Source organism: Thiobacter sp. AK1 (genome assembly GCF_039822265.1).
Taxonomy (GTDB): Bacteria; Pseudomonadota; Gammaproteobacteria; order Burkholderiales; family Thiobacteraceae; genus Thiobacter; species Thiobacter aerophilum.
In genome coordinates, this window is the sequence record NZ_JBAJEX010000004.1 from 57,672 (window position 1) to 113,358 (window position 55,687).

The following is a 55,687-nucleotide window of genomic DNA, read 5'->3' on the forward strand; positions in this document are numbered from 1 at the left end:
TCGGCCGCCACCTCTTCCATGAGGCGGCCCGCCTCGGTATCGCGAAACGCTTCCAGGAGTTGGGCGCCGGTCTCCACGTGGGGATGGGCCGCGAGATATGCAAGCACCTCGCCCACCACCGCGCCTTCCCCATCCTCGGCGGTATCGGCTTGCCACACCACGCCGCGTCCCAAGGCAGGGCGCGCCAACAGCAGGCGCAATAGCTGCCGGTTGCGCGATGGCGCCCGGCGCACCCGCGGCGCGAAACGCGGCGCCGGGCTGGCCAAGTCGCCCGCCCGCTTCAAGGGAGCAGAAAGCAGCGCGGTCAGTTCGGCTGGTGCGAGGCCTACCAGCTCCGCGAGACGTTTGCGCAGCAACATGGCCAAAGCCGGCGCCTGCACCTGTTCGATCAGCGGCCGCGCCTCCTGGAGCAGGCGCGCGCGCCCTTCCTCGCTTTGGATGTCATTACGCGTGGTGAGCTCGCGGAAGAGGAACTGGCTGAGGGGGAGGGCCTGGGCGAGCTGGGCCTCGAACGCCTGTCGTCCGTGGGCACGGATGAAACTGTCCGGGTCTTCTCCCTCGGGGAGGAACAGGAAGGAAAGAGTGGCGCCGTCGGTAAGGGCGGGCAGGCTGTTTTCCAGCGCCCGCCAGGCGGCGAGCCTGCCCGCCGCATCCCCGTCGAAGCAAAACACGATGCGCTCGGCCAGACGCAGCAGACGCTGGACCTGGTGGGGCGTAGTGGCCGTGCCCAGGGTGGCCACCGCGTATTCCACGCCGTGCTGGGCCAAGGCCACCACATCCATGTAGCCTTCCACCACCAGCACGCGCCCCGCCTCGCGGATCGCCCGACGCGCCTGGGCCAGCCCGTAGAGTTCCTGCCCCTTCTGAAACAGGGGCGTCTCGGGAGAATTGAGGTATTTGGGTTCGCCCTGCCCCAGCACCCGGCCACCGAAGCCGATGACATCGCCACGCACATCCAGAATGGGAAACATGATGCGATCGCGGAAACGGTCATAGCGCCGCCCCGTTTCGTGGTCTATCACCAGTCCCGCTTCCGCCAGCACGGGGGATGCAGCATAGTCTGGAAACACCGCCGCCAGGTTCTGCCAGTGGTCTGGCGCGTAGCCGATGCCAAAGCGGGCGGCGATCTCACCCGACAGGCCACGTCGCTTGAGATAGTCGATGGCCCGCGATGAGGCTTTGAGCTGCTGCCGGTAGTAGTGCAGCGCCTGGGCAAGCGCCGCACGCATGGCGGCAAAGCGATCCCTGCCGGCTTCGGGCCTTTCGCCCCTTACGTCCCTTGGCACGGTCAGTCCCACGCTCTGCGCCAGTTGCGCCACCGCTTCGGGAAAACCGATGCCCTGGTATTCCATGAGGAAACCGATGGCCGTGCCATGGGCGCCGCAGCCGAAGCAGTGATAAAACTGCTTGCTCGGGCTCACCGTAAAGGAGGGCGTTTTTTCCTTGTGGAAAGGACAGCACGCACTATAGTTGGCCCCCGCCTTCTTGAGGGGCACATAACGGCCCACCACCTCGACGATGTCGATGCGCTTGAGCAGCTCTTCGATGAAAGATTGGGGAATCATGCCGCCGGCAAGCCCCGCAGCCGGCACACTAGGACAGACGCGCCTTCACCAGGGCCGAAACCTTGCCCATGTCGGCGCGGCCGGCGAGCTTGGGCCGAACGAGATTCATCACCTTGCCCATGTCGGCCATGGTCTTGGCACCGCTTTCGGTGAGGGCATGCTCGACGATGGCCGCCACTTCCTGATCCGAGAGGGGTTGCGGCAGATAAGCCTCGAGCACTTCGATCTCGAATTTCTCCACGTCCGCCAGATCCTGCCGCCCCCCTTTTTCGTACTGGGCAATGGATTCCCGCCGCTGTTTGATCATTTTCTCCACCACGGCGATCACCTGGGCATCATCCAGGCTGATCCGTTCGTCCACCTCACGCTGTTTGATGGCAGCAAGCAACAGCCGCAAGGCGGATAGGCGTGCGCTGTCCTTGGCGCGCATGGCCTGTTTCATGTCTTCGGTGATGCGGTCTTTGAGATTCATGGACGACCTCGCGCGGCTACTATGAGCGTTACGTAAATAGGCGACACCTTTGTGCCTTGCCCGCAAAAGCGGGGAGCCAGGAAAACAGCCAAGAATACTTTGGATTCCCGCTTTCGCTGGAAGGACAGTTTCCTTCCGCGGCCTGACTACTACTTTCGTAAAGCTCGCTTAAGTGGTTTCCTGGAGTGCATTTCGGCCTGGGCAGGCGAAAGATGGGGTGTTTCGAATGTTAGCACCGGCAACCGGCTTTTGACACGAAAGCTTAAAGAAATCCCTGTTTCGGCCGCTATTTTCAATTTACTCCGCTCAGCGTGGCCTGTGCCACCCAACGAAATGGCGAAATCTGTCTTCTCTGGTCTGCGGCTAAAACTGGTGGCCATCACGGCGGTTGGGGTGGCGCTCGCCTCCACCGTGCTGGGCACGTGGCGTGTCTCCCTGGAAAAGCAGCGGCTGCAGGCAGAACTCACCCGCTTGGGCCAGGAGCGCGCGGCTCTCATCGCGGAGGCGGTGGCCAATCTGGTAGTGGGCTACGACTACTCCAACATGGAATCCCTGGCCGAGCGCATCGTCAACCAGGCCGATGTGCAGCAGCTGGTGGTCCGCAACCGCGACGGCAAGATCATGGTGCTACGCAACCGCCCCGCCTTGCCAGGCCAACCCGTGCTCAGCTTTCGGGTGCCGGTGCGGTTTGGTGACACGTCGGTGGGCGAGGTGGAGCTCGCCGTCTCCCTTGCCCGTCTTGACCAGGAAATTGCCCGCCTCTATCGCGACGTGCTGGTGGAACAACTCTTCTTCGCCGTTTTCCTGGGGCTCGTAATTTATCTCGGCACCTCGCGCCTGATCGTGCGTCCCGTGACTCGCCTGACCCGCCACATGCAGGCGCTGGCAGACCAGCCCGAGGCAGCCCCCTTGCCCGAACCACACAGCCGTGACGAGATCGGGGACCTCGCACGGGTGTTCAACCGGCTGCAAAGCCGCGTGCGCGAAGCCCAGCAGCGCCTGCGGGAGAAGATCGACCTGGCGGGCACGGCCCTGATGCAGACCAACGAGCAATTGCAGGCGCGTACCCGGGAGCTGGAGGAACGCACGCGCGAGCTGGAAAAGGCCTTGGCCCTGGTGGAAAAGCTGGCCGTCACCGATAGCCTCACGGAGCTACGCAACCGGCGCTATTTCGACGACAGCCTGGCGGCTGCCTTCGCCCGCGCCCAGCGTTTCGGTGAAGCCCTGTGTCTAGTCCTAGCCGACGTGGACCATTTCAAGACCATCAACGACAACCACGGTCATGCCGCGGGCGATGCGGTGCTCCAGGCGTTGGCCGCGGCCTTTCGCAACCGGGTCCGGGACACCGACGTGGTGGCGCGCCTGGGCGGTGATGAGTTCGCCTTCCTGCTCTACCACACTACCCTGAAGGAGGCTGAAATCTTTTGCGCCGACCTCCTCAGCCTCGCCGCGCAACTGCGCTTTGACTTTCAGGGGCAGGCGGTCTCGGTGCGCCTATCCATTGGCTACGCCTGCATTAGCCGCGCCACCCCTAGCGTAGAAGCGCTCTACGGCGCCGCGGACGAGGCGCTTTACGAGGCCAAGCGCCGCGGCCGCGCCCAGGCAGTGGGGTATCCATTCCAAGCCACATCCACTTGAGGAGGCCAGCGCATGCAAAACCCGAACCTGCATCCGATGCCCCGTATTCTCTTCGCCCTGGTGCTCCTGGCCGCGGCCGCGCTTTGCCGCGCCGCCGACCGGGAACCGCTCTATCTCGGTTCGGTGGCCATGGACACGCCGGCGGAAATGGTGCGCCGACTCACGCCCCTAGCCGACTATCTGGGTCGGCGCACGGGCTTGCGTGTAGAGTTCCGGGCCTCGCCGGATCTGGGTTCGGCGGTGCAAGAGCTGGGACGCAATCTCACCCAGATCGCCTATCTCACGCCGGTGGCCTATCTGGAGGCACGCGAGCAGTACAACGCCCAGCCGCTGGTGGCGCCTTTAACCCGCGGCAAGACCACCTTCCACCTGGTGATCGCCACCCGCGCCGACAGTCCCTACCGGCGTACGACGGACCTGCGCGGCAAGCGCTTCGCCTTCGGCGACCCCAAGGCCCTCTTGCAACGTGCGGTGGTGGTGGAAAGCGGCATCCGCCTGGAAGAATTCAGCAGCTACGCGTTTCTCAAGCACTACGACAACATCGCCAAGGCAGTGCTGAACCAGGATTTCGACGCGGGCATCCTCAAGGACACCGTGTACGAACAATACGAGCCGCACGGGTTGCGGCGGCTTTACACCTCGCCGCCCCTGCCCTCCTATCTGTTCGCGGTGAGTGAGCGTCTGCCTCCGGCCACGGTGGCGAAACTGAAAGCGGCCTTCCTGGAACTCAAGGCCTCCAACCCTCAACACAAGGCGATTCTGCGCGAGCTGGACGCAGGCTATGAGGGCTTCGAGCCGGTGGAAGACCGTGACTACGACCTGATCCGCCGCATGACCGCCCCCTTCAGGACGCAGTGAGAGGCGCAAAAAAAGCGCCGGGTTCTCAATCCGGCGCGTCTTGCCTGTGTCAACAGCGGCCGGGCTAAAGCCCCGGCAGGGGAATCAGTACAGCTTGGGCGGCAACATTTGGCTACGCAGGCGCTTGTAGTGGCGCTTGATCGCCGCCGCCATCTTGCGCTTGCGCTCGGCCGTGGGCTTTTCGTAATACTCGCGAGCACGCAGCTCCGTGAGCAGGCCGCTCTTCTCGATGGTGCGCTTGAAGCGGCGCAGGGCCACGTCAAAGGGCTCGTTCTCTTTCACTCGTACGACAGGCATCAAACCACCTCGGTTGGAAATCCGGTAAAAACCGCAATCCTAGCAACAAAGCCGAGCCAAGACAAGGCGCGGGGGCCGCGGCCAGGGTAGAATCCGCACCATGCGCGTATTGGGCATTGAGACCTCCTGCGACGAGACCGGGCTTGCCATCTATGACACGGCGCGCGGGCTGCTCGCCCATGCCCTGCATTCCCAGGTGCGCATGCACGAGGAATACGGCGGGGTGGTGCCGGAACTCGCCTCGCGCGACCACATCCGCCGCGTATTGCCCCTGACGCGCCAGGTGCTTATGCAGGCAGGCCTTACACCCTGGGAGCTGGACGCCATCGCCTACACACAAGGGCCAGGCCTGGCGGGGGCGCTGCTGGTGGGCGCGGCGGTGGCCTGCGGCCTGGGCTATGCGCTCAACCGACCCGTGGTGGGGGTGCACCACCTGGAGGGCCATCTGCTCGCGCCGCTATTGGAGAATGAGCCGCCCGCCTTTCCCTTCGTCGCCCTGCTGGTGTCCGGTGGCCACACCCAGCTGATGGCAGTGGAAGGCGTGGGGCGTTACCGGCTCCTGGGCGAAACGCTGGACGATGCCGCGGGCGAAGCCTTCGATAAGACGGCCAAGCTGCTGGGCCTGGGCTATCCCGGCGGGCCAGCGCTGGCGCGTCTGGCGGCGGAAGGCCGGCCCGGACGCATCCGCCTGCCGCGTCCCATGCTTAATAGCGCCGATCTGGACTTCAGCTTCAGCGGTCTCAAGACGGCCGTGCTGCAGTGGGCCCGCGATCACGTGCTGGATCATGAGACCCGGGCCGACCTTGCCGCCGAGGTGCAGGAGGCCATCACCGAGGTGCTGGAAAGCAAGGCCTTGGCCGCGGTCAGAAGCACCGGCATGACCCGCTTGGTGGTGGCGGGCGGTGTCGGCGCCAATGCTCGCCTGCGGCAGCGTCTCGATGCAGCAGCCAAGAGGGCGGGCGTGACGGTGTTCTATCCGCGGCTCGAATTCTGCACCGACAACGGCGCCATGATCGCCTTCGCGGGTGCCCTGCGCCTCGCCCAAGCCCGGCGCGACTATGGATTCGACGTGCGGCCGCGCTGGGATCTGGCCAGCCTGCGCCCGCCCGCCTAAGGCATCACGGTCGCCCATGCAGGCGGGCGACCCACTCCATGAACCAGCCGCTCCCGGTGAGCCGGGCGACCTCTTCCGGATAGAAGAGAATGGCATACAGGAGCGAGAGCACGAGTAGCAACAGGAGGTGGCCGAACAGTCCTTCCGGCTTGAGCACGCCCCAGTAGCGCATGACGAGGAACATCAGATCCTTTTTGTGCTCGGACATGCGTCGATAGCGCCTAAACCACGCCACCAGCAAATACACCCCGTAGCCCCCCGCCAGCGCCACGACCACCGCGCGAAACACGCCGAACAGGTCCATCGTCCCCCCCAGCACCCGGTGATACATGAGGGAGACCCAGCCCATGACGAAGGCCGCCGCCACCGCGATCAGGACGTTGGCGATGAGCCGGCGCCGCTCCCGCGCCAGATCCCGCTGGCGCTGCAAGAAAAAGCCATCGATCTCCTGCTTGAGGTATTCCACCTTGTCCTGCACCAGACTGGCGATTTCCTCCCGGGCCAGGGCGATGCGCGCATCCAGGGTGGCGCCCAACCGCTCCGCCGCGTAGTCCACCAGCTCCTTCACGTCGGACTTGGTAAACTGCCGCTGGCTGTGGAGTTCCTCGGAGATCTTTTCCAATTTGCTGTCCACTTCGCGACTCGCGCCCATGATGATGTCGCGCAGTTCCCGGCTGGCGAGGGCAATGCCCTCATGCACCGTCTCGCCCAGCTGCTCGCCGGCCTTGGCAATGGCGTGTTCCGCGACCTTTTCCAGGCTCTCGCGGGCATAGTCCATCTCTTTTTCGAACCAGGCCATGACGATTCTTCAGGGCATCACTCGGGGGGCATGTCCTGCGGCCGCGGCGCGGGTTTGCCGAAGCCGGTCTCCTCGCCTCTGAGCAGCTTGCGGATGTTGCTTTTGTGGCGCCAAACCAGGAGCGCGGCAAGGATGATCACCATGCCGACAAAGGTAGGCTTCAGCCACAGGGCGGCGAACAAGGGCGTAAACAGTGCCGCCACCAGCGCGGAAAGCGAAGAAATGCGAAACATGGCGAAGGTGATGAGCCAACTCCCCGCCACGCTCAGACCGAGCCAAGGGCTGACAGCGAGCAGGATGCCAAATGCGGTGGCCACGCCCTTGCCACCTTGGAAGCCGAAGAACACCGGAAAAAGATGGCCCAGGAAGACGGCAATCCCCGCCGCCGCCACCCAGGCGTCCGACAGTCCCCACGCAGGGCCGTAGTGGAGGGCGGCGGCCATCACCAGCCAACCCTTGGCGGCATCCGCCACCAGCGTGAGCGCTGCGGCGGCACGGTGCCCCGTCCGCAAGACGTTGGTGGCGCCGGGATTGCCAGAGCCGTAGGAACGGGGATCGGGCAGACCAAACAGCCGGCTGACGATGACGGCAAAGGAGAGGGAGCCCACCAGGTAGGCGCTTACGAGCAAGGCTATCGTGGCCATGACAAAACCGGCTAAAATGCGGGATTTTTTGATTTTACTTTAGTTTTCCGTGGACATCATTTTCCTGCACGACTTCCGGCTCGAGCTTTTGATCGGCATTTACCCTTGGGAGCGGCACATGCCCCAGACCGTACAGCTCGATTTGGAGATCGGCCTGCCCTCCAGCCGCGCCGGCGAAACCGACCGCATCGACGACACCATCGACTATGGGGCGGTGGTGGCGCGCCTCAAAGAAAGCCTCGCCAAGCGCCACTTCGATTTGCTGGAAGCCCTGGCGGAACACATCGCCCAGATCCTGCGCGAAGAATTCGGTGCGCCCTGGGTGCGCGTCACCGTCACCAAGCTGGGCATGCTCAAGGACATTCGCCGCGTGGGACTGACCATCGAGCGCGGCGACCGCCAACCGGCTTGAAGCCGTGGAATACGTCTTCGCCACCGCCGTCCTGTTGCTCGCTTATTTCGTGCGCGGCTTGTCGGGGTTCGGCTCCGGCCTGGTGGCGGTACCCCTTTTGGCCCTTGCGTTTCCGCTCACCTGGGTGGTGCCCTTCATGCTGCTCATGGATTTCACGGCCTCGGCCATCCTGGGACGGGCCAATCGCCATTTGGTGCGCTGGCAGGAACTGATGCCGCTCGCGCCCGGCAGCGTGGTGGGGGTGGTCTTTGGCGCAAGCCTTTTGCTCACTCTGGACCGCCAGGTGCTGCTCACCAGCCTGGGGTTGCTGGTGATGCTGTTTTCCCTGCGCAACCTCCTCGATCTACACGGTGGCCGCCCCATCTCGCGCCTGTGGGCGTTGCCGGCGAGTTTCGTCGGCGGGACGGTGAGCGCCCTGTTCGGCACGGGTGGTCCACCCTATGTCATCTACCTGAGCCATCGGCTGCGCGATAAGTCCGCCTTTCGCGCCACGACCTCCGTGTTATTCCTGCTGGAGGGCGGCTTACGGGGCGCGGTGTTCGTTGCCAGCGGCCTCATCCAGCCCCGCGTGCTGCTGGGCTATGCCCTGGCACTGCCGCTCATGGCCTTGGGCCTGTGGGCAGGCAGCCGGGTGCACCTGGGACTCGACAATTCCCAGATGACGCGGGTGATTGGCGGCCTGCTGCTGGTGAGCAGCGCCGCCTTGCTGTGGAAAGCCGCGCACTAGCCCCGCGGGTGGTGGCGGGCGTGGAGCTCTTTCATGCGCTCCCGCGCCACATGGGTATAGATCTGCGTGGTGGAGATGTCGGCATGCCCCAACAGCATCTGCACCACCCGCAGGTCAGCGCCGTGGTTCAGCAGATGCGTGGCGAAGGCATGGCGCAGGGTATGGGGCGACAGGGGCCGCTCGATGCCCGCGCGAGCCGCATAGCGCTTGATCAGATTCCAAAACATCTGGCGTGTCATGGGGCGCCCGCGCTGGGTGACGAACAACGCGTCCGACATCTTGGCTGCCAGCAGTAGGCCGCGTGCCTCGGCAAGGTAGCGCGCCAGCCACGCCACTGCGACTTCCCCGAGCGGCACCAAACGCTCCTTGGCACCCTTGCCCATCACCCGCACCACGCCCGCGTCCAAGCTAAGCTGATTGAGCTTAAGCCCCACCAGCTCGCTCACGCGCAGGCCGGTGGCATAGAGCGTCTCCAGCATGGCGCGGTCGCGCAAGCCCAAGGGCGTGGTGGCATCGGGCGCTGCGAGGAGCGCTTCCACCTCCCCTTCGTTGAGACTCTTGGGCAGGGCGCGCGGTAGGCGCGGCCGCTCCACGTCCAGGGTGGGGTCCCGCTGGATGCGCCCCAGGCGCAGCAAATACTGGTAGAAGCGCCTCACGCTGGAAAGCAGCCGGCCCGTGCTAGTTGCCTTCATGCGCGCCGCCTGATCGGCGAGAAAGGCGAGCAATGCCCCCCGGTCGAGGTTGACCAGCGTGGACCCCCGCGCCTCCGCCCAGGCGGCGAGCTTGGCCAGATCGCGCCGGTAGGCCGCCAGGGTGTTGCGCGCCAGGCGCTCCTCGAGCCAGAGGCTATCGCAAAATTCGTCCAGCAACGCCTGGGTGGCGGCGGATTCCGGGATGGGTTCAGGCCGCGCCGCGTTCATGGCGCAATAACCAGTCCTTGATGGCGAGGGCCGGCCCCGCGCTCTGGTTCATGAAACCGCCCGGGCCGGCCCGCGCCACCACGCGATGACAGGGAATCACGAGCGGGATGGGATTGGCGCCACAGGCCTGCCCGACGGCGCGCGCACTGGAACCCACCCGCCGCGCCAGTTCGCCATAGGTCATGACCTGGCCAGCCGGGATGCCCACCAGGGCCTGCCAGACCCGGCGCTGGTGAGCCGTGCCGGCCGGCGCCATGGGCAGGGTGAACAAGTGGCGTGGATCGCCAAAATAGGCCTCGATCTCGCCCACCACGCGTGCCGCGAAGGGCTCCCGCGGCCACGCAAGTGGGGTCTCATGGGGCAGGAAATCGATGGCCACCAGGCACTGGCCTTGGGTGCGAATGCCCAGCACACCAAAGGGAGCGGCGATCACCGCCTGGTAATGGCCACTCATGGCCCACGCCGCTTACCCGCGCTCTTACCCGCGGCCTGGGAGGCTGCACGCGTAGGCGGCTTGCCGGCCGACGCGGGGAGGCTCGCCATGCGCTGCTGGAAAGCCAGGGTGTCTTCACCGAGGCCCGCACGCTCCAGATTCTTCACCGCCATGCGCATGGCCTGGGCGGCGAGGCCGTCCATGGGACCGCCATCCGTGGCAAGGGCGGCCTGCACGGCATAGTCCGCCGCCAGATCGAAGCGTCCGGCGTGCTCTGCGTAGCGCGCCGCCGCGAGCCAGCCGAGGCGATGGCCTTGGCGCACTTCCTCGCTCGCCCTTACGGCGAAACGCACGCCTGCTTCGGCGTCCGGCGCCGCACCGCCCCACGGACTTCGCGCCAGAAGCGCCACCGCCGTCTCCAGCCGACCCGCGTCGAGCAGCCCCGCAAACAGCCGCTGCCGGGCCGTCGCGCGCGTGGCGGGCTGGGCTGCGGATTGGGCGAGATAGGCATACAGGGCGCGCGCTTTGAGGGCATCCCCCGGCAACAAGCCCGCTGCCACCGCCAGCCAAGAAGCGTCGTCACCCTGCAGAAGCTGGGCGCGGTTAGCCGTGGCTTCGCCCAGGGCGAGATAAGCCTGCCACAGCGCGCCCAGCCGGTCGGCCTGCCCGGCCGCGACCTGCCGCTCCAGGGCATCCAGATGCAGCTCGGCATCGCCCTGGCGCTGCGCGGCATCGGCCAGCACCCGCAGCCAGGTGAGCGCCTGGGGCTGGCTCGCCAGCGCCGCTTGGGCACGGCTGCGTGCGGTGTCGGGCGGCACAAGCCCGGTGGCCAAGGCCAGCGCCGTGGCCGTGGCCCCCGCGGGATCCAGGGCCTTAAGCCAGGTAAGAGCCTCCAGCGCCCGCCCCTCCGCCAGCAGGCCCTCCACGAATTCCGTAGCCACCTCCCGGGGCAGGGGCGAGAAGTCCTGCTGGTAGCGCAGCATGGCGCGGTAGGCCTCGTCGGGCCGGTGCTCGACGAGCCAAGAGCGGATCACCAGCCGCCGTGCCCACCGGTGGTTCTCGGCCGACAAGGGAAAACGCCATAACAGGCGCGCCAGCTGGGCGCGCGCCGCCGCCCCCTCGCCCCGTTCCAGATGGGCCCAAGCGGCGTGACCCAGTGCCTTTTGCCGGAGATCGTCCGGCACGTTGGAGGGCAAGAGCGCCACCCGCTGCAGCAGGGCATCCCGCTGACCGAGGAGGGAAAGCAGGGTAAGTCGCAGGGATTCCCATTGCGCCCAGTCCGGCGCATCGGTGCGCGCAGGCTGGTCGCGTTCCACCCGCGCCAGAGCCAGCCGGGGCAGACCGTTTTGCAGAAACTGCTGGGCGGTGGCAAGCGAGTCGGCGAAAACCGCCGGGGCGGGCAACAGCATTAGACAAGCGAGAAGGCGGCAGAACAGCAGGCGGAGCATGGGCCGCATTCTATGCCGCGAGCGGCGGCCAGGCAAAAGAGGACGGGCAAGCGCCTGGGGCGCCCGTCGCCCAACCCCGCGCTGGGGCGCGCCGGTGCTGTCCCTTACTTGGCCGCCGCCTCGCGGTTCTTGTTGGAGAGTTTTTCTTTGATGCGCGCCGACTTGCCGGAACGCTCACGCAAGTAGTAGAGCTTGGCGCGCGCCACGTCGCCCTTGCGCTTGACCTCGATGGCGGCGACCGTGGGTGAGTAGGTTTGGAAGGTACGCTCCACCCCTTCGCCGGAAGAAATCTTGCGCACGATGAAGGAAGAGTTGAGACCGCGGTTGCGCTTGGCGATCACCACGCCCTCGAAGGCCTGCAGCCGCTCACGGTTGCCTTCCTTCACCTTCACCTGTACCACCACGGTGTCGCCAGGGGCGAAGTCCGGGATGGTCTTGCCCAGGCGGGCGATTTCTTCCGCTTCGATTTGCTGAATGAGGTTCATGCTCTTGCTCCTTGTTACCCGTTCCTGTTTGCCGTCCGCTTCTCGTGGCAGCGCCGTCAAGCGTCCCGGTCGAGGCTGCGTTCCCGTTGCAATTCTTCCCAAAGCCGCCTTTCCTCGGGGCGCAATGGATGGTCCGTAAGCCAGCGCGCGAACAGATCCGGTCGCCGCTGCCAGGTGCGCAGCATGGCTTCCTTCAGCCGCCACAAGCGAATGCGCTCGTGATGCCCCGACAGCAGCACCGGCGGCACCGGCATGCCCCGATACACCTCCGGCCGCGTGTAATGGGGATGATCCAATAGCCCGTGCACGAAAGACTCCTCGCGCACCGAATCCGCATCCCCCACCGCCCCCGGCAACTGGCGTACCACCGCGTCGATGAGCACCATGGCGGCCAGCTCGCCGCCCGACAGCACGTAATCGCCGATGGACAGCTCTTCGTCCACCTGGCGCACGATGAGGCGTTCATCCACGCCTTCGTAGCGCCCGCACAGCAAGATCAGGCCCGGCTCGCGCGAAAGCGCCATCACCCGCCGGTGATCCAGCACCGCTCCCTGGGGCGAGAGATAGAGCACCCGGCTGCGCGCGATGCCCGCATCCCGCTGGGCAGCCCGCGCCGCCTCGATGGCCTCTTCCAGCGGCTCGGCCAGCATCACCATGCCGGGCCCGCCCCCGTAGGGCCGGTCGTCCACCGTGCGGTAGGCATCCCTGGTGAAATCCCGCGGATTCCACAGATGCAGGCGCCACAGGCCCTGCTCCAGGGCACGGGCGGTAATGCCCTGCTTCGCCACCGCATCGAACATGGGTGGGAACAGGGTCACCACGTCGAAACGCGGTTTAATAGTCCACCCCCCAGTCCACGCGGAGGGTGCCCCCCGCCAGGTCCACGTCCAGGATCACCTGGCGGATGAAGGGGATCAACCGTTCCCGCTCCCCCTCGACCACCAGCACGTCATTGGCACCGGTTTCCAACAGTTCCCGCACGGTGCCAAGGCGGATGCCTTCGGTGTTGACCACTGTGAGGCCGATCAAATCGACCCAGTAGTATTCGTCCTCAGCGGTGCCCGGCAGCGCCGCGCGTGGCACCGCCACCCACTGCCCTTTCAGGCGCGATGCCTGGTCCCGGTCGTCGATGCCGGCAAGCTTGGCCAGCACCTGGGTGCCGTGCACCCTGCTTTGCACCACCTCGTGCTCGGCATAGGACGCGTTGCTGCCGAGCCACCAGCGTCCGTACCGAGTGAGGCTGGCGGGCGTTTCCGTGTAGGGATGGACCTTAATCCACCCCAGCACACCGAAGGGGCCGGTCACCCGACCCATCACCACCCACTTTTCGTCAGGCGGCGTTCTTGATGAGTTTGGCAACGGTGTCGCTGAGCTTGGCGCCCACGCTCTGCCAGTAGGCGACCCGCGCCTTGTCGATGCGCAGGGACTCGCTGCCCTCGGGCGCGGTGGGATTGTAAAAGCCCACGCGCTCGATGAAATTACCATCGCGGCGGCGCCGGGAATCGGTGACCACCACGTTGTAAAAGGGGCGCTTCTTGGCGCCACCCCGGGAAAGTCGGATCACAACCATGTCGTTTTCGCCTGGATGGGAACGGAAAAGAGCGGGATTCTAGGCGCTTTTCCGTGTGCTGGCAAGCGCTTGCCTGGCCGCTCGCGGGCATCCTGTCCCACGGGATAGCGCAGGCGCAGCAATCCAGAGGACGGGCTGGATGCGATATAGTGACGCCATGAACGATACGCGCATGCCCCCTGTCACGGGGCTCATCCTCGCTGGCGGCGAAGGACGCCGCATGGGTGGCCAAGACAAGGGCCTCATGCGCCTGCGCGGGCGCCCGCTCGCGGAGTGGGTGCTGACGCGCATCCGCCCCCAGGTGAGCGAGGTCCTGATTTCCGCCAATCGCAATCTGGAAGCCTACGGTGCGCTGGGCCACCCCGTGCTTAGGGACCGCACCGGGGGCTTCGTGGGACCGCTGGCGGGTATCGCCCGGGGCCTGCTGGAAACCCGCCATCCCCTGCTGCTCGCCGTACCCTGTGACACGCCATTTCTCCCCGACGATCTGATGGCACGCCTTTATGCTGCGCTGGTGGGACAGGGTGCAGACCTGGCGGTACCCGTCGCGGCGGGACGCGCCCAGCACGCCATCTGCCTCATGCGCACCGAGGTGGGGGCGAGTCTCGCCGACTATCTGGCGCGCGGGGGGCGCAAGGTGCAGGAATGGCAGGCAATGCTGAAACGGGTAAGCGTGGATTTCGGCGAGGAGGCGGCTTTCTTCGTCAACATCAACCGGCCCGAGCAGCTCGCGGCGCTGGAAGCACTTCCCCATTCCGCCTGATCAGTCCGCGCCCAGTAGGGCGCGCACCTGACGCGCGATGTGCAGTTCCTCGTTGGTGCGGATGACCAACAGTGCCACAGGCGCATCCGGCCTGCCAATGGCCGCGACCTCACCCGTCGCGCGGGCGTTAGCCGCTTCATCCAGGACGATGCCCAGCCCCTGCAAGCCCGCGCAGGCGGCCGCCCGCACCGGCGCGGCGTTCTCGCCCACGCCGGCGGTGAAGACGACGGCATCGACCCGCCCCAGCACCGCGAAATAGGCGCCGATGTACTTGCGCACGCGGTAGGCGTACACCTCTAGCGCAAGCCGCGCCGCCTCATCGCCCGCCGCGACCCGCGCCAGGATTTCCCGCATGTCGTTGAGGCCGGTCATGCCTTTCAGTCCACATTCGTGGTTGAGCACGTGATCGAGCGCGTGCCAGCCCATGCCGGTGACGCGCTCCATGTGGAGGGGGAGCGCGGGATCGAGATCACCGCTGCGGGTGCCCATCACCAGGCCTTCCAGAGGGGTGAAGCCCATGGAGGTGTCCACCGAACGACCGCCGCGGATGGCGCAGGCGGACGCGCCATTGCCCAGATGCAGGGTGATCAGGTTGAGCGCCGCGAGCGGTCGATCCAGATGGGCGGCCGCCCGCTGCGCCACGTATTCGTGGGACAGGCCGTGAAAGCCGTAGCGCCGCACCTGGTAGAGGTGGTACCAGGCCTCCGGCACCGCGTAGCGGTGGGCGAGCGGCGGCAAGCTGTGATGAAAGGCCGTGTCGAAGGCCGCCACTTGCGGCAGCCCAGGCCAGCTCTCGGCGGCAAGCCGGATGCCCAGCAGGTTGGCGGGATTGTGCAAGGGAGCGAGCACCGCCAGGGCCTCGATGTCTCGCTCCACCTTGGTATCGATGCGCACCGCCTGGTGAAAACGTTCACCACCGTGCACCACCCGGTGACCGATGGCGACCAGATCATGAACAGCGCCATCGAGGGCAGCGCGCATGTGGGCGAAAGCCTCGCGATGGGTGGGTGCGACCACATCGCGCTCCATGCGGCTCATCACTTCCGCGCCGCGGTAGCGCAGATGCCGATGGTGTGGTGCCGGCTCACCGATCCGCTCGATGATCCCCTCCGCCAGCAGCGCCTCGCTTGGTGTCTCGAACAGCCGGTATTTGAGGGAGGAACTGCCGCAGTTGAGAACGAGGATGGCGGCGGACATGGCATGCCTGCCTCAGCCGGGCCAGTGCCAGTCGGCGATCTCCGGGGCGTCCACGCCGTGTTCGAGCGCGTATTGCCGATGGAGAAATTGCAAATCCCGCATGCGCTGCTTTACGTGGGCACCGATCACGTTTAGGCGTGGCACGCGGTCGATGGCGTCGATCACGAGGCTGAACCGGTCGGTCTCGTTGAGCATGGCCAGTTCCAAGGGCGTGTTGATGCTGCCCTTCTCCTTATAGCCACGCACGTGCAGGTTGGGATGGTTACGGCGCCGGTAGGCCAGACGATGGATGAGCCAGGGATAGCCGTGGAAGTTGAAGATGATGGGCTTGTCCTGGGTGAACAGGCTATCGAAATCCCGGTCGCTCAAGCCATGGGGATGCTCGGTGTGGGGTGTCAGGGTGAAGAGATCCACCACGTTCACGAAGCGAACGCGCAGATCCGGAAAGTGTTCCCGCAGCAGGGCGGTGGCGGCAAGCGCCTCCTGGGTGGCAACGTCGCCGCAGGCGGCCATCACCACATCCGGCTCGGTGCCGGCATCGCTGCTTGCCCATTCCCAGATGCCGATGCCCTGGGCGCAATGGCGAACGGCGGCATCCAGATCCAGATACTGGAGATGGCTCTGCTTGTCGGCGACGATGACATTGATACGGTTGGTGGTCTTGAGGCAATGGTGCGTCACCGCCAGCAGGCAGTTGGCATCGGGCGGCAAGTAGATGCGCACCACCTGCGGACTCTTGGTCACCGCCACGTCGAGGAAGCCCGGATCCTGATGGGTGAAGCCATTGTGATCCTGGCGCCAGACGGTGGAGGTGATGAGCAAATTGAGGGATGACACCGGCGCCCGCCACGGCAAGCCGGCGGCGATTTCCAGCCACTTGGCGTGCTGGTTGAACATGGAATCGATGACGTGGGCGAACGCCTCGTAAGTGGAAAGAAAGCCATGGCGGCCCGTGAGCAGATACCCTTCGAGCCAGCCTTCCAGGGTGTGTTCCGAGAGCACCTCCATCACACGGCCGTCGGGTGCCAGTTCGCCGCCGTCGGCATCCTCCGGCCGCAGCTCCAGCCACATCTTCTTGGCTGCCTCGTAGATCGCGTCAAGACGGTTGGAGGTGGTCTCGTCCGGGCCGAAGACGCGGAAGTTGTCCGGGTTGGCGCGCAAGACTTCCCGCAGGAAAGTTCCCAGCGGGCGCGTGGTCTCGGCGCGCACCCCACCGGGACGGGGCACCGTCAGCGCATGCTCGCGCAGATTTGGCAGCCGCAGTACACGTCGCAGCCGACCGCCATTGGCGTGGGGATTGGCACTCATGCGCCGCTCGCCCCGTGGCGCCAAAGCCTCGAGTTCAGGGCGCAGCCGACCCTGCTCGTCGAAGAGCGCCTCGGGCCGGTAACTTCTGAGCCAGGCCTCCAGTTGGGCCAGCCGCGCCGGGTTCTCGCGCACACCGGTGAGCGGCACCTGATGCGCCCGCCAAGACCCCTCCACGCGATGGCCATCCACCTGTTTCGGACCGGTCCAGCCCTTGGGGCTGCAAAGCACCAGCATCGGCCAGCGCGGCCGCGCGACGGCCCCACCGGCGCGTGCCTGCTCCTTGATGGCCCGGATCTGGAGCACACACCGTTCCAAGGCCACCGCCATGGCGCGGTGCATGGCCATGGGCTCTTCGCCTTCCACGAAATGGGGCATCCAGCCGTAACCCGTGAGAAGCGCCGTCAGCTCCTCCCGGCTGATGCGGGCCAGCACGGTGGGATTGTTGATCTTGTAGCCGTTCAGATGCAAAAGCGGCAACACCGCCCCATCGCGCACGGGATGCAGAAATTTATTGCCATGCCAGGCGGTGGCAAGCGGGCCCGTCTCCGCTTCGCCATCTCCCACCGCAACCGCCACCAATAGGTCCGGATTGTCGAAGGCCGCGCCGAAAGCGTGGGACAGGCTGTAGCCCAGCTCGCCACCCTCGTGGATGGAACCGGGGGTCTCCGGTGTGCAATGGCTGCCGATGCCGCCGGGAAAGGAAAAACTGCGGAAGAAGCGGCGCAGTCCTGCTTCATCCTGCGATCGGTCGGAATACAGCTCCGAATACGTGCCCTCCAGATAGACTGGCGCCAGCACACCGGGCGCGCCATGGCCGGGACCCGCCAGGAAGATCGCATTGAGATCGTATTTGACGATCAACCGGTTCAGATGCACATACATGAAGGCGAGCCCTGGGCTCGATCCCCAGTGGCCCAGCAGGCGTTCCTTCACGTGTTCCGGCCGCAAGGGCTCGCGCAAGAGGGGATTGTCGCGCAGGTAGATCATGCCAGCAGCGAGATAGTTGCAGGCCCGCCAATAGGCATCGAGGCGTTCGAGCTCGGCGTCGCTGGGTGCGATAAGGTCAGGGAAGGTGTTTTGCACGGCGTCTCGTTGCGCAAGGCCGCCAAGAATGCAGCGACCACTTCACATTATCGTGAGGCTTAGCATAGGCTAGCCCCCAGCCAAGCTCAAGCCGTGAGCTCGTCGAGAAGCTCCACCCAATGGCTCACGGGAAGCCGCGTGCCGCTCTGCAAATGCGTAAGACAGCCGATGTTGGCGGTGACGATGCGTGCCGGCCGGGCGCCTTCCAGGGCCGCGACCTTGCGCGCGAGCAGTTGCTGCGACAATGATTTCTGCAGGATGGAATACGTCCCCGCCGAACCACAGCACAAATGCCCCTCTGGTGCCGGCGCGATGTTCACACCGGCGCGAGCGAGGATGCGCTCCAACAGCCCCTTGAGCTTTTGTCCGTGCTGCAGGGTGCAGGGCGTATGCACCGCCACCGCACCGACCCGCTCCCGAACCGACGCTTGCACCAGGCTGGCGAGCCGTTCCTCTTGCGCCAACACCACTTCGGCCACGTCGCGGGTGAGCGCCGAGATGCGTCGTGCCTTTTCCGCATAGCGCGCATCCTCACGCAGATAATGGCCGTAATCGCGAACCATCACGCCACAGCCGCTGGCGGTCATCACGATCGCTTCCACCCCGGCCTCCACATGAGGCCACCAGGCATCGATGTTGCGGCGCATGTAGTCGCGCGCCTCCTCCTGAGCATTCAGATGAAAGGACAAGGCGCCGCAGCATCCTGCCTCTGGCGCCACCACCAAGCTGATGCCCAATCGGTCAAGCAGGCGCGCGGCGGCGGCGTTGATGTTGGGCGCGAGCGCCGGTTGCACGCAGCCTGCCAGCACCAGCATGCGCCGCGGGTGCCGGACGGCTGGCCAGGCAGCGGCGGGACGTAAAGAAGGGATCTGCCGTTGCCAAACCTTGGGCAGCAGGGGACGCAACCTGCGTGCGAGGGCGAGCACGGGCGCGAAGCGACGCGTCTCGGCCAACACGTAACGCAGCATGCGCCGTGCCATGCGGTTGGCCAAGCTGCGCCCCACGCGTTCCTCCGCCAGGTGACGGCCGATGTCCAGCAGGCGCGCGTATTCCACGCCCGAAGGACAAGTGGTCTCGCAGGCGCGGCAGGTCAGACAGCGGTCCAGGTGGGCAAGCGTCTTTTGCGATGCCGGTTCACCCTCCAGCATGCGCTTGATGAGATAGATGCGCCCGCGGGGGCTGTCCAGCTCATCGCCCAGCACCTGGTAGGTGGGGCAAGTGGCAAGACAAAACCCACAGTGCACGCAAGTGCGCAGAATGCGGTCGGCCTCGCGGCCTTGCGGGGTGTCACGGATGAAGTCGGCTAGCTGCGTCTGCATGTTGGGTTTGGTTCAAACGGCCCATGGCCTACAGGGCCTACTTCGACGCGATCCCGCACAGGGCGATGGAAGGCGAGGATGCGCCGTACTCGCCACGGCATGGGCACAGTGTTGTGCCCGGCTCGCCGCCCATGCTGGGCGTATCTCGGCGGCCGCAACTCAGAACTCGTCATACATCCGGCCGGGATTGAAGATGCCATGGGGATCGAAAGCCTGCTTGACCCGCTTGTGCAAGGCCAGCAAAGGCGCGGGCAAGGGCGAAAACACCGGCCCTTGCTTGCGCGTGGCGCGAAACAGCGTGGCATGCCCGCCCGCGGCCTGAGCGGCGGCACGCACCGTCGCAGTATCGGCGTCGGTGAATACCCAGCGCAGGGCACCGCCCCATTCCAGCAGTTGCTTGCCCGGCAAATCCAGAGAGCGGGTGGAAGGCAGCGAGATGCGCCACAAGGGGCGTGCGTCCCGGAAGAAGTTGGCGCTGTGCTCCCGAATGCCACGCCAAAACGCCTCCCCCGCGGCCAGCACCTGGCCCCCCAGGCGGACCTGCGCGGCGCGCACCGCGGCCTGCGCTCCCGATAGGCGGACGGTGAGCACGTGGTCGTGGTAGCAGGTGGCGGAAATGGGCAACGGCTCACCAGCCCAACGGTTCATGGCGATGAGGGCTGCGGTGGCATCCATCTCCATCTGCAGCGTGATTTCCGCCGCAGGCCGCGGCAACACCTTGAGCGAGATTTCGAGAATGAGGCCGAGGGTGCCCAGGGCGCCGGTGACCAGACGAGAGACGTCATAACCGGCCACGTTCTTCATCACCTGACCACCGAAGCGCAGGACGTCGCCACGCCCATCCATGAGCAGCACGCCCAGCACGAAATCGCGCACCGCGCCGGCATAGGGCCGGCGCGGTCCCGACAGACCTGCGGCGATACAGCCACCCAGCGTGGCGCGCGGGCCGAAATGGGGGGGCTCGAAGGGCAACATCTGGTTCTTCTCCGCCAGCACCGCCTCGATCTCGGCCAGCGGCGTGCCGGCGCGGGCGGTGATCACCAGTTCCTCCGGCGCGTAATCCACCACCCCGGTGTAGCGAGTGGTGTCCAGCACTTCGCCCCGCGGCACGCCCCCGTAGAAATCCTTGGAGCCAAAGCCGCGGATGCGCACCGGCCGCCGACGGGCTGCGGCCTGTTTGATGGCCTCCGAGAACTGTTCCCGCAAGTTTTCCATTGGACAGCCGCTCCCCCTGTGTCCCCCGCCCGCTCTAGAAGCGCGGGATGTCCGGAAACTTGAGCTGGCCACCGTGCACGTGCATGGCGCCGAATTCCGCGCAGCGGTTAAGGGTAGGAACGGCCTTGCCGGGGTTGAGCAACCCCCTGACATCCCACGCCTGCTTGATGGCGTGGAATAGCAAAAGCTCCTTGGAGCGGAACTGCACACACATCTGGTCGATCTTCTCCACGCCTACCCCGTGCTCGCCGGTGATGGTGCCGCCGGCTTCCACGCAGGCTTCCAGGATCCTGCCGCCGAAGGCTTCCGCGCGCGCCAATTCCCCCGGTTTGTTGGCGTCGTAGAGAATGAGGGGATGCAGATTGCCGTCGCCGGCGTGGAAGACATTGGCCACCGCAAGTCCGTATTCCCGCGACAGCGCTGCGATGCGGGCCAATACTTCCGGCAGCCGTTTTCTGGGAATGGTGCCGTCCATACAGTAATAATCGGGCGAGATGCGCCCCACCGCCGGGAAGGCGGCCTTGCGTCCCGCCCATAGCCGCAGCCGCTGCGCCTCGTCCTGGGCCACGCGCAGGCGGGTGGCACCGGCCGCGGCGAGCACGCCGCGCACCTTTTCCATTTCCTCCTCCACCTCGGCCTCGGTGCCATCCAGCTCACACAGCAGGATAGCCTCCACATCGAGGGGATAACCGGCATGGACGAAATCTTCTGCGGCATGGATTGCGAGTTTGTCCATCATTTCCAGCCCCGCCGGGACGATGCCGGCGGCAATGATGGCGCCCACCGCCGCGCCCGCCTTCTTTACGTCGTCAAAGCCGGCCATGATCACCTGGGCACGCTCGGGTTTGGGCAGGAGTTTGACCGTGACCTGGGTGATCACCCCCAGCATGCCCTCGCTGCCAGTCAATAGGGCAAGGAAGTCGTAACCAGGCGCATCCAAGGCCTCGGAACCGATTTCCAGCACCTCGCCCTCGATGGTGAGGACGCGCAGGGCAAGAATGTTGTGCACCGTGAGGCCGTATTTCAGGCAGTGCACCCCGCCCGAGTTTTCCGCCACGTTGCCGCCGATGGAACAGGCGATCTGACTGGAAGGATCGGGCGCATAGTACAGGCCAAAGGGCGCCACCGCTTCGGAAATGGCCAGATTGGGCACACCCGGCTCCACTCGGGCGATACGCGCCAGCGGGTCGACGTGCAGGATGCGGTTGAAGCGGGCAAGGGACAGCAGCACCCCCGACTCGTGGGGCAAAGCGCCGCCGGACAAACCGGTGCCCGACCCACGCGCCACCACCGGCACACCTTCCTCGTAACAGGCGCGCAGGATCTGCCGCACCTGTTCTTCCGTCTCGGGAATGGCCACCGCCATCGGCAGTCGCCGAAAGGCGGTGAGGCCATCGGTCTCGTAGGGTGCCACGTCCTCGCGCTCGGTGAGCAGCGCACCGGGCGGAAGGATTTCGCGCAGGCGCTTGTGGATGCGGTCGGATTTCACGGCAAGCCTTGGAGGCGGCGGTCGCGCGGGCTTACGCGGCCCGCGCCAAACCCGCAGTTTTCAGGTAGAGGTTCGCAGGCGATTGTACACGGTGGCCAGTGCGTCTTCGTCGCCCACATTGCCGGGAAAGATCACCACCGGCATGTCGGGCAGATGGGGATGGTCGGGTGGCGTGAGCACCACCGAGCAGCCCGGCAGAATCTGGCCGACGATGCGAGCAGCCGCAAGCTGCAAACCCTTGGACAGCATGTCGTTGGAGGTGATGCCCCCCTTGCTGACAATGTAGCCAATGGTGGGTGGCAAAGCATGCACCACGCTCATCAGGAACGCCGACACCTGCTCGCCAAAACGCAGGCGTGTAGCCGTGTCCGGAAACTGGCGCTCGGTGCGTGAGGTATAGACCACCGGCGTATCCCCTGCGGCGTGAATCTGCCTCACCTTTTCCACCACTTGCGCAAGCAGCGACTCGCTCCGTTCCGGCAACAGTTCCACATCCACTTCCACCGGGACGATGCCCGGCTCACGCAAAAGCCGCTTTAGTTGTTCCGTGGTCTTCTTGACGTGGGAACCCACCACCACGATGCCGGCGCGACCAGGCTTGACATACTGGCCCATGCGCTCGGCTGGCACCGGTTGCGGCGGCAAACGGGTGAGCGCGGTAAGCCAACTCGCCGCACTGCGGAACAGGAAGCGCTTGCCGTGTTCCACGGCGCTGAGCACTTCGTCGGCGAACATGTTCAGATCTTCCTGACGCTCGGCGTCCACGACGCAGCAGGCATTGTCGTTGAGGGCCATCAGCTTGTCGTAGGTGGCGCCGGCGCGGATTTCTTCCAGGGGAAAATGCACCACCTCGTCGGCACGGATGCGGCCGTGGGTCTTCTCCTCCACGTAGGCCGGCAGATAACTGTGTTGGTAGCCGAACACCGAGTCCTTGGCGAACTCGGTTTCATGAGCCGGCACCGCCTTGTCACCCACGCGCACGTAGTGAATGCCGCGCACGGTGAAGCGCCCGCCCTCGAAAAAGGCGGGAATCAGGAAATGGGCATCGAAGGGGCCAAGCACGCGCGCCATGACGTCCGTCTCGACGGGATAGTGGCCACGCAGGGTGGAATCGGAACGGGAGACGTAGAGCACGAGGCGGTCGAAGCCCTGCAGCGCTTCCTTCAGGTTGTGGCAAACCTCCCAGGTCACCGCCGCAGCCTGCTCCGCGTCCATGGCGCGGGTGTTGGTGAGGACAAAGAAGAGGGGCGAAGCATCGGCAAGCCCCACACGCAGCGTGTCCACATCCCAGCGCGTGAGCATTAGACAACTGTGCACGGTCTGGGAACCGGTGGGATCGTCGTCGAGAACGATGATTTTCGGTTGCATATCGCTTCACCGCAGCAAGACACGCAGACGGCAATGCCGCTGTGCCTTGCTGGCGCAAGGGATTCAGCCCAACAACTCCATTGCCCGCTTCGCCATCGCCTCGCCATTGAGGCGATTGAAGTCGAACAGCTGGTCGGGGCTTGCGGCGGTTTCGCCGCGCTTCCAGCAGTATACGTCACGCATCATGGCCGCGCTGCGTAGCAGCAGCGGCTCCAGCATGGCGCCGGGCCCGCCGGAGACGCCCAGCAGCACATCGCCATGGAACAGCTCGTCGAAGCGTTCACGGCTCATGAAAACACCGTCGGGCTGGGCGACGGTATCCCACGCCACATCGGTCGGGCGGTAGAGCCGGCGTGGATTGACGATGGCCACGATGCGCGACCCGATGCCTTGCTCCGCGAGCCTGCGCGCCGCCTCGAACACCGGCAGCAGCACCATGTCGCCGGTGACGCCGAACACCACCATGTGTCGCCCCTTGGTCTCTTGCAGCACGATGGCGCCCTCCTCCACCGCGCGGCGCCCCTCGGCCAAACTGGTGCGCACTGGCAGCGGCGACTTGGAGGCGGTGATGATGATGCCCTTGTTGTACTGGTTTAGCGCCCATTCGTAGCAGACTTGGATCATGTTGGCGTCTACCGGAAACAGGGGATAGACATTGCCATTGCGCATCATGGCGGCGAAATAGGCCTCGATCTCGGGACGCTGATGGGTCCAGCCGTTGCGCCCCTGCTCCAGGGCACCCGCGGTGAACAGAGCCACCGCGGCCGGCGTCTTGCGCCGTAGTTCGGCCATGGCCTGGGTCACCGTTTGCCAAATGGGCAGGCCATTGATGGCGAAAGACTCATAGGAGCACCACAGGGCGCGCCCGCCGAACAGGGAGATGCCCACGGCGAGTCCTGCGCAGGCATCCTCGTTGAGGGGTTCATACACCTGGCCGGTGGGCCCTTGGAAATACAGGTCATCCTGAGTCGGATGGCGGATGATCAACGCTTTGTTGATATTGGCCATGCCCGAAGCCTCGTTGCCGTCGGCATTGGTCACGATGAACTTGGGATCCTTTTTGCCCACCGCCGCGACGATTTCGCCGAAGGCGGTGGTGGGCACCTTGTTTTCGCGACCAGGAGGCGTCTCGTGCAGCGGCAGCTTGCCCAGGGGCGGCAGGGGCAATTCGAATTCGGTAACCACGGTCTTGACCGCCGGCCCACCCCCCGCATGACGGAAATTCTCCCGCACCACCCGCCAGGCCTGGGGTGGCAGCGCGCGGCGCTCAAGCGCGCTCTTCACATCCTCACTGTCGAGGGTGTGGTGTGCGTAGAGATTGTGGGACTTGGCACCCAGGGCATGCACGCCCGCGCCCTTCAATTGCTTGACGATGAGCGCCGTCATCTCGCCATTCATGGCGTAGTCGGCGGCCACCTTGGCGGCGCGCAGCAAAAAGCCCACGAATTCCAGCCGTCGCTGCCAGGAAAACTTGGTGCTGTCCACGTATTCGCCCGGCTGATTGGCGTCGTCGAAATCCTTGGCGTTGATGAGATAGACGTGACGGAAGCCGTGCGCGTGCCAGTAATCGAGCATGCGCTCGTTATCCCAAGTGGAACACATGCTGTGGTGTTCCTGGGAATAGCCGTTCCAGATCAGGATGGGCAAGAAGTTGGTGATCTCGGGATAGGCCGTATTGAAGTGCTGGAAGGCGCTCATGATGTAGGGCTCGCCCAGGCCCCCATCGCCGATGGTGACTGGGAACAGCTTATCCCGATGCAAATAGGCGCCGGCCAGGGCAAAGTGCTGCCCTTGGCCCAAGGGCCCCGCGGGCGCGAGCAGGCCCGGAATGGCACCAGAAAGATGACCGAGCAGGCCGTGCATCTCCCGAAAGCGCGCCCGCATGTCGGCCACGGTCTTGATGCCCATTTCCTCCAGCGAGGTATCGAGAAACATGGCGCTGTAGAAGCCCGGCGCATGATGCCCCACTTCGGTGACGATGTGGGTGTGCCCGAGCATCACCATGGCAGCATAGGCTTCGGCGGAACTGGCGACCCCCCCTGGGTGACCGGAGGACTTGGCGCCCGTCACTTGCAAGGTGAGATAACGCAGGGCATCGGCCGCGAGTAGCGTTTGATAGACCGCGCGCGGATCGTTGGGGTCGCTGATGGCGGGCACGCCCTCCCCCAACACCGGCTGCGCGGCGAGCGTGTCGAGTCCGGGCAGGGTGTCGGCAAAATACTGAATGCCATGGCAGAAGTCAGGAATCTGGTCGCTCGCAGGCGAGTGGGCAGCGCGCATGGAATGCTCCTGGTGTTTTCACAATGCGGAAAGACGATTTGCTCTGTGAAAAGGATAGCAAGTGGCGCGAAAATGTCAACGCGCACCCGGCGTGCCATGCTGATGCCATGACATCCCACTAGCCGATGGATCAGTCGAGGTCGTCGTGACGACGCAGGGTGAGGGATGTCTCGAAGCGATCGTCGCCGATAAGCGCCAGCTATTGAGCGTTACGTAAGTCGTTGACAGGCTGCGTAAGTCAAACGTCATTCCCGCGAAAGCGGGAATCCAGGGTCTTCGTCGCCATGTTCCTGGGTCCCCGCTTGCGCGGGGACGAGACAAAGGTGTCACCTATTTACGTAATGCTCAATCAAGTTGGGCGGCGAGATCGAAGCGGGCCTCACCGAGGCCGCTACGAATGCGGTCGAGCACCTCCGGCATGGGGGCCTGCACTTGTTTCAGCGTCATCTTTTCGCCGTCCTGGAAGGCGCCCAGCGGGCTTTTGACCCACTGCCACACCTGTCAGGCCACACCGCCATGCCTACACGGCTATAATCGGCGGCTTCCACTGCCCACCCTTCGCTGAAACCATGTTGGCCCAACCGCCCCGTCGACGCCCCTTCCGCAAGCTGGCCCTGTTGCTGGGCCTAATCACCCTCTTGCCGCACACGGCGCTCGCCGCCGGCGGCAGCGGCACGGCCCTGCATCTTGCCTGGATCGCATTGCTCCTCATGAGCGCCAAACTCTCTAGCCTGGTGGAGCGTTTCGGCCAGCCGGCAGTCGTGGGTGAACTACTGGCAGGCATTCTCCTTGGCAATCTCGCGCTTGTGGGCATCACCGGCCTGGAGGCGGCCCGTCACGACGAGGTGCTGCGCTTCCTCGCCGAATTCGGCGTCATCATCCTGCTGTTCCAGATTGGGCTGGAGTCGGAGGTACAGGCTATGCGTAAAGTGGGCTGGCGCGCCTTTCTGGTGGCCTGTATAGGCGTGGCCGCCCCTTTCGCCCTGGGCGTGCTGCTGGGTCCCTATCTGTTCCCGGACATGAGCTTCAATGGTCATTTGTTCTTGGGCGCAACCCTCACCGCCACGAGCGTAGGCGTCACGGCGCGCGTGTTCAAGGACATGAACGCCCTCAAGTCGGCCGAAGCGCAGATCGTGCTAGGCGCGGCGGTGATCGACGACGTCATCGGCCTCATCATCCTGGCGGTCGTGTCGGGCATCGTCACCACCGGCAGCGTGAGCCTCACGGCCGTGGGCTGGATCATTCTCAAGGCGGTTCTGTTCCTGGCAGGCGCGGTGATCATCGGCCAGCGCTTCGCGCCCCTCGTGAGCCGGGGCTTCGCCCGCATCCATACCGGTGTGGGGATGAAATTCGCAGTGGCCATCAGCACCTGTCTGCTGCTAGCCTGGGTTGCCGGCGAAATGGGCCTAGCGCCCATCGTCGGCGCCTTCGCCGCCGGCCTAGTGCTCGACGAAGTGATATTCAAGGACTACGAGCAGATGGCGGTAATTCCAGACGTGCGCGCCGCCCTCGACGGGGCGCCGGCGGAAACCCATCGCCGCGTCAGCCAGGTGCTGGAAAAGCACGCGGACCATCATCTGGAAGCACTGACCATGCCGGTGGCCAATCTGTTCGTGCCCCTATTCTTCGTCTATACGGGCATGCAAGTGGACCTCACCACGCTGGCGGACTGGCATACTGTGCTGGTGGCGCTGGCAGTCACCGCCATCGCCTTCGCCGGCAAGCTGGTGTCGGGCCTGGCAGCGGGCCAAGCCAATCGCTGGCTGGTGGGTTGGGGCATGGCCCCCCGCGGCGAAGTGGGCCTCATCTTCGCCGTGGTGGGCAGCCAGCTGGGCGTGGTGACCAAGGAAGAGTTCTCGGTGGTCGTGATCATGGTCATGCTCACCACCTTGCTCACGCCGATGATCCTTTCGCCACTCATTCGCCATCAACAGCGCCGCGAGGGCTGAACGATGATCGAACCTGGCATAGGTGCCAGCCCTCATTCCCGCGACAGCGGCGGTCTCGTCATTCCTGGGCAGGTGGAAACACGATGGTGATACGGGTACCACTGGCACCATCCAGGCTTTCCAGCCGCACGCTCGCGCCATGAGCCTTCGCACCGTCGGCAACGATGGCCAAGCCGAGGCCGGTGCCACCGACATCGCCGACGACTGCGCGATAGAACCGCTGGAACACTCGGTCCCGGTCTGGCGCTGGAATCCCCGGACCATCGTCCTCGATCACCAGGGTAGGGCGACCTTCGTTCATGACGCGGGCCGTCACTTGCGTGCCGGGTGGGCAGTAGCGGATGGCGTTGTCCAGCAGATTGTTGACCATCTCTCGCAACAACAGCGGGTCCCCACGCACCATCACCTCCACGCTACTGCCCTCATATCCCAGATCGATTCCCTTGCTGAGCGCTTCCGGTACCCAGGCAATGCTTGCCTCCTTCACCAGGCGGGTCAAATCCAGGCGGCAAAAATGCGTCTCCGACAACGCCCCGGGCTCCGCGCGGGCCAGAGCCAAGAGCTGGTTCGCCAGGTGCGTGGCGCGCTCCGCGCTGATGTGGAGTTGCTCCAGCGCATGCCGCATGGCCTGCGGCGTCGTCTCGCGCAACGCCAGTTCGGCCTGGGTTTTGATGCCTGCCAGCGGAGTCCGCAACTGATGGGCGGCATAGGCAATGAAGCGGCGCTGGGCGTCGATGTTGGCTTCCAGGCGCTGTAACAGATCATTGATGGAACGCACTAGAGGGCGGACTTCCAGCGGCGCGTCCCGTTCCGGCACGGCCCTTAGATCCAAGTGGGAGCGGCTGGCAATCTCGGCCTGAAGACCATCCAGCGGCGCCAACCCCTGCCGTACACCCAGCCAGACCAGCAACGCAGTGGATGCCAAAATGCACAGCTGCATGACCACGATGCCTACCAACGCATCGCGCATGATGGAATCCCGCTTGAACACCGTCTCTGCAACCTGGATCAAGGTTTCGCCCGTGCCCGTTCCAAGGGGGCTGGGGATGAACACGGCGGCAACGCGCACACTGCGCCCATTGAGCTTCGCGTCATAGAAAATCGGCAGGTCCACACGGTGCAGGGCTGCGGGGGGTACGGGCATATCGTGGTCACCAGCAATGACGCGGCCTGCGGCATCTTTTACCTGAAAATAGATCGTGTCGCGCTCGTCGTAACGCAGAATGGCGCGCGCTTCTGCTGGCAGATCCACTTCTATCCTGCCGTCCCGGACCTGGACTTGGCGCGACAGCGCCCGAGTCGAATCGAACAGGGCCCGATCATAGGCGAGGGTGGTAAGCTTGACCGTCTCCGAGTAGACAAGGAAGGCAGCGACCGAAAGCAGTAAGAACAGAGGCAGCAACAGCCACCCCAGCAGTTGGCCACGCAGCGAGACGCCGTTAGGCATCACGAGGTTTTTCCAAAACATAGCCGAGGCCGCGGATGGTCTTGATTTCTACGCTGGCCGACTCGAGCTTTCTCCGTAGCCGGTGTATGTAGACCTCGATGGCATTGGTGCTCACCTGCTCGCCCCAGTCACACAGTTGTTCCACCAGCTGTTCCTTGCTGACCAGCTTGCCGGCATTGAGTAGCAGGCTTTCCAGCACTGCCAGCTCGCGTGGCGACACCTCTATCGCCGTGCCGTCCACGGTAACGCGCCGGCTGGTCGTGTCATAGCGAAGCGAGCCGCAAGCAAGAACGGCCGACGAACCACCCTGGCCACGGCGCAGCAATGCGCGGACCCGGGCCTCCAGCTCCTGCAAGGCGAAAGGTTTGGTCAGGTAGTCGTCCGCGCCCAGATCGAGTCCCTTGACTCGGTCTTCCACCGCGTCGCGGGCGGTGAGGATCAATACCGGTGCTTGGCAGCCGCGGCTCCGTAGCCGGCGCAAAACCTCGAACCCATCCATGCGCGGCAGGCCGACGTCAAGGATGATCAGATCATAGACCGCGTGCAACAAAGCGGTATCCGCATCGCTGCCCATGCCGACCCAGTCGACGGCGTGCCCCGCCTGTCTAAGCGATGTCTGCAAAGCGTCGGCCAATACGGAGTCATCTTCGGCGACCAGAATTCTCACCTGCGCACCCCTGTGTAAGTGTGATGTAAGCCATTGTCGCTATGCTGGCGCACCGTGCACGGCCGCCCAGTTTAACGGAATGCAATCCTCAGTGAGAAAAGTACCCACGTGGGTGGTTTGGATGGCCGTCGCCGTGGCAGGCGCGGCCTGGGGAGAGTCATCGCTGCCGCCCGGCATCGCCCCCGAGCTGCCGACCCCTCTCTCACTCACCCAGGCCCAAGCGCTCGCGGCGCAAAGAAACCGCGAGCTCATTGTGGCACGCAGAGCGCTGGAAGCAGCGCGTGCGGATGTCAAGACCGCAAGCCAAGGACCCAACGCAACGTTTTCGGTCAACACGACCGCCATCAATCCCTCTGCCGGGATCGGCGCGGGACGCCCGTGGGACAAGACCGTGGACACGACGGTGCGCGTTGACCAACCGGTGGAACGTGGCGGCAAACGTGAACTGCGCATCGCAGCCGCAGAGCACGCCGTGGCAGCCAGTGCCCAAGATCTGGCGGACACGGCGCGCCGCACGCGGGGCGCGGTGGCCGCAGCTTATTACGATCTGGTTCTGGCGCAGCGCCGGCTCGCCATCCTGCGTGACTCGGCGCGGCTTTATCGCAACCTCGTGGACGCAGCCGAGAAACGCTTGCGCGCCGGCGATGTTGCACCCACCGATGTCGCGCGCATCCACATCGATGCCGTGCGCGCGGGAAACGACCTAGCCGAGGCGGAGGCGCAGTTGTTTCAAGCCCAATCGGCGTTGGCTTATCTGCTGGGCGCGGAGGCGGTGGCGTCACGCTTGCAGGCGGTCGATGACTGGCCGGCCTTGGAACCGGTTCCGCCGGATGCCGACCTCGAGCAATTGATATCCCGCCGGCCCGATGTGCAAGCGGCCCAGGCTCGGCTCGCCATGGCGGACAAGAATCGGGAACTGGCCCGCGCCTTGCGCAAGCGCGACGTGATAGTGGGCGTGCAATACGAACATTTTCCGCCGGACGGTCGCAGCATGTATGGGTTTGGCATCAGCGTGCCGTTGTTCACCGGTTCCGATTACGCAGGCGAGATCCGCCGCGCCGAAGTCGACCGTTTGGCGGCGGAAGACGCCGTGGAACGCACCCGCGCCCAGGCGCGTACCGAGGTGATGCAGGCCCGCGCCGCCCTACAGGTCGCCCGTGAGCGCGTCCTGCGCTACCGCGGCGACATCCTGCGACAAGCCCAGCGGGCAGCGGATGCTGCCGAGTTTGCCTACCTTCATGGCGCCATGGGCGTCATGGATTTGCTCGATGCGCGCCGCACCCTGAAGGCCACCCTGTTGGAGGCGGAAAATGCTCAAGCCGACTATGCACGGGCAGTTGCCGCTTGGAAGATGGTCGTGGAGGCCGATCAATGATGGGAGCGATCCGATTCGACAAACGCCTCTTACTGGTTTTATCGCTCGTTGCCGCGGCGGTCGCCGCCACCCGCTGGTGGCAGCGGCGCCCGGAAACGCCTGCGCCCGCGCCGCCGGCACAGCTGGCACATTCACCCAACATCCTGCGCTTCGCGCCCGATGCCCCGCAGCTCGCCTACCTGCGCATCCAGCCGGTGACGATGGTGGCTGCACCGGCCTCGCCGCCCCTGCCAGCGCGCATCGTTTACGATGAAGACCGTACCGCCCGCGTCACCACGCCGGTGGCGGGCCGTGTCATCGCCATCTTGGTGCAGGTGGGCGATCGCGTCGCGGCGGGGCAGCCTCTCGCGTGGGTGGATGCACCCGAATATGGCAGCGCCGTGGCCGATGCAGCCAAGGCCAGAGCCGACTTGCAGCAGAAACGCGCCGCCTATGAGCGTGCCAAGACGTTGTTCGACGGACAGGTCCTCGCAGCGAAGGATCTGGAGGCCGCAGCAGCGGATCTCGCCCAAGCTCAGGCGGAGGCGCAGCGGACCGCGCTGCGGCTGGCGAATCTATCTCAAGGCGCCCATGGAGTCACGCGCGATGGAGAACGGCTTTCCCTGCGCGCGCCCATTGCCGGGGTCGTCGCCGAGCGTCAAATCAATCCGGGCGCGGAAATTCGTCCAGACGGACCGGGGCCGCAGTTCGTAGTGACCGACCCCTCGCACCTTTGGTTGGCGATCGACCTGCCGGAACAGCTTCTTGGCAAGGCTCGGGTGGGTCAGCGCGTCGATCTCGAAGTGGACGCGTTTACCGGCGAGACGTTTCATGCACGCATTGCCTCCATCGGCGTGGCCTTAGACCCGGCCACCCGGCGCGTGCCGGTGCGGTGCGTGCTGCCCAATCCAGACGGGCGCCTGAAACCTGAAATGTTCGCGCGCGCCAGCTTGATAGCGGATGGCGCGCCGCCGGTGGTGCGCGTCCCTAATACGGCGCTGGTGGTGACAGGGCTCGATTATTTCGTCTTCGTCGAGACAGCACCGGGGGTCCTGCAGAAACGACGCGTGACCATTGCCAGTCAAGACCGCGATTACGCCATCGTCGCGGCGGGACTCACGGCAGGTGAGCGCATCGTCACCAGCGGGGCGCTGCTGATCAACTCCGAACTAACCGGCGGTTGACCATGCTCGCGCGGCTCATCGGGTTTGCGCTGCAGCAACGCCTGTTCATCCTTTTCGCTACCGCCGCCCTGGTGGCGTTGGGCTTGCGCGCCCTTTCCAATCTGCCCATCGAAGCCTTCCCGGACGTGGAGGACGTCCACGTGCAGGTGGTTACCCAGGTCCCTGGACAAGGCCCGGAAGAAGTCGAACGCAGCGTGACGCAACCCATCGAAATGGAGATGAGCGGGGTGCCTCACCTAACCCAGCTGCGTTCGGTTTCCATGACCGGCTTGTCCATCGTCACGCTGACTTTCTCGGAACATACGGATGATTACTTTGCGCGGGCCCAGGTGCTGGAAAAACTTCAGCAAGTGGCACTGCCACCGAATGTGCAGCCTACGCTGGCGCCGCTTACGACTGCCGTCGGGGAAATTTATCGGTACGCCTTGGATGCGCCACCGGGCATGCCGCTCATGGAACTCCGCGCCATTCAGGATTGGGTCATCCGTCCTGCTCTGCGGCAAGTACCTGGCGTGGCTGACGTCGTGAGTTTTGGCGGCGCCATCAAGGAATATCAGGTGCGTCTGAACCCGCATGCCCTGCACAAATTCAATCTCGGCATCGATCAGGTGAGTCGGGCACTGGCCAACAATGCCGAGAATACTGGTGGTGGTCTCTTGCAACGCGGCGATGAGGCCCTAGTGATCCGGGGTATCGGCATCTTCGAGTCCGTGGACGACATCGGTCGGGTGGCCGTCGCCACCGTCAATGGCACACCAATTTTGGTGCGGGACGTCGCCACGGTGGAAGTGGGAGAGCGAACCCGCTCGGGCATCGTGGCGTTCAACGCGCGCGACGATGTGGTGGAAGGCATCGTCAACATGACCAAGGGTCAAGACCCGGCCAAGGTCGTCGCGGCGCTCAAGAAGAAAGTGGCGGAAGTCAATCGCAGCCTGCCCGCAGGCGTGCGCATCCTACCCTTCTATGACCGGACGGACCTGATCCGACACACCGTGCATACGGTGAGCGAAAACCTGGTCCTCGGCGCGAGCCTGGTGCTGGTGGTTTTGATCGTATTTCTGCGGGATTGGCGCGCCGCCACCATCGTGGCGCTGGTAATCCCGCTGGCGTTGCTATTTGCCTTCATTCTCATGGACGCATGGGGCGTGTCGGCCAACCTGATTTCCCTGGGAGCAGTGGACTTCGGCATCATCATCGATAGCGCAGTCGTACTGGTAGAGGCGCTGATGGTCCGCTTGGCCGCGGCGCATCTAATTCCCGAGCGGCAGAACGAACGTTACGGCTGGCGTTTACACACGCTCAAGCAAACGGCGGTGGGCCTTGGGCATCCCATCCTGTTTTCCAAGGCCATCATCATTCTGGCTTTCTTGCCCATCTTTACCTTCCAGCGGGTGGAGGGAAAAATCTTCTCGCCCATGGCCTTCACCCTTAGTTTCGCGCTACTGGGCGCGATCTTGCTGACTTTGACGCTGGTGCCCGCGCTACTCACGTTTGCCCTCAAGGGTGAGGGGCTGGTCGAGAAGCACAGTCCGTGGATACATCGCATGCAAGAGGCTTACCGGCGGCTCCTCGCGTCGGCCGCCGAGCACCGCGTGCTCATTGGCAGCGCCTCGGTGGCGCTGCTCGCGCTATCCATCGGTCTAGCGCCTCGGCTGGGTAGCGAGTTCCTGCCCAAGCTGGATGAAGGCAACATCTGGTTGACCATCACGCTGCCGCCCTCGACGGCACTGCAGCGGACCAAAGAGGTGGAGCGGCAGGTGCGGGCCATCCTCAAAAGCTATCCGGAGATCAACAATGTGGTGAGCCAGGTGGGCCGTCCAGACGACGGGACCGATCCCAAGGGGCCCAACAACATCGAGATCCTTGCCGATCTGAAGCCGAAGGATGAATGGCACTTCCCGGACAAGGAGGCGCTGATCACCGATATGACGGCCAAAATCCACGCCATTCCCGGTGTGCCGACCAACTTCTCCCAGGTGATTCAGGACAACGTCGAAGAGGCCTTGAGCGGCGTGAAGGGCGAGATTGCGGTGAAAATCTTCGGCCCCGATCTCGGCGTACTGGAAAACAAGGGCGACCAGGTCGCGACCATCCTGAGCGGCATCCCAGGCGCAGCCGACGTCGCCGCAATCAAGATCGGCGGGCAGACCGAGGTGGACGTGCATCTGGACCGGGAGCGACTGGCTCGCTACGGCATCGATATCGCCACCGCCAACGGCGTGCTACAGACCGCGATGGGGGGAGCAGTGGTAAACACCTTCTACGAAGGTGACCGGCGCTTCAATGTCACCCTCCGCCTGGATAAGCCCTACCGGGATGCCGTGGACGACATCGCCAATCTGCCATTGGCCTTGCCCAACAACACTGGCACGGTGTCATTGGGTTCGGTAGCGACCATCGAGGTGCGCCAGGGCGCTTCCCGGGTGAGTCGCGAAGCGGGCAGCCGCAATGTGTCGGTGAAAGCCAATCTGCTGGGCCGCGATCAGGGCAGTTTCGTGGCCGAGGCCATGGCCGCGGTGGCGCAACGGGTACATTTGCCACCCGGCTATCGCATGACCTGGGGTGGACAGTTCGAGAACCAGCAACGGGCCATGAAACGTCTGGCCTTCATCGTACCCGTCAGCCTGGGGCTGATCTTCGTGTTGCTGTTCGCGGCTTTTCGTATGGTGCATCTGGCCGTATTGGTGTTACTCATGGTGCCCTTCACCCTGATCGGGGGCCTCGCGGGTTTGGGATTGGCAGGTCTGCACCTGTCGGTGTCGGCCGCCGTGGGTTTCATCGCTGTCGCCGGGATCTCGGTGCAAAACGGCGTGATCATGGTGGAGCAAGTGCTCGAGTTGACGCGTAACGGCATGCCTTTCCGCGTGGCCGTGGTGGAAGGCGCGGTGGGGCGCCTGCGCCCCATTCTCATGACGGCCATCATGGCGGGGCTGGGCCTGCTGCCGGCGGCACTCTCCCACGGCATCGGCTCGGAGACGCAACGGCCATTCGCCGTGGTGATCGTCGGTGGCATCGTCACGGCCACCACGTTCACATTGCTACTTCTGCCGCTGATGTTGCAGGCGATGGAAAGACGGCTTGGTTTCGACAACGACCAGACGCCGAGAAATGGCAACCTCTGAAAGTCGAGCGCGCAACAGGTGTCTTTCCGGGCAGCGAACCTTACGCTCGATCACGGTGGTGACGCAAGCCTCTAGGGATTCGCGTCGTGGTCGCTACTGCGTACGACCCTGCTGAGTTGGCTGGACGGGCCGAGCCTGGGCTGTCGAGCCGGCGCCCCCTTTCTTCATGGACAGCATGTCCTCCGCTTTCTCGCGCCCCGAAAGCCCGATGGTCCTCAAGCAGGACGTCAATCCCTCCACGACGCGCGCACGCCTCGACCCAGCCGCGCCCACAGCGCTTCCCGGCGGCGCGCGAATGACGGTCCGCGCTTCGCCTGTCAGGCACTTTTCTGGGTCAGAGCCGGTCGAGCTGCGCCAGCATGGTTTCGGCATCCGACACCTCGAACTTGCCAGGCGCCTCCACGTTGAGCGTCTTCACGACCCCGTCCTCCACCAGCATGGAGAAACGCTGGCAACGCACACCCATGCCCCGCTCACGCAGATCCAGCTCCAATCCCAAGGCGCGGCAGAAATCGCCATTGCCATCGGCCAGCATGCGTACCTTGCCTTGGGCGCCCTGCTCCTTGCCCCAGGCCCCCATGACGAAGGCGTCGTTCACCGACAAACAGACGATCTCGTCGACGCCCTTGGCCTTGAGCCGATCCGCGAAGGACACATAGCCCGGCAGATGCTTGGCGGAACAAGTGGGCGTGAACGCCCCAGGCAGGCCAAAGATCACGATGCGCCGGCCGCGGGCGAGCGCCCCCACCTGCAGCGGCTGGGGACCGTCGGGCGTCATCTCGAACAGGGTGGCTTCCGGCAGCGTGTCACCGGCTTGGATCATGCTCGTCTCCTCGGAACGAATAATGGGCGGCTGAGTTTAGCAAACAGCCCGCAGGGCAAAAACCGCGACGCCGTTGCTGAATTGGGCAGGCCATCGCTCCGGTATACTTGTAGGCTTGCCTATGCCCACCACGGAACTCAGCCAGGAAGACGCCTTCTGCTTGAACGTGCTGCTCGCCGCCGGCGTGCAGGCGGTGCGCATCGACACGTCCACCATGACGGTGCACGCCCTCACCGAGAAGGGCGAGGCCAAGGTGAAGCTGCATCCCAACACCCGGGAAGAAGCCTATCTCAAGCTGGTGAAGCAGACTCTGGCGGAACACGCCCTCGACTCGCCGGAAGGCTACCCCGTGTATCTGCGTCGCTGGACACGTATGGGCCAGATGCGCGACGAGAACCTGGAACCCCTGCTCAAGCTGGGCGAGCCGGAGGCCGTGGTGGCGGTGGTCCATGCGCCTGGGCTCACCGACGAGATCGCCCGCCGCGCCTGGTGGGCCATGCCCACCCTCGAGAACGCACGCTGCATGCTGGAAAAGGAAGCGGTGGCGCGCGGCCAAATGGGTCCCATCCTCGCCGAATTCCTGGTGGAGCATCTCCCGTTCGAGGAAAACGTGGTGGCCATCATGGACACGGTGCGCGCCCTGCTGTGGTTCGATCTGGTGGACGAAGCGGCGCAGAACAAACTCTGGGCGCGCGGCAAGCAGCATGGCGCCTATTACATCGCCTTTCTCGAGCAGCGCCCGGACCGGCTGCCGGGCCAGAAGCGCGCCCGCTGCGATTACGCCACGGTGCACGAAAAGCTCGCGCCGCTGATCGAAGCGGGCAACCCCTATGCCGCCCAGATCGACCGCCTGCTCTCGGGGCCGGGGCAGACTTTTCTTGCCGCGGTGGAAGAAGCCATGCAGCGGCCGGGCACCCATGAAATCGTCAGCGCCCTGCTCAACAGCGTGCGCAGTTATTTCGCCACCATCAGCCTGGCGCAGGACAAGCCGCGGGAGATGCACGAACTCGCCGCGCGTGCCGACGCGCTCCTGGCCGACCCTGATGGGCCGCCTACCCTACGCGAGCTGGCAGCGCTGCTGCCCGACCTCGAATCGGAGCTGCGCGCCATGCTGACCCTGGCCGGCGTCAACGAATGGGTTGCCTACAACATCCTGCGCCGCACCACGGCGGTCAATGCGCTGCTGCGCAACAAACTCGCGCCGGTGTTCGAACCCATCGCCCAGCAAATTTTCGTGCTGCGCCAGCTACCGGGGCGGTAAACACTCAACCGGGTAGGCGCAGCATGTACTGGCCGGTCTTCTCATCGCGCGTCACCGCCAAAAGTTTCTTCGCCTGGGCGTCTTCCACCATCTCACCGAACGAGCGGTAGCCGTAGAAGGCTTCGTTGAAGCCCGGTTTGCGCCGCTTCATGGTCTGTTTCACCAGCGAGCCCCACAACTTTTCCTCGCCGCCCCGTTCCGTAGCCAGGGCCTCGACGGTTTCCACCAGAAAATCGAGAGCCTCCTGGCGCCGTTCCTCTTCGGATTTGCCGCTCGCGGTCTTCTCTCCGGGGGCGGTTTTCTGTCCCTTGGCACGGCCGCGCTTCTTCTTGGCCTCCTGCTCGCGCACCAAGTCGTCGTAAAAGATGAATTCATCGCAGTTGGCGGCGAGTAGATCGGAAGTGGCCGCCTTGACGCCGATGCCGATCACGTATTTGTCGTTTTCACGCAGCTTGGAAACCAGCGGGGAGAAATCCGAATCGCCGCTGATGATGACGAAGGTATCCACGTGGGGCTTGGTGTAGCACAAGTCGAGCGCATCCACCACCATGCGAATATCCGCCGAATTCTTGCCGGACTGGCGCACGTGGGGAATCTCGACCAGCTCGAAGGCAGCCTCGTGCATGGGCGCCTTGAACTCCTTGTAGCGTTCCCAGTCGCAATATGCCTTCTTGACGACGATGCTGCCCTTGAGCAACAAGCGCTCCAGCACCTTGCGGATGTCGAACTGGGCGTAGTTGGCATCACGCACGCCTAGCGCGATGTTCTCGAAGTCGCAAAACAAGGCCATGTTGGTGATTTCGGGTTGGGCAGGCATGGATGCTTCCTGAAAATGGTTCGTTGGCGACGGCTTCAGGTGGAACAATACAGAGGACAGGGCAAGCCACGCAGGCGCGCGGGGAAGAATCAGCTCCGTCCGTTTGTGCGCGTGGCTGCCGCTTGTTGACCATGAGCGGACGCACTTCGACAGGCATCTGGGGCGCCCGCACGCCCTTGATTTCCGGCTGGGCGTGCTCCCATGTCTTGCTCCTCCTCGATCCTGGTTAGGCGCTCTTTGGGGTCCTGTCGCTTACGACTGCTCCTCACGATAGATGAAGGGTGCCACGTCCGGGTGGTACTGCATCACCTCATTGAAGCGCTCCAACACCCAGTCGCGGGCGGCGGGATTGGCCAGCACCTCCTCCCGGGGGATGGCGCGCCCGCCCAAGGGTAGGCCGCCCCAGGGGCTGGCGGCGACGTCCTCAATGCGGCCCGCCACGCCGTTTTCCTGGGGTAGGCCATGCACGAACACCCAGCACTCACCTGCGTCGTCGTCGCGCCAGGGACCGGTGATCAGGGCCAGCCAGAGATGGCGGTCGGTTTCGGAGTGGCTCACGAAAGCCGGCTCGAACTCTACCTCACGCTGTTCGCCATAATGGATGCTGCCACCGGAGACCACGTAAGGGCGGCCACAGCCGCACGGGCAGACGAGGGTTTCACTGCCGGTAAGCTGCAGCGGGTTGCCCGGCGTCGGCAACTCTTGCGAGATTGGGGTGTTCATGGATTCACTTGCTGATGAGATTGATGATGCCTTCCACGTCCAGGTTCTCCTGGCGCAGATCGACAGCGCTTTCGCGGCATTCCAGGATCTCGCAATGGTGATACATCTGACGTAGACGCCGCTTGGCCGTTTCCCGATCCTGGGCCTGAATGACGATGCGGTCCACCCGCTGCCCGGCCCGGGTACGGATGGCGAACTCGAACTTGGTCATGGCGCCTCCCTGGCTGCGCCGCCGCCCGGAGCCGGGGGCGGAATCAGGCGGAACGATACTCCGCTTTGGGTTCCCGGGAAAGCAGGTCTTCCACCGCTTGGCGCGGGGAGAGACCTTCGAACATCACGCGGTAGACCTGCTGGCTGATGGGCATTTCGATGCCCAGTTGGCGCGCCTTCTTCAGCACCTCGGCGCAGGTGTGCACGCCTTCCGCGGTGTGACCCAGCTCGCCCAGGATGGTGGCGAGATCGCGCCCTGCGGCAAGCTGCTTGCCCACGGTGCGGTTGCGCGAGAGATCCCCGGTACAAGTGAGGATGAGATCGCCCACACCGGCAAGCCCCATGAAGGTTTCCAGCCGCCCACCCAGGCACAGTCCGAGTCGGGTCATTTCCGCCAGGCCGCGGGTGATCAGCGCCGCCCGGGCGTTATGGCCGAAACCCATGCCATCGGAAATGCCGGCGGCGATGGCCATCACATTCTTCACCGCCCCTCCCAACTCGACGCCGATCACATCGGTGGTGGAATAGACGCGCATGCGGTTATGATTGAGTGCCACCGCCGTGTGGTGGGCGAACGCCGGCTCGCGCGCGGCGAAAGTGAGGGCGCAGGGCAGCCCCTGGGCCACTTCGTGGGCGAAGCTGGGGCCAGACAACACGCCCCGTTCGATTCCCCCCGGCAGTTCCTCTTGCGCCACCTGGTGCAATAGCTTGGCCGTATCCGGTTCGAAGCCCTTGGCGGCCCAGATCACCGGCACGCCGATGTCGCAGGCGGCGAGCTGGCGCAGGGTGGCACGAAAACCGGCGGTGGGAACCACCACCAGCACCAGGTGAGCACCGCTGAGCGCCCGCGCCAGTTCCGGTTCGATAGACACCGCTGCGGGCAGCTCGAAGCCCGGTAGATAGCGCTCGTTGCGTCGCGTGCGGGCGATTTCCGCGAGGTGCGCGGCGTCCCGCGACCACAGGGTGATCTCGTGGCCGCGCGCCAAGCTGATGGCGAGCGCACTGCCCCAGGCGCCCGCCCCCAGGATGGTGATCTTCATCGCCGCGTCACAGTCCCCACACCTGGTTCATCGGCACATAGCCGCTCTGGCCATCGCGGTGGCGCACCCGGACCCAGCCATTGCCGGTGAATTCCGTCAGTTCCAAGACCACGTCCTTCTCCGCCTGGAACACCACCGGCGCACTGGGCTGCGGTGCCTGACGCACCTCGACCTGGGGCGCGGTCACCAGCACGGTACGCCGCGGGGAGAGCCGGCTGCTTTCCACCCAGGCCAGCGAGCCGGTGGCATCGCGCACTTTCACCCATTTGTCCAGGGTGACAACGATTTCCACCGGATAGTCGCGCGACAGCAGATAGAGCTTGCGTGCCTGGGTGGAGGGCGCGTCGTAGAGAATCGCCGCATTGACCGCCACCGAACGATATTCCACCGCCAATGCGGGGCTCGCCAGCCCCAGCACGACCACCCACACCGCCAGCCGAAAACCGCAGGCCATGTCAGTTGGGCCGAGTCGCCTCGGCCTGCGCGTTGGGCATCTGGGCCTGCGCCGCCTGCATGCGCTGGGCGTAGATCGCCTCGAAATTCACCGGGTTGAGATAAAGCGGCATGAAGCCGGCGCGGCTGACGGCGTCGGAAATGGTTTCTCGCACGTAGGGGAACAGGAGATTGGGGCAGGTGATGCCAAGCACCAGCTCCATCTGTTCCACGGGCACGCCGGCGATGCGGAAGATGCCTCCTTGCGCAGCCTCCACGAGGAACATGGTGCGTTCTCCCACCGTGGCGGAAACAGTGACCGTGAGCAGCACCTGATAGACGTCCTCGCCGATGGGGCCGCCCTGGGTGTTCATCTGCACGTCGATCTTGGGCGCCTCGCGCTCCAAGAAGATGGCCGGTGCGTTGGGCACTTCCACCGAGAGATCCTTCACGTAAATCTTCTCGATGGTGAACAGGGGTTGTTGTGGCTCGCTCATGGATGCTCCCGATTGGTTGTGCCCGGCCGCGTGCGCCCGCGGCTTGATAAGCCGCGCATTTTACACGCGGCGCCGATCCCGCGCTCAGCGCGCCAGCAGGGGATCGAGCTTGCCTTCCTGGTCGAGCGCCGACAAATCGTCGAAGCCGCCCACGTGATAATCGTCGATGTAGATCTGGGGTACAGTGCGCCGACCCGTGCGAGCCATCATTTCCTCGCGTCGGGCGGGATCGAGATCAACGCGGATTTTCTCGAGCTGCGTCACCCCTTTGCGGGTGAGCAGTTTCTCCGCCATGTTGCAATAGGGACAGACGGCGGTACAGTACATGACGACTTTGGCCATTTCATTTCTCCACGGGTAGATTGGCGGCCTCCCAGGCGATCATGCCGCCAGCGAGGTTATAAACGTTCTGGAAGCCGTTGCGCGCCAGGATGCCACACGCGCCGGCCGAACGATGGCCACTGCGACAAGCGACGATGATCGGCTTGTCTTTGAATTTATCCAATTCATTGAGCCGGCGCGCCAGCTCCCCAAGAGGAATGTGACGCGCGCGAGGAATGTGCCCTTGGGCGAACTCGTTGGGTTCGCGCACATCCAGCACCAGCGCGTCTTCGTGGTTCATCTTGAGCACGGCTTCCTGCGGTTCCACCTGCCGGCCACGCCCGCCGCGCAACAGCGGCCAAATGAGCATCAGCCCGCTCACCAAGACCACCGCGATGAGCAGGAAATTCTGACGAACGAATTCCACGATTCTCTCCGATGACGCAGGCACTACCCCGTTTCGGCTACGCGCACTCGCCCTCTTTGACGCCCAGAGCCTTGAGGATGTTGTCCAGGGGACAGAACTTGGTAAACCCACTCTGGAACAGATTCAGGCCGACGAAGGCGGTGAACCACAGCCAGCTCACCTGCGTCATGTCCACCTGGCCGCTAAAGTGGGCCAGTGCCAGCGATAGCATGATGAACAACCCAGCGATGACTCGAACCCAACGATTAACCGTCATTTCACTTCTCCTTGGCTTGTGGGAAATTTCTTGTGCAGCATCGCATAATAGAGCACCGGGATGACCGCCAACGTCAACAACGTGGACACGAACACACCGAAGATGAGGGCGATAGCCAGGCCGTTGAAGATGGGGTCGTCCAGGATGAAGAAAGCGCCCAGCATGGCGGCAAGCCCAGTGAGGATGATGGGCTTGGCACGCGTCGCGCCAGACAGGATCACCGCCTTCTGCAGATCCATGCCCTGGGCCACGTGCATGTTGACGAAATCCACCAGCAAGATGGAGTTGCGCACGATGATGCCCGCCAGGGCGATCATGCCAATCATCGAGGTGGCGGTGAACTGGGCGCCCAGCAGGGCATGGCCGGGCATGACGCCGATGATGGTTAGGGGAATGGGCGCCATGATGATGAGGGGCACGAGATAAGAGCCGAACTGGGCCACCACCAAAAGATAGATCAACACCAACCCCACCGCGTAAGCAATGCCCATGTCGCGGAAGGTTTCGTAGGTGACCTGCCATTCGCCATCCCATTTCACGGCGTAACCGGCGTAGGGATCGGGCGGCTGGCGAATGAAGTAATGGGCGAGCTCCCCGCCTTGCGGCAGCTTGAGCCCAGTCAGGGCCGACTTGATGGCGAACAAGCCATAGAGGGGGCTGTCGGGGCCGCCGATCATGTCGCCCACTACGTACACCACGGGCAACAGATCCTTGTGGTAGATCACCTTTTCCCGCTCGGTGGGCATCACCTCCACCAGCTCCGACAAGGGGACCAGGGTACCATCGCGTGCACGCACACTCAGCTTGAGCAGCTCGTCTAGGCTATGCTGGCGTTCCGGCGCGAGGGTTACTCGCACCGGGATCTCGAACTTGGAATCGCCCGTGTGGATGGGTGTCACGTCCTCGCCGGCCAACCCCATCTTCATCACTGTCACCACGTCTTCCTGCGCCACGCCCTTCAATGCGGCCTTGCTCTGCAACACGCGCAGCACCAGCTTGGGTGCGTCCTCGTCCACGCTGTCGTCGATGCTGGTGATGTCTGGGGTTTTCTCGAAGGCAGCGCGCACCCGTTTCGCCACGGCCATTTGTCCGTTGTAGTCCGGGCCATAGACTTCCGCCACGATGGGCGAGAGCACTGGGGGGCCAGGCGGCACTTCCACGATCTTCACGTTGGCACCATGGCGCGCCGCGATCTTCTGAATCGCCTCGTGCACGCTGACGGCGATCTCATGGGACTTGCGGCTGCGCTTGTGTTTATCCTGCAAATTGACCTGGATGTCCCCCACCTCGGGCCCCGATCGCAGGTAATACTGGCGCACCAAACCGTTGAAGTTGATGGGCGAGGCAGTGCCAGCATAGGCTTGGTAATCCGTCACCTCCGGCACGGTCGCTAGGTACGCGCCCAGCTCGTGCAACACACGCGCGGTCTGTTCCAGGGGTGTGCCAACTGGCATGTCCACCACCACCTGGAACTCCGACTTGTTGTCGAAGGGCAGCATCTTCAAGATGACGATCTTGAACACCGCCAGCGATACGGAAAGCGCGATCGCGAGCAGCACGCCAATGAACAGCTTGCGCCGCCGCGGTGCCCCAGCCGCGCCATTCAAAAAAGGCGTAAGCCGCATCTCGAACCAGTGGGTGAGGCGCGCCTCCAGGGGGCTTGGCCCGTGCTGGGCCGGCTTGTGCCCGCCTAGCACCTTGAGGGTGAGCCAGGGCGTGACGATGAAGGCCACCGCCAGGGAGATCAGCATGCCGATACTGGCATTGATGGGGATGGGACTCATGTAGGGGCCCATTAGCCCGGTGACGAAGGCCATGGGCAGCAGCGCGGCGATGACGGTCAGCGTGGCTAGGATGGTGGGGCCGCCCACTTCGTCCACCGCCTCTGGAATCACGTCCAGCCAGCTCTTTTGAGGCTCGAGCAGGCGCCGGCGGTGTATGTTTTCCACCACCACGATGGCATCGTCCACTAGGATGCCGATGGAGAAGATGAGCGCGAACAGGGAGACGCGGTTGAGGGTGAAGCCCCAGGCCCAGGAAGCAAACAGGGTCGCGGCCAATGTGAGCAGCACCGCCACACCCACGATCAACGCCTCACGCCGCCCCAGGGCGAAGAACACCAGGGCGACCACGAAGGCGGTGGCAAACAAGAGCTTGCCGATGAGCTGCTTGGATTTGTCATTGGCGGTGACGCCATAGTTGCGGGTCACGGTGACCTTGACGCCCTCCGGAATCACCGTTCCCTTGAGGCTTTCCATGCGCGCGATCACCTTGTCGGCGATGTTCACGGCGTTCTCGCCCGGCTTCTTGGATACGGCGATGGTTACCGCCGGAAATTCACCCGCCAGCGTAATGCCCTTTTCGGCCGCGGCCGGGCCGGTGCCAAGCCAAACATAGCGGCTGGGCTGATCCGGGCCATCCACCACGGTGGCCACGTCTTCCAGGAAGACCGGCTTACCCTCGTGCACGCCCACCACCAGGCTCTTCACGTCCTTGGCACTGGAGAGGAAGGTGCCGGTCTGAACCAGAAGTTCCTGGTTGTTGGATATCAGGGTGCCGGAAGGCTGCGAGGCGTTGCTGAGCTTGAGTGCATCGCGGATGTCCTGGGCGGAGACCGAATGGGCATTCATGCGTTCCGCATCCATGATCACGCGCACCGTATGGCCAGGGCCGCCGATGGTCTTCACCTCGCGCGTGCCCGGAATGCGCTTGAGCTCGATCTCGGTGGCGTGGGCCACCTTGGCCAAATCGAAGGCGGCGCGCTGGGGATCGTCGGTCCACAGGGTGAGGCTGACGATGGGCACATCGTCGATGCCGACCGGCTTGATGATGGGCTCGCCCACGCCCAGATTGGGCGAAACCCAATCGCGGTTGGCCTGGATGGTGTCGTAGAGGCGGACCAGCGCGGCGATGCGGTCCTCGCCCACCTTGTACTGCACGGTGAGAATTGCCATCCCCGGGCGCGACACGGAATAGACGTGGTCGATGCCGGCGATCTGGGACAGCACCTGTTCTGCGGGTGTGGCCACCAGGCTTTCCACATCCTTGGCCGAAGCACCCGGGAAGGGAATGAACACGTTGGCCATGGTCACGTTGATCTGGGGTTCCTCTTCGCGGGGCGTGACCAGAATGGCAAACAGGCCCAAAAGCGCCGCCATCAGGGCGATCAGGGGCGTGAGCTGGGAAGTGAGGAAAGTCTTGGCGATGCGTCCGGAGATGCCCATGGTCATGTTCCAGGCGTGACGAATGGCGGGGCCGTAGCCTCAGCCGCCTGCGTCAGTCCTTGCGCCTCCCGGATTTGAGATAGATACCCGCGGCAACCGGATCCAGCGCCACCTTCTCGCCCGGCATCAGGCCCGCGAGGACTTCCATCCACCCTTCGCCTGCCGCCTCACCCAGGCGTATCTGGCGCAGCGTGAGGCGATCCTTGGCATCCACCACATACACCGCGGTCAACTCGCTGCGGCGCAGCACAGCCTGGGCTGGCACCAACAGCTTCTTGGCGCGGCCCACGGCGAAGTGGGCGCGCGCAAACATGCCAGGGTAGATCTCGCGAGAATCCGGCGGCAAATCCAAGCGCACACGGGTGGTGTGGGTACGCATGTCGGCCGCCGGCAGGATGGTGATCTGGGTGGCCTTCACCCACTTGCGGATGGCCGGAATCTCCACCGTGGCGCGGGACAGGGCCCGCACCGCCGGTACCTTGTACTCGGGCACCGAGACTTCCACGCGCAGATCCTTGGGATCGAAGCCGGTCATGATGGGTTTGCCCGGCAGCGCCATCTCGCCCACCTCCACGTGGCGCGCCGACACCACCCCGCTATAAGGCGCCACCAGGGTGGCAAAGCGCCGTGTAGCGCCCGCCGCGCCGGCTCCGGCCAGCGCCGCCGAGGCCTGGGCCTGGGCGGCACGGTAGTCCGCGACGGCCTTGTCCAGCGCCGCCTGGCTGATGAATTTCTGCTCGAACAGCTGGCGCGCCCGCTCGTAATTGGCCTTGGCGTTTTCCAGCAGGGCACGCGCCTGGGCCACTTGCGCCTCGCTGCCCGCTGCTTGCGCGCCCACCACGCTTTCATCGATGCGCGCGATCACCTGACCCTGCTTCACATAATCGCCCACGTCGAAGTTGAGCTCGACGATGCGCCCCGTGATCTGGGCCGCCACCGTGGACTGCTTCACGGCTTCCACGATGCCCTCGGCGACATAGGTCTCGTCCACCTCGCGAAAATCCACCGTGCCCACCGGAAACGGCAGGGCAGCGCGCGCCGCCAGCGGCAGGACGAGCCAGAAAAACAAGGCTAAAAAGAGGCGCATGGGCATGAGCACTCCAAAAACATGAATATTAGCAGATGCTAATATTTGGTCAAAGGGGTCGAGACCATAAGGAGGACGGGCCCGCTAGCGAGCCCGTCGAGTTCATTTCGCGAAACCGCAAAACACGTCGCGCATCATGCTGATGAGCTTGAGGGTGCGCGTGTCCCCCACCCGGTAGTAGACCCGGTTGGCGTCCTTGCGGGTGCGCAGCACGCCCTTGTCGCGCAAAATGGCCAGATGCTGGGAAATGTTGCTTTGGGAAGTGCCCACCGCATCCACGATCTCCTGCACCGAGATCTCCCGGTCCCCAAGGACACAGAGGATCTTCAGGCGCAGCGGATGGGACATTGCCTTCATGGCGCGGGAGGCCTGCTCGATGTGCTCATCCTTGTCAATCAGCTCCACGTGTTCCAGATTGAAGGACCCTGATGCCGTCATGCCATCTCACTCCAGATCGAAAATGGCGCCGCGCGCATGCGCCTGCGCCCAACCCAATGGAACCATGCCAGTGCGCTCATTATCAAAATATACTAAAATTATGCAATCTTTTTTCGCAGACAATCCAGAAAAATCCTCTTTTCGCGCATGAACGTCACCCCCGTCCTCCTCGTCATTCTCGATGGTTTCGGCTGCCGGGCCAATGGCGCCGACAATGCCATTTTCCAAGCGAAAAAACCCAACTGGGAACGCTTCTGGCTCAATCATCCGCACACCCTGATCCACGCCTCGGAAGCCCAGGTGGGCCTGCCCGCTGGGCAGATGGGCAACTCGGAGGTGGGCCACCTCAACTTGGGTGCAGGGCGGGTGGTCTATCAGGAGTTTACCCGCATCAACCGCGCCATCGACTCCGGCCACTTCTTCGACAATCCCGCCCTGGTCAACGCCGCGGAGACGGCCAAGCGCGGCAACCATGCCTTACACATCCTGGGGCTTCTGTCGGAAGGCGGGGTGCACAGCCACGAGCGCCACATCCATGCCATGTTGGAGCTCGCCGCGCGACGCGGTCTGTCCAAGGTTTACCTGCACGTGTTCACCGATGGCCGCGATACGCCGCCCAAGAGTGCCGGACCCTCCATCATGAAGCTGGAGCAAAAAATCCGCGAACTAAAAACCGGCCGCATCGCTTCCCTCATCGGCCGCTACTATCCCATGGATCGCGACCGTCGCTGGCAGCGCGTCAAGGCCGCCTATGACCTGCTCACCCAAGGCAAGGCGGAATACGTGGCCACCAGCGCCCTGGAAGGGCTGCAGATGGCCTACGACCGGGGCGAGACCGATGAATTCGTCAAGGCCACCGCCATCCTGCCGGAAGGTGAACAGCCGGTACGCATGGAAGACGGCGACGTGGTGGTGTTCATGAATTTCCGCTCCGACCGCGCGCGCCAGCTCACTCGCACCTTCGTCGAGGACGACTTCGACGGCTTCGAACGTGAATACCGGCCGCAACTGGCCGCCATCGTCACCCTCACCGGCTACAGCGACGACTTCGACGTGCCGGTGGCCTTCCCGCCGGAACAGCTGCGCAATGGCTTCGGTGAATACATCGCCAGCCTGGGTCTTAAGCAGCTACGCATCGCCGAGACGGAAAAATACGCGCATGTCACTTTCTTTTTCAACGGCGGCGAAGAAAAAGTCTATCCCGGCGAGGACCGCATCCTGGTGCCTTCGCCCGATGTGCCCACCTACGACCTCAAGCCGGAAATGAGCGCGCCGGAGGTTACCGACCGGCTGGTGGCTGCCATCGCCAGCGGCAAGTACGACGCCATCATCTGCAACTACGCCAATGCCGACATGGTGGGGCACACGGGCAACCTGGGCGCCGCCATCAAGGCCATCGAAACCATCGATACCTGCCTCGGCCGTGTGGTACAGGCGCAGCTCGCACGCGGCGGTGAGGTGCTCATCACCGCCGACCATGGCAATGCCGAGCGCATGCTTGACGAGACCACGCGCCAGGCCCATACCGCCCACACCATGAGCCTAGTGCCTCTCATCTACATCGGCCACCGTCAGGCCCGCCTCGCCGATACCGGCGCCCTGGAAGACGTGGCCCCCACCCTACTCAGGATGATGGGCTTGCCCCAACCTTCCGAGATGACGGGGCACCCGCTGGTCGAGTTCGTCGAGGCATGAAGCGGACGGCGCATGCGTGCGCCTCCCTCATCCTGCTCTGCGCCGTTCTGGGCGTGGTCCACGCGGCGCAATCGCCCGCGGAAAAGGCGCGTGAACTCAAGGCGCTGCAAGGGCAGATCAAAGAACTCAAACGGGAAATCGAAAATGCCGAAGGCAACAAGGCCGATGTACTGGACGAACTGCGCCAGTCCGAGCGGGCCATCAGCGACTTGAACCGGCGCCTATATGACCTGGGCGAGGCGCTCGCCCAGGTCAATCGCGAGCTTGCCGCCAGCCAGCGCCAGGCGGCCGAGCTTGCAAGCCGCATCGAGGCGCAGCGTCGCGAGCTGGCCGAGCTTTTGGTGGAGCAGTATCAAAGCGGCGGCCAGGATGCACTGCGTCTGCTCTTCAACCAGCAAGACCCCAACCAGATCGCACGGGACCTGGAATACCTGGATCACATCGCGCGCGCGCGCGCCCAGCTCATCGCCGCATTGCGGGCCGATCTCGCCGCGGCAAAGGCGCTGGCCCAGCAAACCCGGGACAAGAGCCAGACGCTCGCCCGGCTAGAAGCTGAACAGCGCGCGAAGCGTCTCGAGCTCACGCGGGAAGCGGCCAAACGCCGGGCAATGCTGGCGCGCCTGACCAAGGAAATCACGGCGCGCCGTCAGCAGGTGCAACGCCTGGAACAGGACGAAAAACGGCTCACCCGCCTGATCGAGAAGCTGGCGCGCGCGATGGCCAAGCCGCGCCCGGCCCCGCCCCGCGCGCCCAAGGGGGAGGCGCGGCCGCAACCGCCAGCGGCCGAGGACGGCGCATTCGCGCGCCTCAAGGGCGCCCTGAGGCTGCCGGTGAGCGGCGAGGTGACCAACCGCTTCGGCGCACCCCGTGCCGAGACCGGCATACCCTGGAAAGGCGTATTCATACGCGCCCCGGAAGGCAGCCCAGTCAAGGCGCTGGCCGCCGGCCGGGTCGTGTTCGCCGACTGGCTGCGCGGCTTCGGCAACCTGCTCATCATCGATCACGGCGACGGCTACATGAGCCTGTATGGCCACAACCAGTCCATCTACAAGCAGGTGGGGGACCCCGTAGCGCAAGGGGAAGTGGTGAGTGCCGCGGGCGATAGCGGCGGCCAGGGAGAAAGCGGTTTATACTTCGAAGTTCGTTTCCAGGGCAAACCAGTCGATCCCCTGCAATGGGTCGGCCGGCGCTGACCATGGCGGAACGGATTTCTTGACGACGAGCTGGGAGTCAAACTGAACATGCGCGGCAAACTGCACCATCTAGTTCTCATTGCCTTCGGCGTCCTCATCGGCGTGGCGCTGGGCCTGCATTATTCGGCCATCGCCGACAAGGATGCCGCCGGCCCGCTGCCGGTGGAGGAGCTGCGCACCTTCGCCGAAGTATTCGGCAAGATCAAGAGCGACTACGTGGAGCCGGTCGAGGATAAGAAACTCATCGCCTCGGCCATCAATGGCATGCTCGCCGGGCTTGATCCCCATTCCGCCTACCTCGATGCCGACGCGTTCAAGGACCTGCAGGTCTCCACCCAGGGCCAGTTCGGTGGACTGGGCATCGAGGTCGGCATGGAAGACGGCTTCGTGAAGGTGATCTCGCCCATTGAAGACACACCCGCCTTCCAGGCCGGAATCAAGGCTGGCGACCTGATCATCAAGCTGGACGACACGCCGGTGAAGGGCATGTCCCTCAATGACGCCGTCAAGCGCATGCGCGGCAAGCCTGGCACGCGTATCACCCTGACCATTCTGCGCAAGGGCGAGAACAAGCCCATCGTCGTCACCCTGACGCGCGCCGTGATCCAGATCAAGAGCGTGAAGTGGAAGCTAATGGAACCGGGCTATGGATTCGTGCGCATCACCCAGTTCCAGGACCACACGGGCGAGGATCTGGTAGGCGCGCTGGACGGGCTTGCCAAGCAGAACAAAGAACCCCTCAAGGGCTTGGTGCTGGATCTGCGCAACAATCCGGGGGGGCTGTTGAATGGCGCGGTGGCGGTGTCTGCGGCCTTCCTGCCCAAGGATGTGCTGGTGGTCTATACCGACGGCCGCACGGAAGACGCCAAGATGCGGCTCACCGCCAGCCGTGAGTTCTACCTGCGTCCCAACCAGGACGACTACATGAAAAAGCTCCCCGGCTGGGTCAAGAGCGTGCCCATGATCGTGCTCGTCAACGGTGGTTCAGCCTCCGCCTCGGAAATCGTCGCGGGCGCGCTGCAGGACCACAAACGCGCCATCATTCTCGGTACCCAAACCTTCGGCAAGGGCTCGGTGCAGACCATCCTACCCTTGGGCAACGGCACCGCTATCAAGCTCACCACCGCGCGCTACTACACCCCCAGCGGCACCTCCATTCAAGCCAAAGGCATCACCCCCGACATCGTGGTGGAGGAAGCCACCATCAGCGAGGCCGACAAGCAAGCGCTGGGCGTGCGCGAGGCGGATCTGGAGCGCCATCTCGCCAATGACAAGGAACCGGCGCCCAAACCCGAGCCCATCAAGCTGCAGGCGCCGAAGCCAGAGAAGGGCAAGGACGAAAAGTCCGACGCGCAAGACATCGCGCCCAAGAACGACTACCAGCTCAACCAGGCGGTCAATCTGCTCAAGGGCATCCAGATCCTGCAGCGGCGCTGAATCTCTACCGGCTTGCAAAAGGGGCGCGCCGCGCTATGCTTGAGGGCGTAGCCGACGCGCGGAGGTTTAGCCCATGCAGGCAGGCGATATCATCAAGACCCGCCAGCTGGTTTTTACCGAGATTCCACCCGGGCAGGCGGACGAGGCGGCGCTGCTGCTGGAAGGCTTGCCCCACCTGGTGGTCGTGGAAAAACTCAACCCGCGCACCCTGCTGGTGCGCTACGAAATCCCCAACTACACGCTGGAAAAGGTGGAGCGCGCGCTCGCAGCCGAAGGCTTCCATCTGGACAACAGCATCCTGAGCAAGATCCGGCGCGCTCTCATCTACTACTGCGAGTCCATCCAGTGCGAAAACCTCGCGCCGCCGCCGCTTGAACGGGTCTCCAAGGAAATCTTCGCGGAAGCCTGGCAGAACCATCCCCACGGTGACCGGGACGACACGCCAGAAGAATGGCGTAGCTACCGTTGATGCCTTCTCCATGAACGACGACCAGCTGCTGCGCTATAGCCGCCACATCCTGCTCGACGAGCTTGGCATCGAGGGACAAAAGCGCCTCATCGAGGCCCATGCGCTGGTGGTCGGGGCTGGCGGGCTGGGCTCCCCTGTCGTGCTCTATCTCGCGGCCGCCGGCGTGGGGCGCATCACGGTGTGTGATGGCGACCGCGTGGACCTGACCAATCTGCAGCGCCAGATCGCCCACGACACCGCGGCCATCGGCCAGAACAAGGCGGAATCGGCGGCGGCGAGCGCCCGGCGCATCAATCCGGAAGTCATGGTGGAAGCGGTGCCCCGGCGGGTTGCGGCAGGGGATCTCGAGCGGCTGGTGGCCGCCGCCGACGTGGTGGTGGATGCCAGCGACAACTTTGCCACCCGCCACGCAGTAAACCGCGCCTGCGTGGCAGCGGCCAAGCCCCTGGTCTCCGGCGCGGCGGTGCGGTTCGATGGTCAGGTTGCGGTGTTCGATGCCCGTCGCGAGAGCAGTCCCTGCTATCACTGCCTGTTTCCGGAGGGTGGCCAACCGGACGAAATGCGCTGCGCGGAAAACGGCGTGTTTGCGCCGCTGGTGGGCATCATTGGCACCGTCCAAGCGGCGGAAGCGCTCAAGCTGCTGGCGGACCTCGGCACGCCGCTCAGCGGCCGACTGCTGCTCCTCAACGCATTGGACATGAGCTGGCGCACGATACGCGTGCCGCGCGACCCGGCGTGTAGCGTGTGTAGCCGCACGCTCTCACCGCCAGTGACGCGATCGGCGGCAACACGCCCCTAAAGCCCCCCAGGTAGGGCCGCCACAGCCCGTGGGCGGCGCAGGCGTCCCTGAATCCAGGCACACCGCACGACTCCGCCACAGCCACCCAGCTTCACCCTTGCGCGGGACTGACGGGCGGGTGTGCAAACGCCCCCAGCCGTCATTCCGGCCGATCGCAGCGAGCGCCGGAAGCGAGAAACACCAGGGACCGTGGCCCCGACGGCGTGAATTCTTGTGTTCGTGGCAATGGCGCTCCACACGCAGCGCGGCACGGGCTCTATCGAGCCTTACGTAATGAGGTGACACCTTTGTGTCTTCCCCGCGAAAGCGGGCACCCAGGAAAATGGCCAAGAATACTCTGGATTCCTGCTTTCGCGGGCATGACAGCTTACTTACATAGCCTGTCAACTACTTTCGTAAAGCTCAATAGTAACTATCGGGCGGCTCAAGGAAGGCGAGGCTTTTCCGTGAGCGCCCTCACCGTGGGCAAGGACGGGGTGGCAGGCGCGATCGGAGTGGGGCGCGGTTTCAGCCTCCAGGGTCGCCAACCGCCGCGCCCGTGAGTGGCAATTCGAATGGCGCAAGCGGCTGCTGCGCGGCATGGGCGTCATCGAGCCCGGCCCAGACGATGACGATGCCCACCAGCAGGACGGACAGCCAAGTGGCGGGCTTGATGGCAACGGCTTTGGCTCGCATGGCACTTCCTCCTCGAACGACTGCGGTAGCGTCAATAGCGGCGGTGGCTTAGCGTCCTTGAGCCAGCGTGTTCACGCCGACCGTAACGGGGTACGGTCGCAAGGCCGAAAGCAGAAAGCGCTTCTGGGCGTCGAAATGGTCGAGGGGGGCGCGCTTAAAGCCGCTCTTGGCGAACTGGTGCCAGCGGCCGAGAATGAAGGCGATCATTAGATTGGCTACCGCATTGGCGTCGCTGTCGCCTTGGATTTCGCCTTGTGTGGCGGCCACCCGCAAGCATTGGCGCAGGGTTGCTTCGATGCGATCCACCAGCTGGTTGATGCGGGCCTGCAGGCGCTCGTTTTCGTGCACCAAGGCATCGCCGATGAGCACGCGTGACATGCCCGGATTCTTCGCGGCGAAACCGAGACACAGGGTGAGGATGGCGTCCAGCTGGACGACACCCCGTTCTTCCTCGGCAAGGATCTTGTTGATCAGGCCGAACAGGGTGGATTCGATGAACTCGATCAGCCCCTCGAACATCTGGGCCTTGCTGGCGAAGTGCCGATAGAGGGCCGCTTCCGAGAGATCGAGGCGCGCCGCCAGGGCGGCGGTGGTGATTTTTTCCGGCTCGGGACTCTGCAGCATTTCTGCCAGCGTCTGCAGAATCTGTTCTTTTCTCTGGCCTGGTTTGGCAGGCATGGCCCCTCCCCTGAATGCGCGCTATAGCTTATTGAGCACGCGTGGCAGTTGCAACACCGAGCGCACGCTGGCATCCACGAAGGGCGGGCTCTTGCGGCTGGCGGTCACCCACACCGTCTTCATGCCCAGGCGCCGCGCGGTGCGCAGGTTATCCAGGCTATCCTCCACCATGATGCAGCGTGAGGGCGCCACACGGAGGGAACGCAGCACATGCAGAAAGCCGCGCAGCCTCGGCTTGGGCGAAAGGCGCGTGTGCTCGATGCTGAACACCGCGTCGAACACGTCGAGAATGCGAAGCGCACGCAGCACGGCGCGGGAATAGTGGGCCGGTGAATTGGAAAACACCACCTTGCGCCCGGGTAAGCGGCGCAGCATGTGGCGCAGGCCGCGTTGGAACACCAGCATGGTGGAAAGCTCAGGAAACTGATGCGTGTGCCAGAGAAAATGACGTGGATCGGTGCCATGGTGGCGCACCAGGCCCAAAAGCGTCGCTCCGTAACGCTGCCAGTAGAGCTGGCGCAGGGCGCTCGCCCCGGCCTCGTCCAGGGCCAGATGCTCCATCAGATACCGGGTCATGGCGCGGTTGATGTGGGGAAAGATGTGCGGGGTCGCGTCGTGCAGCGTGTTGTCCAGGTCGAACACCCAGACTGGCGCGGCACGCATCAGGCGCGCTTGATCAGAGTGCCCACACCCTCGCTGGTGAGGATCTCCAGCAGCAGGGCATGCTCCACGCGGCCGTCGATGATGTGGCTCGCTTTCACCCCATTGCGCACGGCCTGCAGCGCACAGTTGACCTTGGGCAGCATGCCGCCGGAGATGGTGCCATCCTCGATCAGGGCGCGCACCTGTTCTGCGTCCAGTTCGGAGAGTAGGCCACCTTGCTTGTCCAGCACCCCCGGCGTGTTGGTCATCAGGATCAGCTTCTCGGCGCGCAGGGTTTCCGCTAGCTTGCCTGCCACCAGATCGGCGTTGATGTTGTAGGCTGCGCCGTCCTCGCCGACCCCGATGGGGGCGATGACCGGAATGAAATCCTGGGAATCGAGCAGCGCCACCAGTGCGGGATCGATGGCTGCCACCTCCCCCACCTGGCCGATGTCCACGAATTCTCCCGCCTTCTCCTGGCTGGGCAGCCGCATGCGCCGCGCACGAATCATCCAGCCGTCCTTGCCGGTGAGTCCCACCGCCTTGCCGCCATGACGGTTGATGAGGGTGACGATGCTTTTGTTGACCAAGCCGCCGAGCACCATTTCCACCACGTCCATGGTCTCCGCATCCGTGACACGCATGCCTTGAATGAATTCGCTCTGCTTGCCGATACGCTTGAGCATGTCTCCGATCTGCGGGCCACCGCCGTGGACGATCACCGGATTCATGCCCACCAGCTTGAGCAACACCACGTCACGGGCGAAGCTCTCCTTGAGCCGCTCTTCCGTCATCGCGTTGCCGCCGTACTTGATGACGATGGTCTTGTCGAAAAAGCTCTGGATGAAAGGTAGCGCCTCGGACAGCAGTTCAGCCTTGGCGGCGGCAGTGGAAGGCGTGGCGGACATAATAGGCCTCGATTCAGGTGAAACGCGGGCGCCATTCTACAGCCCGCGGCGCCCACGAAAAAGGGCGGCCCGGCTTCGCCCTGGGCCGCCCTTGCACCACCCTCTTCGGTTGCCGTCAGCTGATGGTGAGCCGCTTCGCGCTGCTCGCCGCCTTCTTAGGCAGCACAAGCTCCAGCACGCCATCGGTGTACTTAGCCGTGGCATTGGCTTCGTCGATGTCGGACCCCAGGCTGAAGGAACGCGCCACACGCCCGAAGTACCGCTCGGAACGTAGCACCTTCTCGCCTTCCTTCTCCTCGGACTCCTTCTTGACCTCGGCACTGATGGACACGGTGTTGCCGTCGACGGACACGTGGATGTCCTCCTTCTTCACACCAGGAATCTCGGCCTTCACGGTGTAGGCCTTGTCGTTCTCAGTCACGTCCATCTTGATCTCGGGCGCCTTGGGCACGCCCTCCAATGCCATGGGCCGCACCAGAAAGCCCTTGAAGAAATCGTCGAACACGCT

General features: G+C 64.4%; 55 protein-coding genes (2 of these 55 only partly in view). 16 read left to right on the forward strand and 39 right to left on the reverse strand.

Annotation, left to right across the window (positions count from 1 at the left end):
- Both dnaG and V6E02_RS06485 read right to left on the reverse strand, forming a co-directional pair.
- On the reverse strand, positions 1-1,565 hold the 5' portion of the coding sequence (gene dnaG, locus V6E02_RS06480) for a DNA primase (RefSeq protein WP_347307966.1). The gene continues 184 nt to the left of window position 1, outside the view; the window shows 1,565 of its 1,749 coding nt (coding positions 1-1,565); the start codon lies at positions 1,563-1,565; the stop codon falls past the left edge of the window.
- Positions 1,566-1,593: 28 nt separating this feature from the next.
- A complete protein-coding gene (locus V6E02_RS06485; protein ID WP_347307967.1) occupies positions 1,594-2,037 on the reverse strand; it encodes a GatB/YqeY domain-containing protein in 444 nt (147 codons plus the stop codon).
- Between the two features lie 333 nt (positions 2,038-2,370).
- Here V6E02_RS06485 and V6E02_RS06490 point away from each other — a divergent pair, with 333 nt between their 5' ends.
- Both V6E02_RS06490 and V6E02_RS06495 read left to right on the forward strand, forming a co-directional pair.
- The gene (locus V6E02_RS06490; protein ID WP_347307968.1) at positions 2,371-3,675 is read left to right on the forward strand and encodes a GGDEF domain-containing protein; all 1,305 of its coding nucleotides are present in this window, start codon (positions 2,371-2,373) and stop codon (positions 3,673-3,675) included.
- Positions 3,676-3,687: 12 nt separating this feature from the next.
- Positions 3,688-4,533 carry a PhnD/SsuA/transferrin family substrate-binding protein gene (locus V6E02_RS06495; protein WP_347307969.1) on the forward strand — a complete coding sequence of 282 codons (846 nt, stop codon included), beginning with the start codon at positions 3,688-3,690 and terminating at the stop codon, positions 4,531-4,533.
- An 84-nt stretch (positions 4,534-4,617) separates the two neighbouring features.
- Here the strand turns inward: V6E02_RS06495 and rpsU are convergent, their stop codons facing one another.
- Positions 4,618-4,830 carry a 30S ribosomal protein S21 gene (rpsU, locus tag V6E02_RS06500; protein WP_347307970.1) on the reverse strand — a complete coding sequence of 71 codons (213 nt, stop codon included), beginning with the start codon at positions 4,828-4,830 and terminating at the stop codon, positions 4,618-4,620.
- A gap of 100 nt (positions 4,831-4,930) precedes the next feature.
- Here rpsU and tsaD point away from each other — a divergent pair, with 100 nt between their 5' ends.
- Positions 4,931-5,944 (forward strand): tRNA (adenosine(37)-N6)-threonylcarbamoyltransferase complex transferase subunit TsaD, encoded by a 1,014-nt coding sequence (gene tsaD / locus V6E02_RS06505; protein WP_347307971.1) that lies wholly within the window; start codon positions 4,931-4,933, stop codon positions 5,942-5,944.
- A 4-nt stretch (positions 5,945-5,948) separates the two neighbouring features.
- On the opposite strand, the gene V6E02_RS06510 is transcribed toward tsaD, so the two are convergent.
- Both V6E02_RS06510 and plsY read right to left on the reverse strand, forming a co-directional pair.
- Positions 5,949-6,743, reverse strand: coding sequence for a hypothetical protein (locus V6E02_RS06510; RefSeq protein ID WP_347307972.1), 795 nt, complete (start codon positions 6,741-6,743; stop codon positions 5,949-5,951).
- 17 nt (positions 6,744-6,760) lie between these two features.
- Complete coding sequence (gene plsY / locus V6E02_RS06515; RefSeq protein ID WP_347307973.1) at positions 6,761-7,387, reverse strand: glycerol-3-phosphate 1-O-acyltransferase PlsY; 627 nt, start codon at positions 7,385-7,387, stop codon at positions 6,761-6,763.
- 49 nt (positions 7,388-7,436) lie between these two features.
- On the opposite strand from plsY, the gene V6E02_RS06520 reads away from it, so the two are divergent.
- Positions 7,437-7,799, forward strand: a complete 363-nt coding sequence (locus tag V6E02_RS06520; RefSeq protein ID WP_347307974.1) for a dihydroneopterin aldolase — start codon at positions 7,437-7,439, stop codon at positions 7,797-7,799.
- Between the two features lie 4 nt (positions 7,800-7,803).
- A complete protein-coding gene (locus V6E02_RS06525; RefSeq protein ID WP_347307975.1) occupies positions 7,804-8,526 on the forward strand; it encodes a sulfite exporter TauE/SafE family protein in 723 nt (240 codons plus the stop codon).
- Here the strand turns inward: V6E02_RS06525 and xerD are convergent.
- The 7 genes from xerD to rpsP all read right to left on the reverse strand — a co-directional run bounded on the left by xerD (position 8,523) and on the right by rpsP (position 13,382).
- The gene (gene xerD / locus V6E02_RS06530; RefSeq protein WP_347307976.1) at positions 8,523-9,446 is read right to left on the reverse strand and encodes a site-specific tyrosine recombinase XerD; all 924 of its coding nucleotides are present in this window, start codon (positions 9,444-9,446) and stop codon (positions 8,523-8,525) included. The two genes, V6E02_RS06525 and xerD, sit on opposite strands and share 4 nt — an antisense overlap.
- Positions 9,427-9,900 carry a methylated-DNA--[protein]-cysteine S-methyltransferase gene (locus V6E02_RS06535; RefSeq protein ID WP_347307977.1) on the reverse strand — a complete coding sequence of 158 codons (474 nt, stop codon included), beginning with the start codon at positions 9,898-9,900 and terminating at the stop codon, positions 9,427-9,429. Before V6E02_RS06535 ends, xerD begins: the two co-directional genes overlap by 20 nt.
- Complete coding sequence (locus V6E02_RS06540; protein WP_347307978.1) at positions 9,897-11,327, reverse strand: hypothetical protein; 1,431 nt, start codon at positions 11,325-11,327, stop codon at positions 9,897-9,899. The genes V6E02_RS06535 and V6E02_RS06540 overlap by 4 nt, the downstream gene beginning before the upstream one ends.
- A 104-nt stretch (positions 11,328-11,431) precedes the next feature.
- Complete coding sequence (gene rplS, locus V6E02_RS06545) at positions 11,432-11,812, reverse strand: 50S ribosomal protein L19 (protein WP_347307979.1); 381 nt, start codon at positions 11,810-11,812, stop codon at positions 11,432-11,434.
- 56 nt (positions 11,813-11,868) lie between these two features.
- Complete coding sequence (gene trmD / locus V6E02_RS06550) at positions 11,869-12,651, reverse strand: tRNA (guanosine(37)-N1)-methyltransferase TrmD (RefSeq protein WP_430626780.1); 783 nt, start codon at positions 12,649-12,651, stop codon at positions 11,869-11,871.
- Positions 12,647-13,126: a ribosome maturation factor RimM gene (rimM, locus tag V6E02_RS06555; RefSeq protein WP_347308134.1), complete on the reverse strand. Its 480-nt coding sequence runs from the start codon at positions 13,124-13,126 to the stop codon at positions 12,647-12,649. Before rimM ends, trmD begins: the two co-directional genes overlap by 5 nt.
- A 16-nt stretch (positions 13,127-13,142) precedes the next feature.
- Positions 13,143-13,382, reverse strand: coding sequence for a 30S ribosomal protein S16 (rpsP, locus tag V6E02_RS06560; protein ID WP_347307980.1), 240 nt, complete (start codon positions 13,380-13,382; stop codon positions 13,143-13,145).
- A gap of 139 nt (positions 13,383-13,521) precedes the next feature.
- On the opposite strand from rpsP, the gene mobA reads away from it, so the two are divergent.
- Positions 13,522-14,145: a molybdenum cofactor guanylyltransferase MobA gene (mobA, locus tag V6E02_RS06565; protein WP_347307981.1), complete on the forward strand. Its 624-nt coding sequence runs from the start codon at positions 13,522-13,524 to the stop codon at positions 14,143-14,145.
- On the opposite strand, the gene V6E02_RS06570 is transcribed toward mobA, so the two are convergent.
- From V6E02_RS06570 to V6E02_RS06600, 7 genes are all read right to left on the reverse strand, one after another.
- A complete protein-coding gene (locus tag V6E02_RS06570) occupies positions 14,146-15,342 on the reverse strand; it encodes an acetate/propionate family kinase (RefSeq protein WP_347307982.1) in 1,197 nt (398 codons plus the stop codon).
- A gap of 12 nt (positions 15,343-15,354) precedes the next feature.
- On the reverse strand, positions 15,355-17,733 hold the full coding sequence (locus V6E02_RS06575; protein ID WP_347307983.1) for a phosphoketolase family protein: 2,379 nt from the start codon (positions 17,731-17,733) through the stop codon (positions 15,355-15,357).
- An 86-nt stretch (positions 17,734-17,819) separates the two neighbouring features.
- Complete coding sequence (glcF, locus tag V6E02_RS06580; RefSeq protein ID WP_347307984.1) at positions 17,820-19,052, reverse strand: glycolate oxidase subunit GlcF; 1,233 nt, start codon at positions 19,050-19,052, stop codon at positions 17,820-17,822.
- A 159-nt stretch (positions 19,053-19,211) separates the two neighbouring features.
- The gene (gene glcE, locus V6E02_RS06585; RefSeq protein WP_347307985.1) at positions 19,212-20,267 is read right to left on the reverse strand and encodes a glycolate oxidase subunit GlcE; all 1,056 of its coding nucleotides are present in this window, start codon (positions 20,265-20,267) and stop codon (positions 19,212-19,214) included.
- Between the two features lie 34 nt (positions 20,268-20,301).
- A complete protein-coding gene (locus V6E02_RS06590) occupies positions 20,302-21,756 on the reverse strand; it encodes an FAD-linked oxidase C-terminal domain-containing protein (protein ID WP_347307986.1) in 1,455 nt (484 codons plus the stop codon).
- Positions 21,757-21,816: 60 nt separating this feature from the next.
- Positions 21,817-23,124 carry a four-carbon acid sugar kinase family protein gene (locus tag V6E02_RS06595; protein WP_347307987.1) on the reverse strand — a complete coding sequence of 436 codons (1,308 nt, stop codon included), beginning with the start codon at positions 23,122-23,124 and terminating at the stop codon, positions 21,817-21,819.
- Positions 23,125-23,187: 63 nt separating this feature from the next.
- Complete coding sequence (locus V6E02_RS06600; RefSeq protein ID WP_347307988.1) at positions 23,188-25,404, reverse strand: phosphoketolase family protein; 2,217 nt, start codon at positions 25,402-25,404, stop codon at positions 23,188-23,190.
- 569 nt (positions 25,405-25,973) lie between these two features.
- Between V6E02_RS06600 and V6E02_RS06605 the strand changes: the two genes are divergently transcribed.
- Positions 25,974-27,353, forward strand: coding sequence for a cation:proton antiporter (locus tag V6E02_RS06605; protein WP_347307989.1), 1,380 nt, complete (start codon positions 25,974-25,976; stop codon positions 27,351-27,353).
- 58 nt (positions 27,354-27,411) lie between these two features.
- Here V6E02_RS06605 and V6E02_RS06610 read toward each other — a convergent pair whose 3' ends face one another.
- Entirely contained in the window at positions 27,412-28,800 is a 1,389-nt protein-coding gene (locus V6E02_RS06610) for a sensor histidine kinase (protein ID WP_347307990.1), read from the reverse strand.
- Positions 28,793-29,467 (reverse strand): response regulator, encoded by a 675-nt coding sequence (locus V6E02_RS06615; RefSeq protein ID WP_347307991.1) that lies wholly within the window; start codon positions 29,465-29,467, stop codon positions 28,793-28,795. Before V6E02_RS06615 ends, V6E02_RS06610 begins: the two co-directional genes overlap by 8 nt.
- A 121-nt stretch (positions 29,468-29,588) precedes the next feature.
- Between V6E02_RS06615 and V6E02_RS06620 the strand changes: the two genes are divergently transcribed.
- Genes V6E02_RS06620 through V6E02_RS06630 form a run of 3 tightly spaced genes read left to right on the forward strand, consistent with a single transcriptional unit; the run spans position 29,589 to position 35,127 of the window.
- Positions 29,589-30,842, forward strand: a complete 1,254-nt coding sequence (locus tag V6E02_RS06620) for a TolC family protein (RefSeq protein WP_347307992.1) — start codon at positions 29,589-29,591, stop codon at positions 30,840-30,842.
- Positions 30,839-32,005, forward strand: coding sequence for an efflux RND transporter periplasmic adaptor subunit (locus V6E02_RS06625; protein ID WP_347307993.1), 1,167 nt, complete (start codon positions 30,839-30,841; stop codon positions 32,003-32,005). Before V6E02_RS06620 ends, V6E02_RS06625 begins: the two co-directional genes overlap by 4 nt.
- A gap of 2 nt (positions 32,006-32,007) precedes the next feature.
- Positions 32,008-35,127: an efflux RND transporter permease subunit gene (locus V6E02_RS06630; protein ID WP_347307994.1), complete on the forward strand. Its 3,120-nt coding sequence runs from the start codon at positions 32,008-32,010 to the stop codon at positions 35,125-35,127.
- A 334-nt stretch (positions 35,128-35,461) separates the two neighbouring features.
- On the opposite strand, the gene V6E02_RS06635 is transcribed toward V6E02_RS06630, so the two are convergent.
- Positions 35,462-35,950, reverse strand: coding sequence for a peroxiredoxin (locus V6E02_RS06635; protein WP_347307995.1), 489 nt, complete (start codon positions 35,948-35,950; stop codon positions 35,462-35,464).
- Between the two features lie 121 nt (positions 35,951-36,071).
- On the opposite strand from V6E02_RS06635, the gene V6E02_RS06640 reads away from it, so the two are divergent.
- Positions 36,072-37,211, forward strand: a complete 1,140-nt coding sequence (locus V6E02_RS06640; RefSeq protein ID WP_347307996.1) for a hypothetical protein — start codon at positions 36,072-36,074, stop codon at positions 37,209-37,211.
- A gap of 4 nt (positions 37,212-37,215) precedes the next feature.
- Here V6E02_RS06640 and V6E02_RS06645 read toward each other — a convergent pair whose 3' ends face one another.
- The 12 genes from V6E02_RS06645 to V6E02_RS06700 all read right to left on the reverse strand — a co-directional run bounded on the left by V6E02_RS06645 (position 37,216) and on the right by V6E02_RS06700 (position 46,683).
- Complete coding sequence (locus V6E02_RS06645) at positions 37,216-38,028, reverse strand: NYN domain-containing protein (RefSeq protein WP_347307997.1); 813 nt, start codon at positions 38,026-38,028, stop codon at positions 37,216-37,218.
- A gap of 252 nt (positions 38,029-38,280) precedes the next feature.
- Positions 38,281-38,751: a hypothetical protein gene (locus tag V6E02_RS06650; RefSeq protein ID WP_347307998.1), complete on the reverse strand. Its 471-nt coding sequence runs from the start codon at positions 38,749-38,751 to the stop codon at positions 38,281-38,283.
- 4 nt (positions 38,752-38,755) lie between these two features.
- On the reverse strand, positions 38,756-38,962 hold the full coding sequence (locus V6E02_RS06655) for a hypothetical protein (RefSeq protein WP_347307999.1): 207 nt from the start codon (positions 38,960-38,962) through the stop codon (positions 38,756-38,758).
- Positions 38,963-39,005: 43 nt separating this feature from the next.
- Entirely contained in the window at positions 39,006-40,001 is a 996-nt protein-coding gene (locus V6E02_RS06660) for an NAD(P)H-dependent glycerol-3-phosphate dehydrogenase (protein ID WP_347308000.1), read from the reverse strand.
- 7 nt (positions 40,002-40,008) lie between these two features.
- Positions 40,009-40,455, reverse strand: coding sequence for an SH3 domain-containing protein (locus V6E02_RS06665; RefSeq protein WP_347308001.1), 447 nt, complete (start codon positions 40,453-40,455; stop codon positions 40,009-40,011).
- A gap of 1 nt (position 40,456) precedes the next feature.
- Positions 40,457-40,930 carry a protein-export chaperone SecB gene (gene secB / locus V6E02_RS06670; protein WP_347308002.1) on the reverse strand — a complete coding sequence of 158 codons (474 nt, stop codon included), beginning with the start codon at positions 40,928-40,930 and terminating at the stop codon, positions 40,457-40,459.
- A gap of 84 nt (positions 40,931-41,014) precedes the next feature.
- Positions 41,015-41,272 carry a glutaredoxin 3 gene (grxC, locus tag V6E02_RS06675; RefSeq protein WP_347308003.1) on the reverse strand — a complete coding sequence of 86 codons (258 nt, stop codon included), beginning with the start codon at positions 41,270-41,272 and terminating at the stop codon, positions 41,015-41,017.
- Between the two features lies 1 nt (position 41,273).
- The gene (locus V6E02_RS06680; RefSeq protein ID WP_347308004.1) at positions 41,274-41,678 is read right to left on the reverse strand and encodes a rhodanese-like domain-containing protein; all 405 of its coding nucleotides are present in this window, start codon (positions 41,676-41,678) and stop codon (positions 41,274-41,276) included.
- A 37-nt stretch (positions 41,679-41,715) separates the two neighbouring features.
- Complete coding sequence (locus V6E02_RS06685) at positions 41,716-41,934, reverse strand: YgaP family membrane protein (RefSeq protein ID WP_347308005.1); 219 nt, start codon at positions 41,932-41,934, stop codon at positions 41,716-41,718.
- Entirely contained in the window at positions 41,931-45,164 is a 3,234-nt protein-coding gene (locus V6E02_RS06690) for an efflux RND transporter permease subunit (RefSeq protein WP_347308006.1), read from the reverse strand. The genes V6E02_RS06685 and V6E02_RS06690 overlap by 4 nt, the downstream gene beginning before the upstream one ends.
- A 46-nt stretch (positions 45,165-45,210) precedes the next feature.
- Complete coding sequence (locus tag V6E02_RS06695) at positions 45,211-46,251, reverse strand: efflux RND transporter periplasmic adaptor subunit (protein ID WP_347308007.1); 1,041 nt, start codon at positions 46,249-46,251, stop codon at positions 45,211-45,213.
- A gap of 96 nt (positions 46,252-46,347) precedes the next feature.
- Positions 46,348-46,683, reverse strand: coding sequence for an ArsR/SmtB family transcription factor (locus V6E02_RS06700; RefSeq protein ID WP_347308008.1), 336 nt, complete (start codon positions 46,681-46,683; stop codon positions 46,348-46,350).
- 147 nt (positions 46,684-46,830) lie between these two features.
- Here V6E02_RS06700 and gpmI point away from each other — a divergent pair, with 147 nt between their 5' ends.
- The 5 genes from gpmI (at position 46,831) to V6E02_RS06725 (ending at position 52,276) form a co-directional block, all read left to right on the forward strand.
- Positions 46,831-48,378 (forward strand): 2,3-bisphosphoglycerate-independent phosphoglycerate mutase, encoded by a 1,548-nt coding sequence (gene gpmI / locus V6E02_RS06705; protein ID WP_347308009.1) that lies wholly within the window; start codon positions 46,831-46,833, stop codon positions 48,376-48,378.
- Positions 48,375-49,571 carry a murein hydrolase activator EnvC family protein gene (locus V6E02_RS06710; RefSeq protein ID WP_347308010.1) on the forward strand — a complete coding sequence of 399 codons (1,197 nt, stop codon included), beginning with the start codon at positions 48,375-48,377 and terminating at the stop codon, positions 49,569-49,571. The genes gpmI and V6E02_RS06710 overlap by 4 nt, the downstream gene beginning before the upstream one ends.
- 48 nt (positions 49,572-49,619) lie before the next feature.
- Entirely contained in the window at positions 49,620-51,008 is a 1,389-nt protein-coding gene (locus tag V6E02_RS06715; protein WP_347308011.1) for a S41 family peptidase, read from the forward strand.
- A 73-nt stretch (positions 51,009-51,081) separates the two neighbouring features.
- On the forward strand, positions 51,082-51,477 hold the full coding sequence (locus V6E02_RS06720; RefSeq protein ID WP_347308012.1) for a hypothetical protein: 396 nt from the start codon (positions 51,082-51,084) through the stop codon (positions 51,475-51,477).
- Positions 51,478-51,487: 10 nt separating this feature from the next.
- Entirely contained in the window at positions 51,488-52,276 is a 789-nt protein-coding gene (locus V6E02_RS06725) for a HesA/MoeB/ThiF family protein (protein WP_347308013.1), read from the forward strand.
- A 507-nt stretch (positions 52,277-52,783) separates the two neighbouring features.
- On the opposite strand, the gene V6E02_RS06730 is transcribed toward V6E02_RS06725, so the two are convergent.
- The 5 genes from V6E02_RS06730 to V6E02_RS06750 all read right to left on the reverse strand — a co-directional run.
- A complete protein-coding gene (locus tag V6E02_RS06730; RefSeq protein WP_347308014.1) occupies positions 52,784-52,951 on the reverse strand; it encodes a hypothetical protein in 168 nt (55 codons plus the stop codon).
- 48 nt (positions 52,952-52,999) lie between these two features.
- Positions 53,000-53,629, reverse strand: coding sequence for a nucleoid occlusion factor SlmA (gene slmA, locus V6E02_RS06735; protein WP_347308015.1), 630 nt, complete (start codon positions 53,627-53,629; stop codon positions 53,000-53,002).
- 21 nt (positions 53,630-53,650) lie between these two features.
- Positions 53,651-54,292, reverse strand: coding sequence for a pyrimidine 5'-nucleotidase (locus V6E02_RS06740; protein WP_347308016.1), 642 nt, complete (start codon positions 54,290-54,292; stop codon positions 53,651-53,653).
- On the reverse strand, positions 54,292-55,179 hold the full coding sequence (argB, locus tag V6E02_RS06745; protein ID WP_347308017.1) for an acetylglutamate kinase: 888 nt from the start codon (positions 55,177-55,179) through the stop codon (positions 54,292-54,294). The genes V6E02_RS06740 and argB overlap by 1 nt, the downstream gene beginning before the upstream one ends.
- 115 nt (positions 55,180-55,294) lie before the next feature.
- Positions 55,295-55,687 carry the 3' portion of an Hsp20/alpha crystallin family protein gene (locus tag V6E02_RS06750; RefSeq protein WP_347308018.1) on the reverse strand. 39 nt of this gene lie beyond the right edge of the window, so only the last 393 of its 432 coding nucleotides appear in the window; its start codon lies beyond the right edge, outside the window; it ends in the stop codon at positions 55,295-55,297.

What these genes read in the sequence shown, in the direction of transcription:
- V6E02_RS06620 (WP_347307992.1), top strand. Translation starts at nt 29,589, where the DNA reads ATGGCCGTCGCCGTGGCAGGCGCGGCCTGGGGAGAGTCATCGCTGCCG.
- V6E02_RS06635 (WP_347307995.1), bottom strand. Translation starts at nt 35,950, where the DNA reads ATGATCCAAGCCGGTGACACGCTGCCGGAAGCCACCCTGTTCGAGATG.
- V6E02_RS06570 (WP_347307982.1), bottom strand. Translation starts at nt 15,342, where the DNA reads ATGTCCGCCGCCATCCTCGTTCTCAACTGCGGCAGTTCCTCCCTCAAA.
- V6E02_RS06660 (WP_347308000.1), bottom strand. Translation starts at nt 40,001, where the DNA reads ATGAAGATCACCATCCTGGGGGCGGGCGCCTGGGGCAGTGCGCTCGCC.
- V6E02_RS06690 (WP_347308006.1), bottom strand. Translation starts at nt 45,164, where the DNA reads ATGACCATGGGCATCTCCGGACGCATCGCCAAGACTTTCCTCACTTCC.
- glcE (WP_347307985.1), bottom strand. Translation starts at nt 20,267, where the DNA reads ATGGAAAACTTGCGGGAACAGTTCTCGGAGGCCATCAAACAGGCCGCA.
- V6E02_RS06700 (WP_347308008.1), bottom strand. Translation starts at nt 46,683, where the DNA reads ATGACGGCATCAGGGTCCTTCAATCTGGAACACGTGGAGCTGATTGAC.
- V6E02_RS06685 (WP_347308005.1), bottom strand. Translation starts at nt 41,934, where the DNA reads ATGACGGTTAATCGTTGGGTTCGAGTCATCGCTGGGTTGTTCATCATG.
- V6E02_RS06540 (WP_347307978.1), bottom strand. Translation starts at nt 11,327, where the DNA reads ATGCTCCGCCTGCTGTTCTGCCGCCTTCTCGCTTGTCTAATGCTGTTG.
- glcF (WP_347307984.1), bottom strand. Translation starts at nt 19,052, where the DNA reads ATGCAGACGCAGCTAGCCGACTTCATCCGTGACACCCCGCAAGGCCGC.
- grxC (WP_347308003.1), bottom strand. Translation starts at nt 41,272, where the DNA reads ATGGCCAAAGTCGTCATGTACTGTACCGCCGTCTGTCCCTATTGCAAC.
- V6E02_RS06495 (WP_347307969.1), top strand. Translation starts at nt 3,688, where the DNA reads ATGCAAAACCCGAACCTGCATCCGATGCCCCGTATTCTCTTCGCCCTG.
- rplS (WP_347307979.1), bottom strand. Translation starts at nt 11,812, where the DNA reads ATGAACCTCATTCAGCAAATCGAAGCGGAAGAAATCGCCCGCCTGGGC.
- secB (WP_347308002.1), bottom strand. Translation starts at nt 40,930, where the DNA reads ATGAGCGAGCCACAACAACCCCTGTTCACCATCGAGAAGATTTACGTG.
- V6E02_RS06630 (WP_347307994.1), top strand. Translation starts at nt 32,008, where the DNA reads ATGCTCGCGCGGCTCATCGGGTTTGCGCTGCAGCAACGCCTGTTCATC.
- V6E02_RS06510 (WP_347307972.1), bottom strand. Translation starts at nt 6,743, where the DNA reads ATGGCCTGGTTCGAAAAAGAGATGGACTATGCCCGCGAGAGCCTGGAA.
- xerD (WP_347307976.1), bottom strand. Translation starts at nt 9,446, where the DNA reads ATGAACGCGGCGCGGCCTGAACCCATCCCGGAATCCGCCGCCACCCAG.
- V6E02_RS06625 (WP_347307993.1), top strand. Translation starts at nt 30,839, where the DNA reads ATGATGGGAGCGATCCGATTCGACAAACGCCTCTTACTGGTTTTATCG.
- rimM (WP_347308134.1), bottom strand. Translation starts at nt 13,126, where the DNA reads ATGGGTCGGGTGACCGGCCCCTTCGGTGTGCTGGGGTGGATTAAGGTC.
- V6E02_RS06595 (WP_347307987.1), bottom strand. Translation starts at nt 23,124, where the DNA reads ATGCAACCGAAAATCATCGTTCTCGACGACGATCCCACCGGTTCCCAG.
- V6E02_RS06605 (WP_347307989.1), top strand. Translation starts at nt 25,974, where the DNA reads ATGTTGGCCCAACCGCCCCGTCGACGCCCCTTCCGCAAGCTGGCCCTG.
- V6E02_RS06600 (WP_347307988.1), bottom strand. Translation starts at nt 25,404, where the DNA reads ATGCGCGCTGCCCACTCGCCTGCGAGCGACCAGATTCCTGACTTCTGC.
- V6E02_RS06725 (WP_347308013.1), top strand. Translation starts at nt 51,488, where the DNA reads ATGAACGACGACCAGCTGCTGCGCTATAGCCGCCACATCCTGCTCGAC.
- V6E02_RS06655 (WP_347307999.1), bottom strand. Translation starts at nt 38,962, where the DNA reads ATGACCAAGTTCGAGTTCGCCATCCGTACCCGGGCCGGGCAGCGGGTG.
- gpmI (WP_347308009.1), top strand. Translation starts at nt 46,831, where the DNA reads ATGAACGTCACCCCCGTCCTCCTCGTCATTCTCGATGGTTTCGGCTGC.
- V6E02_RS06710 (WP_347308010.1), top strand. Translation starts at nt 48,375, where the DNA reads ATGAAGCGGACGGCGCATGCGTGCGCCTCCCTCATCCTGCTCTGCGCC.
- V6E02_RS06535 (WP_347307977.1), bottom strand. Translation starts at nt 9,900, where the DNA reads ATGAGTGGCCATTACCAGGCGGTGATCGCCGCTCCCTTTGGTGTGCTG.
- V6E02_RS06610 (WP_347307990.1), bottom strand. Translation starts at nt 28,800, where the DNA reads ATGCCTAACGGCGTCTCGCTGCGTGGCCAACTGCTGGGGTGGCTGTTG.
- mobA (WP_347307981.1), top strand. Translation starts at nt 13,522, where the DNA reads ATGCGATATAGTGACGCCATGAACGATACGCGCATGCCCCCTGTCACG.
- V6E02_RS06740 (WP_347308016.1), bottom strand. Translation starts at nt 54,292, where the DNA reads ATGCGTGCCGCGCCAGTCTGGGTGTTCGACCTGGACAACACGCTGCAC.
- V6E02_RS06485 (WP_347307967.1), bottom strand. Translation starts at nt 2,037, where the DNA reads ATGAATCTCAAAGACCGCATCACCGAAGACATGAAACAGGCCATGCGC.
- V6E02_RS06665 (WP_347308001.1), bottom strand. Translation starts at nt 40,455, where the DNA reads ATGGCCTGCGGTTTTCGGCTGGCGGTGTGGGTGGTCGTGCTGGGGCTG.
- V6E02_RS06650 (WP_347307998.1), bottom strand. Translation starts at nt 38,751, where the DNA reads ATGAACACCCCAATCTCGCAAGAGTTGCCGACGCCGGGCAACCCGCTG.
- argB (WP_347308017.1), bottom strand. Translation starts at nt 55,179, where the DNA reads ATGTCCGCCACGCCTTCCACTGCCGCCGCCAAGGCTGAACTGCTGTCC.
- V6E02_RS06695 (WP_347308007.1), bottom strand. Translation starts at nt 46,251, where the DNA reads ATGCCCATGCGCCTCTTTTTAGCCTTGTTTTTCTGGCTCGTCCTGCCG.
- V6E02_RS06715 (WP_347308011.1), top strand. Translation starts at nt 49,620, where the DNA reads ATGCGCGGCAAACTGCACCATCTAGTTCTCATTGCCTTCGGCGTCCTC.
- V6E02_RS06640 (WP_347307996.1), top strand. Translation starts at nt 36,072, where the DNA reads ATGCCCACCACGGAACTCAGCCAGGAAGACGCCTTCTGCTTGAACGTG.
- tsaD (WP_347307971.1), top strand. Translation starts at nt 4,931, where the DNA reads ATGCGCGTATTGGGCATTGAGACCTCCTGCGACGAGACCGGGCTTGCC.
- V6E02_RS06645 (WP_347307997.1), bottom strand. Translation starts at nt 38,028, where the DNA reads ATGCCTGCCCAACCCGAAATCACCAACATGGCCTTGTTTTGCGACTTC.
- V6E02_RS06490 (WP_347307968.1), top strand. Translation starts at nt 2,371, where the DNA reads ATGGCGAAATCTGTCTTCTCTGGTCTGCGGCTAAAACTGGTGGCCATC.
- rpsU (WP_347307970.1), bottom strand. Translation starts at nt 4,830, where the DNA reads ATGCCTGTCGTACGAGTGAAAGAGAACGAGCCCTTTGACGTGGCCCTG.
- slmA (WP_347308015.1), bottom strand. Translation starts at nt 53,629, where the DNA reads ATGCCTGCCAAACCAGGCCAGAGAAAAGAACAGATTCTGCAGACGCTG.
- plsY (WP_347307973.1), bottom strand. Translation starts at nt 7,387, where the DNA reads ATGGCCACGATAGCCTTGCTCGTAAGCGCCTACCTGGTGGGCTCCCTC.
- V6E02_RS06720 (WP_347308012.1), top strand. Translation starts at nt 51,082, where the DNA reads ATGCAGGCAGGCGATATCATCAAGACCCGCCAGCTGGTTTTTACCGAG.
- rpsP (WP_347307980.1), bottom strand. Translation starts at nt 13,382, where the DNA reads ATGGTTGTGATCCGACTTTCCCGGGGTGGCGCCAAGAAGCGCCCCTTT.
- V6E02_RS06730 (WP_347308014.1), bottom strand. Translation starts at nt 52,951, where the DNA reads ATGCGAGCCAAAGCCGTTGCCATCAAGCCCGCCACTTGGCTGTCCGTC.